This is a genomic window from Streptomyces sp. NPDC001068 (assembly GCF_042897315.1).
Taxonomy (GTDB): domain Bacteria; phylum Actinomycetota; class Actinomycetes; order Streptomycetales; family Streptomycetaceae; genus Streptomyces.
This window is the reverse complement of sequence record NZ_JBIAYD010000022.1, coordinates 1-54,521: the sequence shown is the minus strand read 5'-3', so window position 1 is coordinate 54,521 and position 54,521 is coordinate 1. Positions and strand designations below refer to the sequence as shown.

General features: G+C 69.3%; 55 protein-coding genes and 6 pseudogenes (1 of these 61 running past the window's edge). 20 read left to right on the top strand and 41 right to left on the bottom strand.

What is annotated here, in order from left to right:
- Nucleotides 1-899, bottom strand: the 5' portion of a protein-coding gene (locus tag ACFY3I_RS40650) for a PP2C family protein-serine/threonine phosphatase (RefSeq protein WP_390865980.1). It extends 382 nt beyond the left edge of the window; 899 of the gene's 1,281 nt are visible here — the first part of the coding sequence; the start codon lies at nt 897-899; the stop codon falls past the left edge of the window.
- Complete coding sequence (locus ACFY3I_RS40645) at nt 896-1,705, bottom strand: alpha/beta fold hydrolase (RefSeq protein ID WP_390865979.1); 810 nt, start codon at nt 1,703-1,705, stop codon at nt 896-898. The genes ACFY3I_RS40650 and ACFY3I_RS40645 overlap by 4 nt, the downstream gene beginning before the upstream one ends.
- A 372-nt stretch (nt 1,706-2,077) precedes the next feature.
- On the opposite strand from ACFY3I_RS40645, the gene ACFY3I_RS40640 reads away from it, so the two are divergent.
- Nucleotides 2,078-2,578: a hypothetical protein gene (locus tag ACFY3I_RS40640; RefSeq protein WP_390865978.1), complete on the top strand. Its 501-nt coding sequence runs from the start codon at nt 2,078-2,080 to the stop codon at nt 2,576-2,578.
- 131 nt (nt 2,579-2,709) lie between these two features.
- Nucleotides 2,710-3,102 (top strand): annotated as a pseudogene (locus ACFY3I_RS40635) (transposase); the annotation flags it as partial.
- Nucleotides 3,103-3,104: 2 nt separating this feature from the next.
- On the opposite strand, the gene ACFY3I_RS40630 reads toward ACFY3I_RS40635, so the two are convergent.
- Both ACFY3I_RS40630 and ACFY3I_RS40625 read right to left on the bottom strand, forming a co-directional pair.
- Nucleotides 3,105-3,284, bottom strand: coding sequence for a hypothetical protein (locus ACFY3I_RS40630; RefSeq protein ID WP_390866025.1), 180 nt, complete (start codon nt 3,282-3,284; stop codon nt 3,105-3,107).
- A 715-nt stretch (nt 3,285-3,999) separates the two neighbouring features.
- Nucleotides 4,000-4,674, bottom strand: a pseudogene (locus ACFY3I_RS40625) (TIGR03619 family F420-dependent LLM class oxidoreductase); the annotation flags it as partial.
- 91 nt (nt 4,675-4,765) lie between these two features.
- Between ACFY3I_RS40625 and ACFY3I_RS40620 the strand changes: the two are divergent.
- Nucleotides 4,766-5,203 (top strand): DUF4259 domain-containing protein, encoded by a 438-nt coding sequence (locus tag ACFY3I_RS40620; RefSeq protein WP_390865977.1) that lies wholly within the window; start codon nt 4,766-4,768, stop codon nt 5,201-5,203.
- A 172-nt stretch (nt 5,204-5,375) separates the two neighbouring features.
- A complete protein-coding gene (locus tag ACFY3I_RS40615; RefSeq protein WP_390865976.1) occupies nt 5,376-6,974 on the top strand; it encodes an ISL3 family transposase in 1,599 nt (532 codons plus the stop codon).
- 19 nt (nt 6,975-6,993) lie between these two features.
- Here the strand turns inward: ACFY3I_RS40615 and ACFY3I_RS40610 are convergent, their stop codons facing one another.
- Nucleotides 6,994-7,536 carry a DUF6368 family protein gene (locus ACFY3I_RS40610; protein ID WP_390865975.1) on the bottom strand — a complete coding sequence of 181 codons (543 nt, stop codon included), beginning with the start codon at nt 7,534-7,536 and terminating at the stop codon, nt 6,994-6,996.
- A gap of 357 nt (nt 7,537-7,893) precedes the next feature.
- A pseudogene (locus tag ACFY3I_RS40605) lies at nt 7,894-8,096 on the bottom strand (hypothetical protein).
- 207 nt (nt 8,097-8,303) lie between these two features.
- Here ACFY3I_RS40605 and ACFY3I_RS40600 point away from each other — a divergent pair.
- Both ACFY3I_RS40600 and ACFY3I_RS40595 read left to right on the top strand, forming a co-directional pair.
- Nucleotides 8,304-8,537: a hypothetical protein gene (locus ACFY3I_RS40600; RefSeq protein ID WP_390865974.1), complete on the top strand. Its 234-nt coding sequence runs from the start codon at nt 8,304-8,306 to the stop codon at nt 8,535-8,537.
- Nucleotides 8,538-8,731: 194 nt separating this feature from the next.
- Nucleotides 8,732-9,028, top strand: a complete 297-nt coding sequence (locus tag ACFY3I_RS40595) for a hypothetical protein (protein WP_390865973.1) — start codon at nt 8,732-8,734, stop codon at nt 9,026-9,028.
- Between the two features lie 80 nt (nt 9,029-9,108).
- On the opposite strand, the gene ACFY3I_RS40590 is transcribed toward ACFY3I_RS40595, so the two are convergent.
- Together ACFY3I_RS40590 and ACFY3I_RS40585 are read right to left on the bottom strand one after the other, a co-directional pair.
- Nucleotides 9,109-9,510 carry a hypothetical protein gene (locus ACFY3I_RS40590; RefSeq protein ID WP_390865972.1) on the bottom strand — a complete coding sequence of 134 codons (402 nt, stop codon included), beginning with the start codon at nt 9,508-9,510 and terminating at the stop codon, nt 9,109-9,111.
- A 98-nt stretch (nt 9,511-9,608) separates the two neighbouring features.
- Nucleotides 9,609-10,340, bottom strand: a complete 732-nt coding sequence (locus ACFY3I_RS40585; protein ID WP_390866020.1) for a DUF2690 domain-containing protein — start codon at nt 10,338-10,340, stop codon at nt 9,609-9,611.
- A 617-nt stretch (nt 10,341-10,957) separates the two neighbouring features.
- Here ACFY3I_RS40585 and ACFY3I_RS40580 point away from each other — a divergent pair.
- The 4 genes and pseudogenes from ACFY3I_RS40580 (at nt 10,958) to ACFY3I_RS40565 (ending at nt 15,470) form a co-directional block, all read left to right on the top strand.
- Nucleotides 10,958-11,395, top strand: a complete 438-nt coding sequence (locus ACFY3I_RS40580; RefSeq protein WP_390865971.1) for a hypothetical protein — start codon at nt 10,958-10,960, stop codon at nt 11,393-11,395.
- Nucleotides 11,396-11,736: 341 nt separating this feature from the next.
- Nucleotides 11,737-12,114, top strand: a pseudogene (locus tag ACFY3I_RS40575) (CHAD domain-containing protein); the annotation flags it as partial.
- Nucleotides 12,115-12,126: 12 nt separating this feature from the next.
- On the top strand, nt 12,127-12,924 hold the full coding sequence (locus ACFY3I_RS40570; RefSeq protein WP_390865970.1) for an SDR family oxidoreductase: 798 nt from the start codon (nt 12,127-12,129) through the stop codon (nt 12,922-12,924).
- Between the two features lie 914 nt (nt 12,925-13,838).
- Nucleotides 13,839-15,470, top strand: a complete 1,632-nt coding sequence (locus tag ACFY3I_RS40565; RefSeq protein WP_390865969.1) for a hypothetical protein — start codon at nt 13,839-13,841, stop codon at nt 15,468-15,470.
- Nucleotides 15,471-16,130: 660 nt separating this feature from the next.
- Here ACFY3I_RS40565 and ACFY3I_RS40560 read toward each other — a convergent pair.
- From ACFY3I_RS40560 to ACFY3I_RS40530, 7 genes and pseudogenes are all read right to left on the bottom strand, one after another.
- Nucleotides 16,131-18,296 (bottom strand): prolyl oligopeptidase family serine peptidase, encoded by a 2,166-nt coding sequence (locus ACFY3I_RS40560; protein WP_390865968.1) that lies wholly within the window; start codon nt 18,294-18,296, stop codon nt 16,131-16,133.
- Nucleotides 18,297-18,642: 346 nt separating this feature from the next.
- Entirely contained in the window at nt 18,643-18,765 is a 123-nt protein-coding gene (locus ACFY3I_RS40555; protein WP_390865967.1) for a hypothetical protein, read from the bottom strand.
- 185 nt (nt 18,766-18,950) lie between these two features.
- On the bottom strand, nt 18,951-19,457 hold the full coding sequence (locus ACFY3I_RS40550) for a hypothetical protein (RefSeq protein ID WP_390865966.1): 507 nt from the start codon (nt 19,455-19,457) through the stop codon (nt 18,951-18,953).
- Between the two features lie 136 nt (nt 19,458-19,593).
- Nucleotides 19,594-20,064 (bottom strand): transposase family protein, encoded by a 471-nt coding sequence (locus ACFY3I_RS40545; RefSeq protein ID WP_390865965.1) that lies wholly within the window; start codon nt 20,062-20,064, stop codon nt 19,594-19,596.
- A gap of 130 nt (nt 20,065-20,194) precedes the next feature.
- Nucleotides 20,195-20,245 (bottom strand): annotated as a pseudogene (locus ACFY3I_RS40540) (hypothetical protein); the annotation flags it as partial.
- Between the two features lie 236 nt (nt 20,246-20,481).
- Nucleotides 20,482-20,820, bottom strand: a complete 339-nt coding sequence (locus ACFY3I_RS40535) for a hypothetical protein (RefSeq protein ID WP_390865964.1) — start codon at nt 20,818-20,820, stop codon at nt 20,482-20,484.
- Between the two features lie 373 nt (nt 20,821-21,193).
- Nucleotides 21,194-22,573, bottom strand: a complete 1,380-nt coding sequence (locus tag ACFY3I_RS40530; protein ID WP_390865963.1) for an FG-GAP and VCBS repeat-containing protein — start codon at nt 22,571-22,573, stop codon at nt 21,194-21,196.
- A 166-nt stretch (nt 22,574-22,739) separates the two neighbouring features.
- On the opposite strand from ACFY3I_RS40530, the gene ACFY3I_RS40525 reads away from it, so the two are divergent.
- Nucleotides 22,740-23,447 (top strand): IS5 family transposase, encoded by a 708-nt coding sequence (locus tag ACFY3I_RS40525; protein ID WP_390865962.1) that lies wholly within the window; start codon nt 22,740-22,742, stop codon nt 23,445-23,447.
- Nucleotides 23,448-24,052: 605 nt separating this feature from the next.
- On the opposite strand, the gene ACFY3I_RS40520 is transcribed toward ACFY3I_RS40525, so the two are convergent.
- The 6 genes from ACFY3I_RS40520 to ACFY3I_RS40495 all read right to left on the bottom strand — a co-directional run bounded on the left by ACFY3I_RS40520 (nt 24,053) and on the right by ACFY3I_RS40495 (nt 27,486).
- Entirely contained in the window at nt 24,053-24,541 is a 489-nt protein-coding gene (locus ACFY3I_RS40520) for a hypothetical protein (RefSeq protein ID WP_390865961.1), read from the bottom strand.
- Between the two features lie 125 nt (nt 24,542-24,666).
- On the bottom strand, nt 24,667-24,924 hold the full coding sequence (locus ACFY3I_RS40515; RefSeq protein ID WP_390865960.1) for a hypothetical protein: 258 nt from the start codon (nt 24,922-24,924) through the stop codon (nt 24,667-24,669).
- A gap of 60 nt (nt 24,925-24,984) precedes the next feature.
- The gene (locus tag ACFY3I_RS40510) at nt 24,985-25,278 is read right to left on the bottom strand and encodes a DUF1330 domain-containing protein (RefSeq protein WP_390865959.1); all 294 of its coding nucleotides are present in this window, start codon (nt 25,276-25,278) and stop codon (nt 24,985-24,987) included.
- 33 nt (nt 25,279-25,311) lie between these two features.
- Nucleotides 25,312-26,745 carry an MFS transporter gene (locus tag ACFY3I_RS40505; RefSeq protein ID WP_390865958.1) on the bottom strand — a complete coding sequence of 478 codons (1,434 nt, stop codon included), beginning with the start codon at nt 26,743-26,745 and terminating at the stop codon, nt 25,312-25,314.
- A complete protein-coding gene (locus ACFY3I_RS40500; protein ID WP_390865956.1) occupies nt 26,742-27,104 on the bottom strand; it encodes a MarR family winged helix-turn-helix transcriptional regulator in 363 nt (120 codons plus the stop codon). Before ACFY3I_RS40500 ends, ACFY3I_RS40505 begins: the two co-directional genes overlap by 4 nt.
- 127 nt (nt 27,105-27,231) lie before the next feature.
- Nucleotides 27,232-27,486 (bottom strand): hypothetical protein, encoded by a 255-nt coding sequence (locus ACFY3I_RS40495; protein ID WP_390865955.1) that lies wholly within the window; start codon nt 27,484-27,486, stop codon nt 27,232-27,234.
- 513 nt (nt 27,487-27,999) lie between these two features.
- On the opposite strand from ACFY3I_RS40495, the gene ACFY3I_RS40490 reads away from it, so the two are divergent.
- Complete coding sequence (locus tag ACFY3I_RS40490; RefSeq protein WP_390865954.1) at nt 28,000-28,188, top strand: hypothetical protein; 189 nt, start codon at nt 28,000-28,002, stop codon at nt 28,186-28,188.
- 257 nt (nt 28,189-28,445) lie between these two features.
- Here ACFY3I_RS40490 and ACFY3I_RS40485 read toward each other — a convergent pair whose 3' ends face one another.
- The 6 genes from ACFY3I_RS40485 to ACFY3I_RS40460 form a co-directional block, all read right to left on the bottom strand.
- Nucleotides 28,446-28,709 carry a hypothetical protein gene (locus ACFY3I_RS40485; RefSeq protein WP_390865953.1) on the bottom strand — a complete coding sequence of 88 codons (264 nt, stop codon included), beginning with the start codon at nt 28,707-28,709 and terminating at the stop codon, nt 28,446-28,448.
- Nucleotides 28,710-28,863: 154 nt separating this feature from the next.
- Nucleotides 28,864-29,760, bottom strand: coding sequence for an aminoglycoside phosphotransferase family protein (locus tag ACFY3I_RS40480; protein WP_390865952.1), 897 nt, complete (start codon nt 29,758-29,760; stop codon nt 28,864-28,866).
- A gap of 203 nt (nt 29,761-29,963) precedes the next feature.
- Nucleotides 29,964-30,851, bottom strand: a complete 888-nt coding sequence (locus ACFY3I_RS40475) for an MBL fold metallo-hydrolase (protein WP_390865951.1) — start codon at nt 30,849-30,851, stop codon at nt 29,964-29,966.
- 173 nt (nt 30,852-31,024) lie between these two features.
- On the bottom strand, nt 31,025-31,570 hold the full coding sequence (locus ACFY3I_RS40470) for a carboxymuconolactone decarboxylase family protein (RefSeq protein WP_390865950.1): 546 nt from the start codon (nt 31,568-31,570) through the stop codon (nt 31,025-31,027).
- Nucleotides 31,571-32,061: 491 nt separating this feature from the next.
- On the bottom strand, nt 32,062-32,688 hold the full coding sequence (locus tag ACFY3I_RS40465; RefSeq protein ID WP_390865949.1) for a CGNR zinc finger domain-containing protein: 627 nt from the start codon (nt 32,686-32,688) through the stop codon (nt 32,062-32,064).
- Nucleotides 32,689-33,020: 332 nt separating this feature from the next.
- On the bottom strand, nt 33,021-33,632 hold the full coding sequence (locus ACFY3I_RS40460; RefSeq protein ID WP_390865948.1) for a TetR/AcrR family transcriptional regulator: 612 nt from the start codon (nt 33,630-33,632) through the stop codon (nt 33,021-33,023).
- A gap of 85 nt (nt 33,633-33,717) precedes the next feature.
- Here ACFY3I_RS40460 and ACFY3I_RS40455 point away from each other — a divergent pair, with 85 nt between their 5' ends.
- Both ACFY3I_RS40455 and ACFY3I_RS40450 read left to right on the top strand, forming a co-directional pair.
- Nucleotides 33,718-34,152 carry a nuclear transport factor 2 family protein gene (locus ACFY3I_RS40455; protein WP_390865947.1) on the top strand — a complete coding sequence of 145 codons (435 nt, stop codon included), beginning with the start codon at nt 33,718-33,720 and terminating at the stop codon, nt 34,150-34,152.
- 82 nt (nt 34,153-34,234) lie between these two features.
- Nucleotides 34,235-34,990: an MBL fold metallo-hydrolase gene (locus ACFY3I_RS40450; protein ID WP_390865946.1), complete on the top strand. Its 756-nt coding sequence runs from the start codon at nt 34,235-34,237 to the stop codon at nt 34,988-34,990.
- Between the two features lie 205 nt (nt 34,991-35,195).
- Here the strand turns inward: ACFY3I_RS40450 and ACFY3I_RS40445 are convergent, their stop codons facing one another.
- Nucleotides 35,196-36,026 (bottom strand): pyridoxamine 5'-phosphate oxidase family protein, encoded by an 831-nt coding sequence (locus tag ACFY3I_RS40445; RefSeq protein WP_390865945.1) that lies wholly within the window; start codon nt 36,024-36,026, stop codon nt 35,196-35,198.
- A 267-nt stretch (nt 36,027-36,293) separates the two neighbouring features.
- Here ACFY3I_RS40445 and ACFY3I_RS40440 point away from each other — a divergent pair, with 267 nt between their 5' ends.
- Genes ACFY3I_RS40440 through ACFY3I_RS40430 form a run of 3 tightly spaced genes read left to right on the top strand, consistent with a single transcriptional unit; the run spans nt 36,294 to nt 37,530 of the window.
- Entirely contained in the window at nt 36,294-36,914 is a 621-nt protein-coding gene (locus ACFY3I_RS40440; RefSeq protein WP_390865944.1) for a CGNR zinc finger domain-containing protein, read from the top strand.
- 41 nt (nt 36,915-36,955) lie between these two features.
- Nucleotides 36,956-37,405: a hypothetical protein gene (locus tag ACFY3I_RS40435; RefSeq protein ID WP_390865943.1), complete on the top strand. Its 450-nt coding sequence runs from the start codon at nt 36,956-36,958 to the stop codon at nt 37,403-37,405.
- Complete coding sequence (locus ACFY3I_RS40430) at nt 37,402-37,530, top strand: hypothetical protein (RefSeq protein ID WP_390865942.1); 129 nt, start codon at nt 37,402-37,404, stop codon at nt 37,528-37,530. The genes ACFY3I_RS40435 and ACFY3I_RS40430 overlap by 4 nt, the downstream gene beginning before the upstream one ends.
- 31 nt (nt 37,531-37,561) lie before the next feature.
- On the opposite strand, the gene ACFY3I_RS40425 is transcribed toward ACFY3I_RS40430, so the two are convergent.
- The 6 genes from ACFY3I_RS40425 to ACFY3I_RS40400 form a co-directional block, all read right to left on the bottom strand.
- The gene (locus ACFY3I_RS40425) at nt 37,562-38,482 is read right to left on the bottom strand and encodes an aldo/keto reductase (protein WP_390866019.1); all 921 of its coding nucleotides are present in this window, start codon (nt 38,480-38,482) and stop codon (nt 37,562-37,564) included.
- Nucleotides 38,479-39,300, bottom strand: coding sequence for a ribonuclease activity regulator RraA (locus ACFY3I_RS40420; protein WP_390865941.1), 822 nt, complete (start codon nt 39,298-39,300; stop codon nt 38,479-38,481). The genes ACFY3I_RS40425 and ACFY3I_RS40420 overlap by 4 nt, the downstream gene beginning before the upstream one ends.
- A complete protein-coding gene (locus tag ACFY3I_RS40415; RefSeq protein WP_390865940.1) occupies nt 39,297-41,264 on the bottom strand; it encodes a hypothetical protein in 1,968 nt (655 codons plus the stop codon). The genes ACFY3I_RS40420 and ACFY3I_RS40415 overlap by 4 nt, the downstream gene beginning before the upstream one ends.
- Before the next feature lies 1 nt (nt 41,265).
- On the bottom strand, nt 41,266-42,258 hold the full coding sequence (locus ACFY3I_RS40410; protein WP_390865939.1) for a carbohydrate ABC transporter permease: 993 nt from the start codon (nt 42,256-42,258) through the stop codon (nt 41,266-41,268).
- Nucleotides 42,255-43,097: a carbohydrate ABC transporter permease gene (locus ACFY3I_RS40405; RefSeq protein WP_390866018.1), complete on the bottom strand. Its 843-nt coding sequence runs from the start codon at nt 43,095-43,097 to the stop codon at nt 42,255-42,257. Before ACFY3I_RS40405 ends, ACFY3I_RS40410 begins: the two co-directional genes overlap by 4 nt.
- 86 nt (nt 43,098-43,183) lie before the next feature.
- A complete protein-coding gene (locus tag ACFY3I_RS40400) occupies nt 43,184-44,461 on the bottom strand; it encodes an ABC transporter substrate-binding protein (protein ID WP_390865938.1) in 1,278 nt (425 codons plus the stop codon).
- Between the two features lie 129 nt (nt 44,462-44,590).
- Between ACFY3I_RS40400 and ACFY3I_RS40395 the strand changes: the two genes are divergently transcribed.
- The gene (locus tag ACFY3I_RS40395) at nt 44,591-45,241 is read left to right on the top strand and encodes a GntR family transcriptional regulator (RefSeq protein WP_390865937.1); all 651 of its coding nucleotides are present in this window, start codon (nt 44,591-44,593) and stop codon (nt 45,239-45,241) included.
- A gap of 258 nt (nt 45,242-45,499) precedes the next feature.
- Here ACFY3I_RS40395 and ACFY3I_RS40390 read toward each other — a convergent pair whose 3' ends face one another.
- A complete protein-coding gene (locus tag ACFY3I_RS40390) occupies nt 45,500-47,119 on the bottom strand; it encodes a beta-xylosidase (RefSeq protein WP_390865936.1) in 1,620 nt (539 codons plus the stop codon).
- Nucleotides 47,120-47,538: 419 nt separating this feature from the next.
- Between ACFY3I_RS40390 and ACFY3I_RS40385 the strand changes: the two genes are divergently transcribed.
- On the top strand, nt 47,539-49,890 hold the full coding sequence (locus tag ACFY3I_RS40385; protein ID WP_390865935.1) for a carbohydrate-binding protein: 2,352 nt from the start codon (nt 47,539-47,541) through the stop codon (nt 49,888-49,890).
- Between the two features lie 118 nt (nt 49,891-50,008).
- Here ACFY3I_RS40385 and ACFY3I_RS40380 read toward each other — a convergent pair whose 3' ends face one another.
- The 4 genes and pseudogenes from ACFY3I_RS40380 to ACFY3I_RS40365 form a co-directional block, all read right to left on the bottom strand.
- Entirely contained in the window at nt 50,009-50,629 is a 621-nt protein-coding gene (locus ACFY3I_RS40380; RefSeq protein WP_390865934.1) for a tetratricopeptide repeat protein, read from the bottom strand.
- A gap of 55 nt (nt 50,630-50,684) precedes the next feature.
- The gene (locus ACFY3I_RS40375) at nt 50,685-51,251 is read right to left on the bottom strand and encodes a hypothetical protein (protein WP_390865933.1); all 567 of its coding nucleotides are present in this window, start codon (nt 51,249-51,251) and stop codon (nt 50,685-50,687) included.
- Entirely contained in the window at nt 51,164-52,240 is a 1,077-nt protein-coding gene (locus tag ACFY3I_RS40370; RefSeq protein ID WP_390866017.1) for an NB-ARC domain-containing protein, read from the bottom strand. Before ACFY3I_RS40370 ends, ACFY3I_RS40375 begins: the two co-directional genes overlap by 88 nt.
- Nucleotides 52,235-52,594 (bottom strand): annotated as a pseudogene (locus tag ACFY3I_RS40365) (AfsR/SARP family transcriptional regulator); the annotation flags it as partial. The gene ACFY3I_RS40370 and the pseudogene ACFY3I_RS40365, both read right to left, overlap by 6 nt.
- Nucleotides 52,595-52,765: 171 nt before the next feature.
- Between ACFY3I_RS40365 and ACFY3I_RS40360 the strand changes: the two are divergent.
- Nucleotides 52,766-53,476, top strand: a complete 711-nt coding sequence (locus tag ACFY3I_RS40360; RefSeq protein ID WP_390865932.1) for a hypothetical protein — start codon at nt 52,766-52,768, stop codon at nt 53,474-53,476.
- On the opposite strand, the gene ACFY3I_RS40355 is transcribed toward ACFY3I_RS40360, so the two are convergent.
- The gene (locus tag ACFY3I_RS40355; RefSeq protein ID WP_390865931.1) at nt 53,464-54,144 is read right to left on the bottom strand and encodes a lactate utilization protein C; all 681 of its coding nucleotides are present in this window, start codon (nt 54,142-54,144) and stop codon (nt 53,464-53,466) included. The two genes, ACFY3I_RS40360 and ACFY3I_RS40355, sit on opposite strands and share 13 nt — an antisense overlap.
- Nucleotides 54,141-54,521, bottom strand: a 381-nt coding sequence (locus ACFY3I_RS40350) for a lactate utilisation protein LutB domain-containing protein (RefSeq protein ID WP_390865930.1), incomplete at its 5' end; no start/stop codon positions are given. The genes ACFY3I_RS40350 and ACFY3I_RS40355, both read right to left, overlap by 4 nt.

Genomic DNA, 54,521 nt, shown 5'->3' with positions numbered 1-54,521 from the left:
CGGAACCCGCCCCGGTCGTGGTCCGGGGTGAGCAGGCCGAACAGGACGGTGCAGAACCGGGGGTCGTCGCCGTTGTACTCGTGGTTGAGCACCGTGTTGAGGTTGGCCAGGACGGCGGCCGGGTCGGGGTCGTAGACGGCGGCGGCGCGCAGGGTGTACCGGGTCAGGGAGGTGACGGCCGCGGCGGCCGCGCCCTTGCCGCACACGTCGCCCATGAAAAGCCCCCAGGTTCCGGCGGCCAGGGGGAACAGGTCGTAGAAGTCGCCGCCTACCTCGTCGGCGGAGGCGATGTGGTAGTACGCGGACACGTCGAGGCCGGGCACGTTCGCCAGCGCGGGCGGCAGCAGGGTCTTCTGCAGGGTGGTGTTCAGGAGCTTGAGGCGGTCGCGTTCCCGGTCGGCCTCGTTGCGGGCGCGCAGAAGTTCGCTCTCGTAGGCGCGGCGCTCGCGAGCGTCGAAGAGTGTGGTGCGGATGAGCAGAGGCTGTCCGTCACTGCCTGTCCTCACCGTCGAGGTGATCATGACCGGCAGGCGGGAGCCGTCGGCGGTCTTCAGCTCCAGGGCGATGCCGCTGATCTCGCCATGCATATGGAGCAGTGGGGCGAAGTGGGTCTCGTGGTAGAGGCGGCCGCCGACGGTCAGCAGGTCCGAGAAGTACCTGCGGCCCACCAGGTGGTCGCGGTCGTAGCCGAGCCACCCCAGCAAGGTGGAGTTGACCTTCGCGATCCGTCCGTCCAGCAGGGTGGACAGGTAGCCGCACGGCGCGTGCTCGTAGAGGTCCTCGGTGGTTTCCTCCAGGAGCGAGTCCACCTGTGTCTGCTCGTCCCCGCCCGTATGCTCACCGCCTTGCTCATGGTCCGCTCGTGGGCCTTTCCCCCGGCCGCCGGTCGCACCGCTCATCCGAGGGCTCGCGCGAATGCGGCGATCGTGTCGGCGGTCTCCTCCGGCGCGGCGAGCTGGGGGCAGTGTCCCGTCGCGTTGAGCGTGACCAGTTCGCTGCCCGGTATCCGCGCGTGCACGAACGCGCCCACCTCCGGCGGGGCGATCGCATCGCGGGAACACTGTGCGATCAGTGTGGGCACCCGCACCGCCGCGAGGTCGGCGCGGTTGTCGGAAAGGAACGTCACCCGGGCGAAGGACCGGGCGATGGTGGGGTCGGTACGGCAGAAGCTGTTGGCCAGCTCCTCCCCCAGCTCGGGCCGCTCCGGATTGCCCATGATCACCGGTGCCATCGCGCCCGACCATCCCAGGTAGTTCGCGTCCAGGGACTCCAGCAACTCGTCGATGTCCTCGGCGCTGAATCCTCCCCTGTATCCCGTCTCCGGGTCGTCGATGAAACAGGGCGAGGGGGCGAGCAGGAGCAGCCCGGCGAACGCGTCGGGCTCACGTGCGGCGGCCAGCACACCCATCATCGCGCTCACCGAATGCCCCACGAACGTCACCGGGCCCAATGCCAGCTTGCGGCACAGCTCCAGCACGTCGTCGCTGTACCCGTCCAAAGACGCGTGGCGTTCCGGGCTCCACGCCGACAGCTGGGAATTCCCCGCGCCCACATGATCGAACAGGACCACGGTGAAGTCACGTTCCAGCGCGGGCACCACCCGACGCCACATGTGCTGATCGCACCCGAAGCCGTGCGCCAGCATCACCACCGGCGCACCGGCCCGCCCGGTCACCGTCACGTGGTTCCTGCTGCGCACATCCATGAGGTGCATACTCCCAGACCACGGCTCGGCCCTTCGCACGATCACGTCGGCTGCCTCCGCCCGGCTCGGATCTGCTGGAAGGAAGAACCGTGCCCCTTGGGCATGTTCGCCTCCCCGAAGCGGCCGACATGCGCTGCTGACCACCTGACCAACGTCTGCCCGTCCCCCGCGATGGCACGGTGCAGGTTCCGTGAAGAGCTGGGCATGTGGCCTGTCCGGGGCGGAGCAGGCAACGGAGGGCACGGCGGACCGGAGCCTGTTCTGAGCTTGTTCTCTAACCTCGGTCCGGCCATGGGAGGGTGGCTAGCAGGCCTGAGAGTGAGCGGTCGAATCGGGATGCATCGCTGTGCAAGGCAGTTGCATACTCACCGCATGGCCTTGTTCTCTGGGCGGTTCCGGGATCCGCGCAGCACCGAGTACGACTTCATCAGCTTGATCATTGTGCGGTGTCCTGGTTGCGAGAAGGCCGCTCGTGTCGTTCCAGCGCCCGAAGACTCTGATCCCGGGGGGCGGCTCTTGTTCAGGCCACGACGTCTGGTCTGTCGTGGCTGCGGGCTGTCTCGAGTGTGGAGCGGCCGTCGTGTCGCACTCTCTGCCGGCACAGCTCAACCCGCGACGGATCCGTACTTCGGTATGCCTTTGTGGCTCCAGGTTGAGACCCGGCATGGGTGGTTGTGGGCGTACAACCTCGAACATCTCGACTTGATCCGTTGCTTCGTCCAGGCATGGCTGCGGGAACGAGCGCCCTGGTACGACACCGGGCAGAAGATGACGTTGGTGGCCCGTCTTCCGGCATGGATCAAGCGGGCGAAGAACCGGGATGAGATCCTGCGTGCCGTCAGCCGCATCCAGGCTTCACTGGTTGCCGCCTGACCTGCTCACTGGCGTTCGAACATCACTCGAACTTGATCTCTGGTTGGGTCGTTCAACGGACATGCGGGCGGCCTCCGCACGATCATGTGCCCCGACCAAAGAGGCACTTGACCAGTGCGAAGGGCGTAAGCGTGAGTCTGCTGCCTGATGCTGTTCCGGCGGAGGCGTTCGCGAACTCCTCACGCTTTCGGGACGACTTATTCGACTGTCCGACAGCGCGCGGGGACGAACTGTTCGAGCTCACCGATGCATTGCTGTGCACGGACGGTCCGGTGATCTCGCCGGTGGACCTGACGCTGGTGGCCGAGCATCGGCGCGGGCACGGCGCGATGTACGAGGCGTTGAACCGCGGGAGCGTGGACGTGCCCTGGCTGCGGCAGGTGCTCGCCGGGCTTCCGATGCCGCGGGCCGCCGACGGGCGCTTGGTCCTCGCGGTCGACGTCAGCAACTGGCTCCGCCCGGACGCGCCGACCACCGCTTGGGCGAGGATCATCCCGACGCACTCTCCATCCGGAACAACCTCGCCTCATGGGGGAAAGGCGGGAGCCGCGGCTGACGGCCGCATGCGCAGGGCACGGCCGACCATCTGCGCCATGTCGACCATCGAGCCGCGGGCGTCGGCGAAAAGGGCCGCGTCGCGCTCGGCGGTGCCGACGTGCTCGCCGAGCACCCGGACCGAGGACAGGACCCGCAGTTGGGCGCGCACGTTGCGACCATGCTCGGTCGGGTTGGCGAGGAGGGCGGAGGCGAACCTGGTGGCGGTGGTCGGGCGAGTGCTCGCCGTAGAGCCATGCCGACCAGAACTGGTCGGCCGGCGGGAAGGTGTCCGGGGCGTCCTCGTCGAGGCGGACGGCGGTTGCCGGGACGGCGGCCGCCATGACCTCCGCCTCGCCGACGCGGCGTGGAAGGACAGCCCACGGCGGAAGCGCTCCTCGACCGCCGCGCGCATGAGGCCGGTCTGCACGGCCGCCAGGCGGCACCGCGGGCGGCGTCGGAGCCGGACACCTCGGTGGTGAGCGCGCGGCGTAGAGGTCGGGGTCGCGGATGTCCAGGCACAGCACTTGATACGGCGCCACCAGGCCGAGCCGGATCACTTCCGGGAGCTTCATTTCGTAGGCGACCGGGCCGAAGATCTCGGCATCCTCGTCCAGGACGCCACCAGCCGCGGTCGTTCCCGGCGCCGTCTGCCGCCCACACGCGAGCGGTCGCAGTCATGTACAGGGGACGTGCGGTGGGCACTTGGGCCTGGTTGTGGACGGCGGCCAACGGCTTGAGCCGGTCACCACCGACTCGGTCGGCTTCGTCCATCACCATCAGAATCCACACGGGCAGACCGGCGGCGCTCAGATGACGATGTTCAACTGACACTCCCCCGCAGACCCTCACGGAGCAGGACATCGGAGCGGACGTCGATCGCGTGACTACCTGTAGCCGCCGGCGAGTTCGGCGAACACGTCCAGGATGTGAAGTGTCTCGGCCTCGGGTTGGGTCGGCAGCGAGAGGGTCACGTGGCCGGCCCCCGCCTCGGCGTAGGCGTCGAGGCGTTCGGGCGCGGGCGCCACGGACGAGACGATCACCGGCATGGCTCCGGCGGCTTCGGCCAGCCGGTCCAACTGAGGCCGGACCCGGGCCGGGTCGCCCATCGAGTGCGGCATCCAGCCGTCACCATACGCAGCCGCCCTGGCGAGCGCCGCCCGGCCGTCACCGCCGACGTACACGGGCGGATGGGGGCGTTGCACCGGCTTGGGCCAGCAGAAGATCGGGGCGAAGTCGACGTGGTCGCCATGGAACTCCGCCTGGTCCTTGACCCAGATCTCCTTGACCGCGGCCAGCCGCTCGTTCAGGAGCTTTCCCCGGGTACGCGGATCCGTGCCGTGATTGCGCATCTCCTCATGGCTCCAGCCCGCGCCGACACCGAAGACCACCCGGCCGCCGGACACCAGGTCGAGACTGGCGACCTGCTTGGCGGTGTGGATCACGTCGCGCTGCGCCAGCAACGCCACACCGGTTCCCAGCAGCAGGTTCTCCGTCACCATCGCGGCCGCCGTCAGCGCGACGAACGGGTCGAGCGTGCGGAAGTACACCCGGGGCAGATCTCCGCCGTCGGGGAAGCGAGTACTGCTCGCCTCCTGACCTCACTGTCGGTGGCCAGTGCGACGATCTCCCGACGGCCAAGCAAGGAGAGAAATGGGCACCTGGGACATCGGCCCCTTCGACAACGACACCGCTGCCGACTTCGGAGGTGACCTGGACGAGGCAGCCCTGGAAGAGCGCGAAGCCCTGATCCGTGGCGCGCTCAAACGTGCCGCCTACCCTGCGGACTTTCTGGATGCCTCCGACGGCGAGCGAGCGGTGGCCGCGGCCGCTCTGGTCGTTGCTCAGCATCCCGATGGCGAACGGACGTGTTCGAACTACGGACCGTCAGAGCCACTGCCAGAACCGCCGGCCGAGCTTCGAGCGCTCGCCGTCGACGCTCTGGACCAAGTGGTCTCGGACCGGTCTGAACTCGCCGAACTGTGGGACGACGCTGTGAACGGCCCGAAGTGGCGCCACGACATCACCCGCCTTCGCGACGTCCTTGACCCTCCGGTCCCTCCACAAGAGGAAGCCCTCTTCACCATCTGAGCGATCACCCACAGTGACGGGTCACAGAAATTGGACCAGAGCCCGAGAAGGGGCTCTGGCTCAACTTCTGTGACGCGGCCACTCTGAGTGACAGCCGGACCTCTTCGAGCCGTACGCGAAGGCGCCCGAAAATGGCCCGTCGGCCCGGCGGTTGGGCTGACAGTTCGGGGCTGTGGAAGAGGTCGTGCTCCGGCTCAAGGAGTTGTTGTTCCCGTCGATCGCGGACGTCGCGGTGCTGTCGGTGGACGTGAACATCGAGATGGTGCGCATTGATGCGCAATGCATCGCGAACGGTGCGCTATGCCCGGTCTGCGGAGTCTGGTCGGACCGGGTTCATGGGTCCTACCTGCGGTTTCCCGCTGATGTGCCGAGCGGTGGCCGAAGCGTTGTACTCCAGCTGAGGGTCCGGCGATTCACCTGCGGGAACTCGGGCTGTGCTCGCGGTACCTTCGTTGAGCAGATACCCGGCCTGACACGTCGGCACGGTCAGCGGACCGAGCGGTTGCGTTCCACCCTGGCCGCCGTCGGCCTGGCCCTCGCAGGCCGGGCCGGGGCCCGCCTTGCCCGCGTTCTCGGGGTGTCCGCCAGCCGCAGCACGGTACTCCGGCTGGTGGACGATCTCCCGGAACCCGAGGTCCCCGCGCCCCGGGTGGTCGGCATCGACGAATACGCCACCCGCAAGGGCCGCCACTACGGCACCGTCCTCATCGACATCGAGACCCGGCGCCCCGTCGATCTGCTGCCGGACCGGGAGGCGTCCAGCCTGGCGGCCTGGCTCGCCGAACGGCCGGGCATCGAGGTCGTCTGCCGCGACCGTGCGCCGTTCTTCGCTGAGGGCGCCTCCGCCGGCGCCCCGCAGGCCGTCCAAGTCGCGGACCGGTGGCACCTCTGGCACAACCTGAGTGAGGCCGCCGAACGGGCCGTCGCCCAGCACCGCCGCTGCCTGCGAGCCCTTGTCCCGGCCGCCTCCGAACCCGAGCCTGAGCCCGCCCCGGAGGAAGAACCGTCCGGTTCACCCTGGCCAACCGGGCATCGGTTCGCCGACCGCACCCGGGCCCGGCACGCCGCCGTCCACGCACTCCTGGAGGCAGGACACAGCCTGCGTTCGGTCCAGCGGCAGCTCGGCATGGCCTGGCACACCGTCAAACGGTTCGCCGACGCCGCGAAGCCGGAGGACCTGTTCACCGGCCAGTGGCAGAACCGGACCTCTGTACTCGACGACTACAAGCCCTACCTGGACGACCGCCGGAACGAGGGCTTCACCAACGCGTGGAAACTGTGGGAGGAGATCGTGCCGCTCGGCTACAAAGGTAGCTACCAGCGTGTCCGCGCCTACCTGCACAAGAAGCGCACCTCACCGCGACCGGTGACCGCCCGGCCGCCGTCGCCCCGAACGGTCTCCAGATGGATCCTCAGCCGCCCGGAAACCCTCACCGAGCCCGAACAACTCCAGCTCAAGACCGTCCGCACCCAGTGTCCCGAACTCGACGCCCTCACCCGACACGTCCGGTCCTTCGCGACCATGCTCACTGATCGCCAGGGCGAGCGACTCCCGGCCTGGCTCGACGCCGTCCGACAGGACGACCTGCCCAGCCTCCACACCCTCGCCGCCGGCATCGACCGAGACATCGACGCCGTCATCGCCGGATTGACCCTGCCCTGGAGCTCAGGCGCGGTCGAAGGGCATGTCAACCGGATCAAAATGCTCAAGCGCCAGATGTTCGGCCGAGCCAGCTTCAAGCCGCTACGCAAGCGGGTACTCCTCGCGTGAGCCAGCTGGCGAGTTCCGGCTACTTCAGGAGCCGAAAACCGGGCTGTTGGGCCCACGCTCGGAGGAATTCCGCCGAGCCGTAGGCGGCGGGCCACGGATCGGTCATCGTTGCGATGATGCCGGGAAGGCCGGCCACGACTGAAACCTGATCTTCTCGCAGTTCGGCGTTGGCGACACCACCGATCACATCCATGACGGCGGCGGTCAGCAGAGCCGTGACGAGGTGGTCGACAGGACGGTTGCAGAACGCGATGACGTCGACTGCGTGGGTGAGTGTGAAGCCGATGAGGGGTTTTGGGCCGACTTCGTCGGCGTGCTCGGCCTCGAAGATGGCTTCGTCACCGATCCCAGGCCCCATGAGAGAGACCAGGACCGGCCGACGTCCGTCTGCGTCCCCGGCATCCGCAATCCCGAGGCTCTCCGCGTGAATGTCCAGGTCGTACTCGCCGACCCGCTTCTCCTCAAACCGTGCCGCGGCGCCAAGCAGGAACTCGCGGAGCCGCTGGATCGCCACGCGAGGGACGGCCTCCGCCAACTCGATCACCAACACCGGTCCGCTCATGGCCCGGAGCCTAACCAGCCGGGAATGCCATCCCCAACCGATTACTCAGAGTGGCCGCGTCACAGAAGTTGAGCCAGAGCCCGCTCCCGTGGACAAAGCCAGGCTGTCGGCTCCGCGCGAGCGGAGGTGTCCCGTCCGGGATCAGGGTGAAGGTGGCAGCGACGACCACCGTGCGCAGGGCGGTGATGAAGTACAGGACGCGGACGGCTTCCACATCGTCGGTGTACTGGCGCAGTTGGGGGCTGGTGGTGTCGCCGGGGATCGGTGCGCAGATGTCCCTCGCTGGTGATGTTCTCCACGTTGCTTGGCGACGGCATCGGAGAAAGCGATCCGGGCGGGGCCCGTGCCCCCGAGACATCAGGCGACGGACGGCCGCTGCGCGGTGAGGCGGGCGAGGTGGGATTCGCGCAGTCTTCCCAGGGGGTGCGGTCCTCGGGTGAGGGCAGGCCGTTTTCGGCGATGTCCTCCAGGACGGCAGCAAGCTGGTCGGCCTGCTCGCGGGTCCGCGCCGCGTAAGCGCGGACGGCTTCGGCAGCCGCGGGCTCCGACCGCTGCCGCACGGCTCCGTCGGCAGGGGCCGGCCGTCCACCGGAGCCTCCAAGTGCGCGACGGGGCGTGCGCCGACCCGGTCCCCGGACGGGCGGCCCGCCCGGGGACCGGGTCGGCGAGATTGGCGGCTCTGCGGGGGTGCCCCTACGTGTTTGGTCAAGGTCGGAGACCAGTACGTTCATGGGGTCGAGGGTGGTGGCCGGATCGTAGGGGCGTGCATGGGTGATAGCCAGGTGACGATCAATCTGACGAGTGATGAGGCGCTGGTGCTGTCGCACTGGCTGGAAAAGCTCCAGATGACGGATCTCAGCCGCGTCGTCGACGATCCGGCGGTGTGGGCACCAATCCATCGGATCGCCGGAACGCTGGACAAAGCGCTTCCTGAGCTGTTCGCACCTGACTATGACCAGCGGCTTGAGGCCGCTCGGCAGCGGCTTCGGCCGGAGGACTGATCGAGCGGTCTGAACTCCTCACCTCACCGCGGCGAGTGCTCGGCTCTTCTGTCACCGTTGTGGCCTCCGTGGGTGGTCCGTTCAGGGGACTGCTGACGGACCATGCCCGCTGAGAGCGGTGACGGGCTGGGACGATCCTCCCGCAGGTGATCGTCCACGGAGGCCCGGTGCCGGGTCTACGAAGGGAGTTCCGCATGGCAGACGAGTGGGAGAAGTACCGGCCGTGCACCACCGCCGACAAGAAGGCGTTCCTCGCGGTGCCGGGCATCGTCGACTACGTGACCAGGGGCCTGAAGTTCACCGGCCCCGTCGACATCCTCCCGGAGGCGGTCCGCGCCTCGAAGACCGACCCGGGCAAGCTGCAGTACCTGGTCATGGGCGGACAGCCCAGCATCGACGCGGACGAGGACAACCGTGAGGGCTATGCCTTCATCACCAACGGGGCCCTCGCGGACCCGTTCAAGGCCATCGTCCTGCCGACGCTCACCTGAACCCGGACACCCAAGGCCGTCCGGGTCCGTTCCCGGCCTCTCCGCGACGGACCTGGACAGCGACTTCCTGCGGTAGCCGGTTATGCGGCGAAGCCGAAGTTGGTGACGTACTCGTACTGGCCCCGCCGGGAGCCGAGGTCGACCACCGCGTCGTCCACCCAGGCGGTGTCGAGGGCGTCGTCATCGTCGGCGACCCATGCGGCGACGATCCGGTCCCACCGCCGTACGTTCAGCGTCCGGTACTCCACCACCCGCTGGTGGGGGCGGGTGACCTGGGGCTGGTTGAGGCGGTGGAACTCCACGCGGCTGCCGGCGAGCCAGGCGCGGACCGTGCGGGGCGTGACGGCCAGGCCGGCCTCGCGGGCCGCGGCGCGGGCGCGGCCGGTGCGGGTGAGGTAGTGCAGGCGGGCGAGCAGGCCGCGGCGTGCCCGGCCGCAGGCGGGTATTGCAGGACCCGGGGAGCGCCACACCGTTACGGCCATGCACCCGCGAAGCCTCGCCGAAGACTGCCCTCGTAAACGACCTCGATCCCCCATAACCATGAGGAGCCGTTCGCGGTCGGACGGGAAGTGCTCGCGGTTCAACGGGCCGCGGGACTGCCGGGCCCGGCAGACAGGCCGGCGCGACGGTCGGCCGAGAGGAGGGGCAGGCAGGGGGTCTGCCCTTCGGCATGCATGTTCTCGTTGGACACCTCGAAGCGCGCACCGGCAATGACACAGCCGAGCCCGGTCAGCAGGAGCCCGGAGTACGACTGATCGACGTGGCCCATCTTCCAGGTCTCCTGCGTATCGTCGGCTGGGCGTTGCGCCCACACGGTGGTGGCACCGGCGGTGCTGTCTTTGAGGTCTGTGTCGATCACAGGGTCAGGGTCGAAGCGGGCCCAGGCCCCCGCACACTGCTCTGAATAGCGTAAGGTCACCGTGCCGACCCGAGCCCTGTCAGGGAGTACGTGGCCACGGAGATCGAGACGGCCCTGAAGCCGCACGGGAACAACGGCAAGACTCCTTACGTCCTTCCCGCAGCCTGCCAGCTGCGGATCGGTGCCGTCGGTCGGCGGCAGGACCGCACGCGCAGCCGTATCGCTGTGGTGGAGGAATCCGGGTGTCCGCGAGAGGCCGACGCCGACCAGGACCGCTGCGGTCGCCCATGCGAGCCCGGATCTCCACCTGATCCGTCCCCGCCGCGGACTTTCATTACTGGGCTCAGCGTCCACGCCGCTACGCGCCCAGTCGGAACCGTACAGCCTAGCCGGAAGCCTGCTGCTCAGGACGTCCACCAGCCCGGGACGACGCTCAACCAGCGCCTTGCCCATTACGTGCGCGTCCCGCTCAACCTCCGCCGTCGCCTGCGCCCACCTCTCCCGCCAGTAGTCCCAATCCCCGCCGCATGCCCGCACAAACTCCCTGGTCACCGTTTCCGAAGGTAACTTCCGGCCGGCCGCGGCCGCGGCCAGCGCGCTCTTGGCCACCGAACAACGGCGCGCCATCTTCCAGAAAGGCAGGTCCCCAGCGAGAGCCCGCAAAGCGCGTAACTCACATGCGAAACGCTCTACTGGACCGTTTTCAGGTGATAACGGGCGCATCGTACGACCCATATCCGCCCCTCTCCGCAACAACTTCCTTCGTTTGAGGATTTCTTGCCGTCGCCGCAGCCGGCGAGCAGGAACCCGCGCCTGCGGTGAGCACTAGCCGCCACGCCACAGCGGAGCCCTGGACAACTACCCCTCCTCGATTGTCCATAAGGCTTCTCGCTGGACAATCCCGGCCGTACACCTGGGGACGCGCCGGCAAGAAGGCGAGGGCACAAGCCCTGACCTGTCGCGGCGCGCTCGAAACGCAACTTGAATTCCGCCACGAAGAACCTAGGAGCGAAATGAAACGACTCGTCCCTGGCATCGCGGGGGCATTGGGGGCCCTCTCTATCGCACTGGTGCCGGCCAGCGCTGAGGCCGCACCGTCCCACATCGCGGCGACCACGGCCTCCAGGACAGTGGCCCGTCCTGCCGACACCTCCCAGGGCCAGCGATGCTGGTCGATATCCAACGGCGCCCCGGGAACGGCCGGCAATCACCTGTGCGTCGAGGTGTTCGCCAACTGGCTGGGAGTCTGGACTCAGGTCCGCACCACGTACTACAAGGCCACCAGCGGTCCGGTGACGGTGCAGTTGGGCTGGGGCTACGCGGAGAAGAACGGCAGCGGCGGGAACGCCACGGGCTACTACTCGATCACGGGCCCGACGACCACGTCCTACACCTGGAACCTCTCCTCCCCCTCTGGCTGCATCATCGGCACGATGAACGTCAGCGGCCAGGGCCACTTCGACACCCTCTACGGAAGCCCGGGAGACGGCGAGTTCTGCACCGGCTGATCTGACGCGGCCCGTCGCCGGGTGAGCCTCCACGTCGAGACTCCCGTCTCGCCGCAGGACCAGCCGCCCGACGACGCGGCCGTATCGGCGCCTGTCGGTCCGCAGCGGACACACTCCACTCCCGGTACAGCTCGAACATTCGCGCCAGAGCGGCCGACATTCTGCCGGCCAGAGCGGCCGGAACGAGTCGCCTGGAGCAGGAACACCACCCATGACCACGCCCCCGTCGCCGATCTCGGAACCCGACCCGTCCGCGCTGGTCTGCCCCGGCGACCGGGTCGGCCCGTGCACCGGATGCCAGTGCAAGACAAAACCCGCGCCGGGAACAGAACGCGATTAAAGCCCTCTACGAGGCCCGCAAGGCGGCGAAGTAGACGCGGTAAGCCACGGAACCGGCCCGCGACGCACTCGGTAAACCCGCCAGGCGTCTGGGCAAGCGCGTCAAGGCCGTCCAGAAGGTGCTCAGGGACCACCAGGACAGCGTCGTGGCACGGGATGCCCTGCGCAAGCCGGCCGTGGCGGCACGCGCCGCCGGTGAACCCGGCTTCGTCTGGGGCCTGTTGTACGGCCGGGAACAAGCCGAGGCCGACCGGCACGAACGGGAGCTGTCGGCGGTGTGGGCCGGCGCGTCGAGGTGCGATCCGCGCAAGGCGCTCAGTTGGACGTGCGAACGGTCCGACGGCGGGACCGGGGGAAATCGGATTGCGGTATCCCCGTGACGAGACGAACGATTGCGCCTTGTGACGATCGTTGGAGAGAAGCCGCTGTTCGATACTGCCAGGCCGGTCGCATTGGTGACCGGTGTGGGCCGCTCCGTCGGAATCGGCGCGGGGATCGCCCGCAGACTGGCCGAAGCGGGCTGGAACGTCGCCTTCACGTACTGGACACCGTATGACGCTCGCATGGCCTGGGGTGCTGAGGCCGGTGCCGCGGACTCCATCGCCGGGACCTTGGCGGGACGGGGCGCCGACACCGTGGCGGTGGAAGCCGATCTCGCCGATCCAGGAGCCCCGGAGAGGGTCTTCGACGAAGCCGAGCGCCGCCTCGGCGGGATCACCGCCTTGGTGATGTGCCATTGCGAGTCGGTGGACTCCGGCCTGCTCGACACCACGCTCGAAAGCTTCGACCGCCACTTCGCGGTCAATGCGCGCGCGACCTGGCTGCTGATCCGTGAGTACGGCCGTCGCTTTCGCGGGACTCCGGGAACCGGACGGGTGATCGGCCTCACCAGTGACCACACCGTCGGGAACCTGCCCTACGGGGCCAGCAAGGGCGCACTCGACCGCATCACTCTGGCCGCCGCCCACGAACTCGCCGATCTCGGGATCACCGCCAACGTGATCAACCCGGGGCCGGTGGACACCGGCTGGATGTCGGACGCCATCCGCGACGACGTGCTGCGCAAGACTCCGCTGGGGCGCCTGGGCAGCCCGCAGGACACCGCCCATCTCGTGGAGTTCCTGTGCTCACCGCAGGGCCAGTGGATCAACGGTCAACTGCTGAAGAGCAACGGCGGGTTCGCCGGTTGACCGACCACCGCCGTGACGGTGCCCAGACAGGCGCATCCCGGGTAGCTGGTGTGGCGCCGGCTGTGTCATGAAGCGGATGGGGCGCGCGGCATGGGCGGTTCAGTGGCACGGCGGAGGCCACGGTCTGTAGCAGGTGCAGCGATCACGGTGGGCACGGTGGTGGCGACGCTCGTCACGGAGGAGGGACGTGGCCATCAGCTGCTAACCCATCAGGCCGAGAGGACAGCCAAGTGATCGCCGAACAACCCTGGGTTCACCACCTCCCGCCCGGACATCGACCTGTGCATCGACGTCGTCAGATCGGCCCGGGGAGGCGGCGCTTCACGCTCTGGACACACCAGGCAGCGACTGGCGGATCGCACGACGGGCCGCCGGACGTCGGGCGAGGCGCGGCGCGGTGTAGGTGGCGACGACCAGTACGGCCACCACAGTGAACGCGGCGAGCGCAGGGTGGCGGCCTTGCGCAGGGCGGCGGCGAGGCCCTGATGCCCAGGTGCCGTATCCGGAGATCGGGTGCCGGTAAGAACTGCGTCACCAGCCGCAAACGGCATCGGCGAGCCTGGACTTGCCGATGCCGAGGCGGCCGGTGAACGTCCCCAAGACCGGTGACGGTGGCACCGCAGTGGCGGCAGGTGCCCTCGAAGGCCAGGGCGTGGTCGAGGGTGGGGCGGGGCTCCTGCTTCCAGGTGAGGGTGTGGCCGCGGTCGGCGACCTGGTTTCTCATGTGCTGCTTGATGAGGGTCCCCAGTGTCGCCGTGCCGACGGCCGTCCCGACGACCTGGGCCCCCCGCGAGAGCCTGCGGGGCACGTGCGATGATCGGCCACCTGTTCGTTGGCTTGTTCGTTGGCTTGTTCGTTGCCTTGCCCGTTGACCTGTACGTTTCCGAGTCTCGACGATTCCTCTGGAGCCCCCTGTGCGTCGGCCTCTCATCGCACCGCTCTCGCTCATCGCCGCCCTGGTGAGCATCCCGGCAGTCGGCCCCGCCTTCGCCGACACCGCCGAGACGGTGCTGCCCGTCGTCTCCTCGGTCGGAGGCGACCCTGACGACGCCGGCTACCTGGAGTTCCACGCGACGTCCGACACCGCGATCGACGCCGGCTCCATCACCGCGCAGCTCACCCTGCGCGTCTCGGGCGACCGGCCGGTGACGACCGTCACCGGGTTCACCCTCGTCTCCGGTACGGCGGAGGACGGCACATGGCGCAGCGCCGACCGGATGACCCTGGGCACCCACGGCGTCTACGACACCACCGTCGACCTCGCCGACGCGGACGGTGACCACCCCGACCACCTCGGCCAGGGTGTCGTCGCCTACGACGACCTGCCCGTCTTCACCGATTCCGCCCTGGACCGCACCACGGTGGACTTCGAGCACCAGACGGTGACCGCCACCGGGAAGGTGTCGACGTTCGACCCGGCCACCGGAGCCACCACCCCCGGCTGGACCGGGAGCGAGGTCTACCTCACCGGGACACGGTCGGCGGGATCGAGTCCCTACGAGATCGGGGCCGCCGTCCAGGCCGACGGCAGCTACCAGGTCACCGCCCCCGTGCGTAACTCCGTGTACGTGTACGCGGTGCAGCAGGACGACCAGACGGTCGGCACGGACCCCGTACAGGTGTCCAGGACGACCAGCCCGACCCGGATCGTCTTCGACAAGGCCGCCGGCACCGCCGTGTACGGCGGCTCCTACACGGTCAGCGGCACCGCGCAGTACCTGAGCCCGACGACGAACACCTGGACGCCGCTGACGGCCGCCGACCCGGACACCGAGGTGCTCCTGACCGGTCCGAACGGCATCCACGCCTACGAGCTCGGCGCCGGTGGCCGGTTCAGCCAGACGCTCGCCACGGTGACCGGTGACACCAGCTGGACGGCGGGCGTCGGAGGCTTCGCCTTCCTCCAAGGCGGCAACGCGCAGGCCACCCTGCACGCCCTCTCGCACTCCACCCTTGCCTGGTCCGACCACACCTTCACCGGCGCCGGGGCGGTCCGGGTCAAGGGCCGCCTCAGCGCCTCGGCGGGCCCGCTGCCCACCGGCCGCGCACAGCTCCAGCAGTCGGCGGACGGCCGTACCGGCTGGACGACGGTGGCGACGGTGACCCCCGACGCTACGGGCGCCTTCGACTCCTGGCAGACGCTGCACAAGCCCACCGGCTACCTGCGCCTGTACTACCCCGGCAACGGGGACGCCACCGCCACCACGACCGGCGTCGTGCATCTGACCCGTGCGGTCACCCGCATCACCGGCTTCAACGCCTCGCCGGAGCCGGTGCGCAAGGGCCGGACCCTGACCGTGACGGGGACCCTGCAGCGCCAGAACGGCTCCACGTGGACGGGCGTCTCCGGCCAGCACGTGACCATCCGCTTCCGCGTCGCCGGAGGCAAGACCAGCACCGGCATGGCGACCGTGACCACGGGCAAGGGCGGCAGGTTCACCCTCACCTTCACCGCGAAGCAGGACGGCACCTGGAACGCCGCGTACACGGCGACGAGTGCGTACCTGAACAGCACGTCCGCCGGCGACTACGTCGGCGTACGCTGACCGCTTCTCCCCTCCGGGTGCCATTGCAGGGCGAACCAGAGTTCCATGCGGGGCTGCCCGTGCAGGGTGAGCCGGGTCCGCAGGGTGTCGAGGAGGACCGCGGCACCCTGCGGACCGGCTCGGTCCAGGGGGCGAAGCGGGTGCGGGCGAGTTCGCGGGCGTTGGCCGGAGCGACGAGCGCGTGCAGGGTGAGCGGGTCGCCGTCGCCTCGGATCCCACGGTGCGGCAGGCGCTGGCCGGCCTGGAGCCCACGGCCTGCAGGAGGCGGGTCCATTCGGTGTTCCGCCGGACCAGCCAGGGCGGCAAGGGCAGGTGTGGTGCCTCGGCTCCGGCGTGAAGATCCAACGACTGCTGTACGACCAGTCCCCGAGCACTGTGCCGTCCCCGCTCTCGCGGAGATACGGGAATTCGCCCCCAGAGTCGCCTTCAAGGAACTGCAAACCGCCATCCTGGCGGTGGGCCACACGATCGAACTCGACAAGCACAACACGTCGAGTGTCATGGACTCCTACCGCGTATCCGCGTCCGCCGCCCGCATCCACGTCGTCGCTGACCCTGACCCGTACGGGTCAGGCGACACAGATCCAGACGGACATCAGAGGGGCGACATCTGGTCCGTCGACGTGTGGTGACCAGGTGGCGACCTCCCAGCAGCGCCTTTCAGGGTGCCGACCGCCTTGGTCCCGACTGCACCGTGGCGGGTCGGCCTGCCAGGTGCCGCTGGAGGAATTCCAGTTGGTGCCCCAGTAGCCGGGCGAACGTGTCGTTGGTCGGTGCGGTATGTGTCATTCCGCTCAGCGGTAGCACCTCGTGCGGCTTCCCAGCCGCCAGTAGAGCGCTGGAGAGCTGCAGCGTACTGGCCACGAACACGTTGTCGTCTGCCAGTCCGTGCATCAGCAGCAGCGGACGGCTGAGCCTCGGAGCGTCGGCGAGCAGCGAGGACGTCTCATAGTGCTCCGGGTGTTGGTTGGGCAGGCCGAGGAAGCGCTCTTTCCAGCAGGCGTCGTAGAGCCGCTGGTCGGTGAGCGGGGCGCCGGACACCGCGGCGTGGAAGACGTCGGGCCGGCGCAGCACCGCGGCGGCGGCCAGAATCCCGCCGAACGACCAGCCGCGGATGCCGACCCGGCCGAGGTCCAGCTCCGGGTGGCGCTCGGCCGTCGCGTGCAGCGCAGCGACCTGGTCGCCCAGGGTCGGGCCGATCAGGTCACCGAAGATCTCCTTCTCCCAGCGTGGTCCACGTCCGGGCGTGCCGGCGCCGTCCGTCACCAGCACCGCGAAGCCTTGTTCGGCGAACCACTGGGAGACGAGGGTGTGAGAGCTCTGCTCGGCCAGCACCTTCTGCATCGCGGGGCCGCCGTAGGGGTCGACCAGCACCGGCAGCGGGGCATCGCCGGTCCGGTGCCAGGACGGCAGGAAGAGGTGGGTGCGCAGTTCGCGCGGCCCGACGGCGGCGGACTCAATACGCAGTTGCAGCAGCGGTCGTTGGGCGTGCGACCTGATCTCGACGGGCGCGGGGCCATCCGGCTCCGGTCGGCCGTCCCCGGTCAGGCGGTGCACGGTGGTGTGCGAGCCCGGCAGATCCAGCGTGCGCGTGGTGTGTACAAACGTGCCGCCGCCAAATGCGCCGGAGTGCACGCCCGGCTGCTCGGTCAACCGGCGTATGCCCTGGCCCGGACGGTACCTCCAGACATGGCGTTCGGTGGGTTCTGCGGACGCGGTGAAAAGCACCGTCTCGCCGTCCACCGCGAGCACCTCGTGCAGTTGCAGGCCGTCCGGCGTGACCGGCGTACCGTCGATGCTCAGGTGTCGGGTCTCGTCCCGGTCGAGGTAGTCGACGAGCAGGCCGGTGTCTGTCCGCGCGGGCACTCCGGGCACCAGCAGCTCCACCCAGCACTCATCGCGCCGCTCGGCCAGGAGGCTGGTCGTACCGTCTGCCGGGTCGACGGCCAGTACCTGGAGTGTGCGCTGGTCGCGGCTGAGGACGGCGGCGAATGGACCGTGCTCGTCCCAGCCAGCCGCGGGGAGGTACTCGAAGCCGGCGCGATCCCAGTGGACCTCGGTGCGGTTGCCCGCCAGGTCCGCGATCCAGAGCGTGACGTCGGCGTTGGCGGTACCGACCTGCGGGTAGCGCATCGTGCGCGGCGGCTTGGCGGGATCGGCCGGATCGGTGATGTACCACAGCCCGACCTTCCGGTTGTCCACCCTGCTGGTCAGCAGCCGCTCCCCGTCTGGTGCCCACCAGTACGCCCGGTATCGGCCCATCGACTCGCTCGCCACATGCTCCGGCAGGCCGAAGAAGACGTCCGGACCTTCCTCCGGCTCGGGTGCGGCCACCGCTCGGTCGCCGCTGCCGTCGGCGCCGATCACCCGGAGCGCGCCGCCGGAGACGTAGGCGATGTACCGGCCGTCCGGGGACGGGCGCGGGTCCACCACCGGCTGCCGAGCGTGCAGTTGCCGCACGGCGCCGGAGCCCGTATCCACCACCCACAGCTGCCCAGAGAGGGCGAACGCGGCCACCCGGGCGGCCGTGTCGGTGGCGTAGTCGGTGATCCCGGCGGCTTGCTGCCGGGCGCGCTCGCGCCGGATGCGCTCCTCTTCCGGCACCTCATCGGCCGCGTCGCCGAGCAGCCCGGCAGGGTCAGCCAGCAGGCGCTCCGCGCCGGTTGCCAGGTCGATCCTCCACAGGCACCTGGCCGGATCGTCTCCGGCCCGGCTCCGCAGGAACAGGACACGGGCACCGTCCGGTGCCACGGTGAATCGGGCGGGTGCGCCGAGGGTGAAGCGGCGGGTGCGGGCGAGCTGTTGCAGAAGTGGGGAAGTCATCATGCCCGGCACTGTGTCATTCGTTCGGTACAGCAGCATGGGAATATCGAGATTGTTTGAAATGCTCGGCTTCGTCCGAGAGAGCGATACCAGGAGCCGTGCGTGGGAGCGTGGGAAACAGGCCCGTGCGACAGCGATCTCGTTGCTGACCTCGTCGACCGACTTGAGGGGCTGACGCCTCAGAAGGTCATCTGAGTGCTCGAGCGGGCACTTCAGCGAGTCACGGACTCCGGTGCGCGCGTGGATGTCGGCGACGGCGCCGAAGCAGTAGCCTCCGCGGCTCTCGTTGCCAGCACAATCCCGGATAGTTCGTCCACATTCCCGTCCGCAAGAATTAAAACTGCGGCCGTCACCTTTCTTCTTTAATTTCATGAAGCACGCTGACCTCAGCCTCTTTCATCAGAGAGGAAGCCAAACTCACTTCTGCCCCGTACTGCTCTTCGAGCCCAGCGGCAATGCGGCTTGTGATCACCGCGCATCTTCTCCACAACTCGACGACGAGCCAACTATTTTTCATTCAACGACACTGAGCCTGTTCCAACCTCAAGCCCTGCAAGGTTGAGGCGGTCGGGCTGCGCGGAGCTGGATTTCCGGGCATCGGGTTTGCTGCCGAGTGGGTTCGGGGGCCCACCCGCTGCGTGCGGCCGCACGCGGACGTCAGGCCGGATCGATCTCACGGTGGGGCAGCATCGTCGGGACGTCCGCGTCCAGCGCCTGCTGGAGTACCTGGTGCGCGATGTGGTCGAAGACGCCGGTGCTGAGCGTGCCGGGGTGGAAGCCGACGCGGACGTCGTCGGCGAGGAACTCGCCCATCGACTCGTGCATGAGCATCAGGAAGTGCCGCTTGGGTTGCCAGCGCACTTCCGGGAAACGCACTCGGTTCTGCTGCTCCAGACGTTGCGCCCAGTCCGAGCCGAGTACCTCGTAGACCCCGTAGGCCAGGCCGCGGGCCAGCGGATGGCCCTCCTGAGCCTCGTCGTTCGGGTAGCCGAAGACGCTCTGCGTGCACGCGACGAAGGTGACGTCAAGGACGCCGCTGCCGTCCCGGTCGGGCACAAGTACATGACAGCCGTGTTCATCCATCAGGAGTAGGCCGCCCCCGATGGTCACCATCCCGTGCCCGAGGTCAATCTCGACCGCGCGCGGGCCGTCTTCCTGCAGCATGCACGCCTCCATAGCAATCACAGCTGGCTCAGACGCAAGTATCGACCCGGACGATCACGCTGCGATCACTGAGGCACTTCTTGTCTCGGGCTGCGGTGTTGAGCTGGAGAGAAGGTTCAGTGAGGCGTTGCCGGCCTCAGTTCGATGTTGTGAGGTGGAGGGTCAGAACGGCTTTGACCAGGTCGGTGATGCGGGTGGTGCTGGAGGGGAGTCTGCGTAGGAGCCGCCAGGACTTCAGGGTGGCCATGGCCTGCCCGCCGAGTGCGCGCGGATCTTGGCGTGGGAGACGTTGACGGCGCGCTGGCCTTCGGAGGGCTTCTCCCACCTGCCGCGGCATGGGAACGCGGATCGCGCCGCCGACGCCCTGGTACCCCATGTCGGCCCAGCAGTTGACGTCGGCATCGGTCAGCGTGTCGATGATGTCGTGAGTGCGGGCCGCCCTGATGTCGTGGACGGCGCCGGACAGGGCTGGCGAGGCCCACAGCAGGCGGCCGAACGGGTCGGCGATAACCTGCACGTTCATACCGTGGCGCCGGTGTTTGCCCGAGGAGTGGGGCCGGTCGGCGGCGCTCCGGTCTATCGGCAACAGCGTCCCGACGAAAGTCACGAACGCCTTGCCTACCGCGGTACGGGCGGCCGTCGCAAGGTCTGGGGCAAGGGAGGCCCGGAGGCCCGGAGGCCCGGAGGTCCACGGCCTCGGCGATGGAGCGGTAGGCGGTGGCAAGCCCGATGCCGAAGCCGGCTGCGAGCTGCGCGTAGGTGTGCCCGCAGCGCAGGTGGGCCAGCACCAGGAGCGCCTGCCGGTCAGCCGTGAGGCGACGCCAGCGCGTTCCGCGCTCCCGACGCCGGGCGGACCGGTTGCTGTTGGTCGACAACCCATCTACCGGGAGTTTCACCCCTTCCCAGACGCCACCCCACGCCAACCGGCCAGCCAGCCAAGTAGAAAGAGGCTCAGAGTTCCGGCCTGAGGCGGCCCCGGGGCCCGGTTATGCGTGGCCCCAGTCAACGCTAGGTCGACTGAGTATCAAGAGTCGGCCCTTGAGTCACGCACCCATCCCTCGCGTGGCCGTAGCTTCGCCAGGATCTGCTGGGCTTCGTTGCGGACCCCGGCGTCGGGGTCCGTCGCCAGCTCTCGGTATTGCTTGATCAGCCAGTCCGCGCCTTGGGTCGTCTCCCATTCGGGGTTGCAGTCCAGGGCAGCACCGAGGTGGTCCACGGCGTCATGGGTGCCCGCCTGGCTGTAGGCGAGCAGGACTTGGCGCAGGCCGATGGTGTCCCTGCGCTCCAGCAACGCCTCGGCCGTCTCCTGGATAACCCAGGTGTCCTGGGCGTCCAGGAGAAGACGCTGGAGGACGTCCGCCATTTCCACGATCTTGTCCGAACCCGCGAGCCGCCGCCCAGCCGCTCCGCGAACGGACCAGACCGGCGACACGGCATTCTGGATCACGGTGATCAGTTCTTGATCGTCGAGGGGAGCCATACATCCCAGCCTGCCAGGAACCCCTGCAATCTCCGGATGATTTTCAACGGCCCGCCGCCGGGCCGACTGAGAGCCGCCCCGTTAGTGATCTTGCTCTGCGATGATCTCGGCCATGCCGGGCCTGATCACGGCGTCCGAGCCGTCCTGGACAGCCACGTTCACCGGTTTACCCCCACGCCTTCGCGAAGTTGCCCGGGCCGGGGCCGGCCGTGGAAGCCGCCGTTGGCGGGAAGTGCTGCTTTCCGGTGCGCCAGGGTTACTGAGGGAACCCCGCCGCGACGCTGATCTCCTTGGCGCCGGTCGTCGTGATGCCGGATCTGCTGCCGGGCAGCAGGACGCTCGGGCTGTAGTAGTTGCTCGACACGAGCAGGTCTTGATCGCCGTCACGGTCGATGTCACGCAGGCGGACGAGGGATCCGAAGGTGTCGTACTTGGTCGGACTACCTGGCACCGCGGTCGTCGCGCGGGTGAACCACTGGGAGTTCGTACCGGTCAATCCGGACTTCCCGCCGCGCAGGACATGGACACCGCCTGCGCTCGTCTGCGTGCCGACCTTCTCTCCGGGGACGCCGACCGCCAGGTCCGGGTAGCCGTCGGCATTGGTGTCACCGGCGGCGAGGCTCGAGCCGAAGCAGTCATTGCTCGTGGTACCCGTTGCGACGCCCGGGCTGGACTGCGTCAGGCGGTACGTCGTCGTCGGAGCGGTGCTGCCGCCGCGCCAGACGACGACCGAGCCCGCGTTCTTGCCGTAACGGACGTCGCTGACGGCAAGGTCTCCGTAGCCGTCCTTGTTGAAGTCGGCGACGACGCCGGTCGGGCTGTAGTCGGGCTGCGAGCCGTCGAGGACAGTGACCTTGCCCGGTTTGATCGTGGAGCCGCCTCGCAGGAACCACGCGTCCTGGGTCATCTTGCCCTTGTGGTAGCCCTGACCGAGGAGGAAGAGATCGGTGGCACTGTCCTTGGTGACTTTCCCGGCGACCAGGCCGGCGGGTTCGAGTACATCGGTCACGGAGGGGCTCGGCGTGTGCTTCGTGACCGCGCCCGTGGTACCGGACTTGGTGAAGCCGCCGCGGTAGACATAGACGCTGTCGATGCCATCGGCGACGGCCAGGTCGGCCCTGCCGTCGCCGTTGAAGTCTCCGGTCTCTATCTGTTTGCCGAAGCCCTGACGGGAACGTGCGGTGGCCTTGAGCCGGACGGCGTCGGTACCGGAGAGGCCCGACGCCCTGCCCCACAGGATCGTGACCGCGCCGGCTCCGACCTTGGAGCCGACCTTTTCCGAGTAGTCGGAGACAGCCAGGTCGGCGTATCCGTCGCGGTTGAGGTCGGCGACGGCGAGGTCCTCGCCAAACGCGTCGCCATAGCCGCCCGCGTCACCGGCTGTCCCCGGAATACCCGCGCTGGATTGGGTGAAGGTCTTGGTGGTGCCGAGACCGACGGCGGTCCCGTACGTCACGACGACCCCGCCGTTGAGGTCGCCGACGGCGTAGTCGCGGTACCCGTCACCGTTGAAGTCGTCGGCGTACTTCGCCGGCGTGGTGACCGCGCTCACGGTGCTCACGGACAAGGTGAGCAGTCCGCCGGTGACGGACATGACCACAACCGTGGCGAGCACTTGGCGAAGGTTGCTGCGCATGAACATGCGTCTCCTGGGATACGCGGGTTTCCAGAGGTGACCCGCGATGGTTCTGTGACTATCGGCGGGAAGACTCATGGCGTTCGGTGATGGTTGTACTCGGGTGGACACCCTTCCCGGGCGGGCCGCACGATCGTGACCTGCGGGCCATTGATCGACGAAGGTCATGTCGCGTCGATCGGCATCATCCGTCCAGCACCGACACCGACGAACGGCAACCTCGGGCTGCAACTGGAACCATCTCCCGCCAGGTTCGGGCTGTCAGGGGGACCGCTTTCCGGCGGTTCACCGAATGGGCCGAGACCAGGGTGTGAGCCAGGCTCCACCGCCTGGTCCTGTACGAACCCGGAGCCCGGGGCGAGCTGGACTGGTCGCGGCACGCGTACGACTTCGTCAGTGTCCGCGCCCTCAAAGGAGGCCGCTGACAGGACCGAGTCCGACCGACCACGGCACGAAGGGGTCGAAAATCCACCTCCTCGTGGACCGCCAGGGTCTGCCTCTGTCGGTCGGCATCTCCGCCGCCAACCTCCACGACAGCCAGGCCCTGATCCCGCTGGTCCGCGGCATCGCGCCCATCCGCTCTCGTTGCGGCCCACGACGCCGGCGGCCGGGCAAGCTGCATGGCGACAAGGGCTACGACTACCGCTTCCTGCGGTGTTGGCTCGCTGCCCGCGGCATCCGGCACCGTCTCGCCCGAAAGGGTGTCGACTCATCACGACGCCTGGGCCGGCACCGCTGGGTTGTGGAGCGGACCGTGTCCTGGCTCTCCGGCTGCCGACGCCCACACCGCCGCTACGAACGCAAGCCGGAACACTTCCCCGCCTTCACCGCCGTCGCCGCGACCCTCATATGCCACCCCAGACTCACCCAGTGAAATAGCGTCTGACCAGCGGCCAGTTCCTCGCCCAACTCCGAAGGATCGGGTCTGCCCTCCGGGTCCGGCCGGCGCGCGGCCATCCTCGACATCTGAACCACGATGCCCGCGGGCGTCCTCGAACGGCCCCTCGGCAACAGCCCTGCCGCTGCCGACCGATGGGCATCCCAAGCCGTCAGAAGTGCCTACGCGGCCGATGTCGCCCGCCGATCAGACGGCTCAGACCTACCACGCAGCACCCCGTCTGCCGTGGGCTGCCATCATGCTCGAATGGCCCGGACAGATTGCTCTTCCTCGCCCCTGACGACGAGACGGCCGCCTCGACGCGCCGGCGTGACCCAGCGAGGATTTCAAGTCCTTGACCTGCCACCTTGTCGAGCCGGACAGCGCGGTCGCCGAGTGGGACATGTACTTCGAGGTGCCTTCGGCCGAGGCCCCGCCGTTTGAACAGATCTATACGTGGCGGTCGCGGCCTGAGTGGGTCACCGCCCCGCCCCCGCCCCCCTTGAACGATGGCGTAGAGGTGCTCGCTCTGCCGAAGCGGCTGCCCCGAGCGCTCGGCAAAGCGAGTTCCGCCGAAATTGAAGAGCCCGCAGGCTGCTGAATTACGCGGCTCCGGTCTGAGGACGGCGACGATATGACCGACGATGACCTCCTTGCGGTCCTGCCGGGCGTTGCCCGCCTCGCAGCAACTGCGGCAAATACAGGTGGCGGCCTCTACAGCTGAAGCTTCTGACCGTCCGCCCGCGAGGGCCGCTCGTTCTTGACGCCGCTGCACGCAAGGAGCTCGGTCCCGGTGGCGTCGAAGTACAGGTTGAAGAACCAAGACCGGTACGCAGCAGCTCGTCCGGATGCCGCGCCCGGAGAATCTCGACGGTCTCGTCAAGGCCGACGGTCGTCAGGCCGATCTTCAACGACCACCTCAGCCTTCTCGCGGCGATGCCGAAGACCATCCAGTGCGGGACCTGTCCGTCGTAGAGGATGACCTCGCCACCGGCGGAGATGGCGTCGCGCGCTGCCTCACAGGCACTGGTCTGGCCTTGGAGCATCGTCGTGATGTCCAGCTGACTTGGGTTTTCGTCCTCGGTGGCCATGCGGCGACTGTATGGGGCGAACACGGGCGTTGCTACGGGATTCGGCGTGGCCCGCGCGGCACCGATTGGCCGTGGGGAGCCGTCAAGACCGCGCACCCGGCGGAGGATGTCCGTCGCCGACGCTGCTACTTCGCGCTGATGGCCACGGCCTGTGTGCGGCACCGCTCCAGCCCTGCGGTCACCTCTTCGTGGTCCGGCCGGGCCTGGCCGGCCAGGAGTTCGCCAGCCGCGGTCATGGCTGCCCAGAAGTCGGGGGGTGAGCCGCGCCCGTCCCGGAACCGGGTTCTGGCGAAGTAGAGGAAGATCTTCGTGAGCTCCCCGGTGCGGAACCACGCGAGCGGGCCGCCGGGACAGCCTCCGCGGGCACCGGCAGCGGTTCCCACGGAAGCGGGCCCATACACCCAGAAGCCTGCTGCTTCAGTGAAGTTCCGGCTGGTCCTCGGTCAGTCGATACCTTCGACGATGCGGAAGTCGCGCTCGACGCCGTCGGATAGGGCGTCCAGCGCCTCCTGGTAGGCCGTGCTCTCGTGCGCCGCGACGGCCTGTTCGAAGGTGTCGAACTCGATCAGGACGGTGCGCTCGGCGATTCCGGCGTCGTGCGCCACGACCCGGCCACCACGGACGAGGACCCGGCCGCCCCCGGCCTTGACGGCCGGACCGGCCAGCTCGTTGTAGGCAGCCAGCTTCTCCGGGTCCGAAATGGTGCGGTAGACGCTGACCCAGTAGCCCTTGGGCATGGAACCTCCAGTGTCGGGATGAGTGCGTCTGACTTACGGGGTGGTCTCGGACGAGCGTCGGCGGGCGAGAGCGAGGCTTGTCACTGTCGTGATTGCCATGGCTCCGATGCCGACCAGCGCTGCGGTGGTGTAGGCGCTGTCGTCGGGGAAGAGGTGGCCGGGGTCGGTGCCCGCGGCGAGGATCAGGCCGCCGATGGCGCTGCCCAGGGAGTACCCGACGCTGCGGACGACGTAGTTGAAGCTCATGGCGCCGGACGTCTCGCTCTTGGGGGTGACGGCCAGGATGACGCCGGGCATCGCGGCCGAGAAGCTGCCGACGCCGAAGCCGAGCACGCCCATCGCCGTGAACAGTTCGGCCAGGTTCGAGCGGGCCGCCGCGAACAGGGCGAACCCGCCGCCGACCACGACGGCGCTGCCGGCCAGGAGCAGGGGGTCGGCGATCCGCGTCCGGACCCGCGGCGTGAGCTTGCCGGCGACGAACCCCAGTGCCGAGAACGGGATGAGGACCAGCCCCGCGACGAAGGTGGTCAGCCCGAAACCGTAGCCGGCGCCGTGCGGCGTCTGCGCGTACCGGGTGATGAGCGTGAGCAGGAGGTACATGCCGATCCCGCCGACGAACATGGCGAGGTTCGCCCCGGCGACCGCCGGGTGTCGTACCGCCCGCACATCGATCAGGGGCGTCGTGCTGCGCAGCTCGAGGACGACCCAGACGCAGAGCAGTACCACCGCGACGACGGCGAGACCCACCGCCCCGGCGAGGTGCCGGCTCCACAGGTTTCGTTCGCCGGCGAGGAACAGCACCAGGAGCAGCGCGGCGGCCAGGACGACCGCGCCCGCGACGTCCACGTGGGCAGAGCGGCCTTCGGGGGCTTCGGGTATGGAGCGCCACGCGGTCAGGAGGGCGGCGGCGGTGACGACCAGGCCGAGGCCGTAGGCGGCCTGTACCCCGCCGACCTCGGCGAGCAGTGCGGCCAGCGGGTAGCCGACGCCGGCCCCGATGATCGAGACCACCGAGATCAAGGCGATCACGGCCGCGCTGCGCTCCTCGGGGAGGTGGTCCCTGGCCACGCCCATCATCAGTGCCGTCAGCCCGAGCCCGACGCCCTGGGCCGCCCTGCCGGCCAACAGCCACGCGAACGGCAGCGGCAGCACGGTGAGCGCGCTGCCGGCGACGACGACCGCCAGCGTGGTGAGGATCGTGGCCCGCCGGTGCGGGCCTGCTCCGAGCCGGCCGAGGACCGGTGTCGCGACGGCACCGCTGAGCAGCGCGACGGTCAGCGTCCACTGTGCGCTGCCGAGCGAGACGTGGTACGAGGTCGCCACGCTGGTGATGAGGGGCGTCCCGAGGCTGGCGACCGCCGCCACGACCAGGGCGATGAACATCAGGGCGGGAACCAGCAGCCGCGTCTCGAAAAGCGCCGCCGAAAAGGCCTTCACCTCGGCCCCGTCGACCGGCTGCCCCGTCATTGCTTCGGCCTTTCGCGGTCCTGGCTCTCGAGCTCTGCCAGATGCTTCAGCGCCGGGAGGGCGGCCACCAGTGCCTCGACCTCGCCGTCGGTGAGCTTGTCGATCAACCGCTCGAACGCGTGGACGCCCGCCTGACGCCGGGTCCGGACGTAGGAGGCTCCGGCCTCGGTCAGGCACACCAGCGTGACCCGCTTGTCGCCCGCGTCGCCCCGCCGCTCGACCAGGCCGGACTCCTCCATCACCCGTACCAGGGCGGTCATCGCGGGCTGGGTGACGCCCTCGACCGCGGCCAGATCGGTGATGCGCCGCGGGCCGGTCCGGTCCAGGGTGGCCAGGGTGGCGGCGGACGTCAGGCTCATGTCCCGGGGCAGCCGTCTAGTGGCCCTGGTGGCCAGGCCGTAGAGGGCTGCCCCGATGGCGGCGGACGCGCCAGGAGCGGTGTCTTGACGACTCATGCCCGAAGCATAGCAGTTTTATATTCATAGTTTATGTAAATGCCCGACCGGGGCGGACGGCACGCCTCTTGAGCGGGCCGGCCTGCCGGAACCGGGTCAATGCCAGGCCCGGCAACCGGGCGTCTCGGTCGCCCTCGGGAGGCCGGTCGCTGACGTCGGACAGCACGGCGTGGTGGAAGCCGGGGGTTTCCAACTCCAGGCCGTGGGCGTGCTTGAAGTCGATGCGCCAGCACACCGCCCCGGCGGCCTGGCGGTGCGGCAGGTTCAGCCCGTACGACAGCCGCATACGGCAGCCAGCTGCGCGGGCGTGAGTCTGGGGCGGTCGTCGCACGGATTCCAGACGGTGAGGTCCTCGTCGCTGAGCAGGCCGTCGAGCGGGGCGCGGATCCACATCGCAGTGGTGCCGTGGGAGTTGCCGAGCCGGATGCCCCTCCGCCACACCTGACCACGGCATAAGGCCGGAATCCGGCCCATGAAACTCGTGACGCTCACCGCCACCGAGCCGGCCACCGCGCTAGGCCCCATCGACGGCATGGTCGGTGATGCCAGCGGCCTGACTGACGCCGACTGCCACGAACACGGTCGGATTCCGGCGCGATCCAGCGGTCGGCGTCGAGCTACTTCCCCGGCGGAGTCCAGGGTCCGTAAGCACTGTGATCGATCCGGTGACACCGCCGGAGCGTCGTCCTCACTCCCCCGACCGGTCGTGATCCCTCGCACCGAAGAAGTTCACGGACAAAGCCGTTCCATCGATCTCCAGTGTTGCGTTACTGTGCGCCGACACGAGGGGGAGGCCACGATGGGGGACTACACCGTACACGCCCACAGGGCCCAGGAGTTGATCGCTGGGCTGAAGGTGGATGAGCAACTGAATCGTCGCGTCCGCGGCCTGCTCAACGAGCACATAATCGCAATAGCGCAGGTCGAAGCGATACTGGCGCTCGCTGCCGCAATGAACGCTGGAAACGAGGCCGCCGACAAGACGTGACCCGAGGCGCGCGAGACGCGCAGCGCCGAATGCGCCGGGCGGGCCCGTGCTGACGCCGGTGTCGTGCATCTCCTGACAGCCCACGCCGACACGGCCTGACCCGCACGTCCTCTGAAGAGGCGGGCATCAACTCTGACCTGCCCCGCTGGCAACCTGTCAGCCCCGGGCCGCGGGCATCCCGTGGACCTCTGCGTCGGTACCGGTGTTCTCGCCGCGCGAGGCCTTCGGCCTGTCCACGGACTCCTGCAGGGCCGCCATCAAGTCGAACACCTGCCCGCCGGTTTCTTCGGCTCCGGCGCCTCGGGCAGAGCGTGGTCCTCGCGCTTCGCCTCGATGACCCTCTCCAGAGGCTCCGTGTACTGGTCCACGAAGTCGGGGCCCTCCAGCCGGTCGGTGGTCATCCGCTCGATCAGCTCCACGGCCTCGTCGATCCCCGCGTCCGACACGTGCGCCGCCAGCGGGTTCACCCCGGCCGAGTCACGGACCCCACCGGGCCGGCGCATCGCGTACAAAAAAATCACGTACTCCCCGCACGCACAGCAGCCCCAGCCGCTCGCGGCCGCTCCCCGCACACTTCGTCACCGCGACCATCGCCGACCGCACCAGTGCATGGCGCAGCAGTTCGTACCGCATGGCCCTCAACCAGGATCGAGAACAGGTTCGAAGAAGCCTGTGTCAGACGCCCTTCAGGACACGATCGAGTGCCGCCCTGCCTACGGGCCCCCAATGAGGCTTGCCGCCGGGAAGGCCCCGGTCTCCGTTCTGCCCCATGGCCATCAGGAACAGGCTCTTCATGGCGGCCAGCCCGCGGGCGCGCCGAATCGCCGCCTCGTCTGCACGCGCGTACGTGTCGAAGAAACGTGAGGCCATGCCCGCGGGCAGCAGGACCCAGGCGGCGGCGAGGTCCCACGCCGGATCGCCTGCGACCAGGGCACCGAAGTCGACGACGCCCGAGAGCGTCCCGTCCGAGACGACGACGTTCGCGGGGTGGAGGTCGCCGTGCACCCACACCGGCTGACCCTCCCACGTGGGGGCCGCTACAGCCTCGTGCCAGACGGCCCGGATGTCGTCGGCAATACCGTGGAGGGCGACGGCTTGGAAGAAGTTCTCGAAGCCGTCCGTGCAGTCCCTGGGATGCGCACCGAAATCCGTAGCGATCGGCGCCCCGACGGGCGCCTCCACATGCAGCGCCCGGAGGAAGCCCGCCAGCGTGTCGGCCGCGTGGAAGCCGCGGCTGATCGAGCAGTGGTCCAGCGGCTCGCCGGGAACCCACGTCATCACGGTCCAGTGCTTGGGGAAGCGCTCGGACGGTTCACCGAACCGCAGCGGCGTCGGCACCGGGAGCGGCAGGCGCGGGGCCAGCACGGGTAGCCACCGCCGCTCCTTGAGCTGGAGTTCAGGGGTGGGGTCCATGCGCTGCATGCGCACGGCCAACTCGTCCCCGAGGCGCCACATTTGATTGCCCCAGCCGCCCGCCACCTCACGGATGGCCAGCCCTGCAAGGTCCGGATGTTGCTCCTGCAGCAGGTCACGCACCAGGTCTGCGGTGATCTCGATCTCGGAGTCGGTCATGCGAAGTCACAGTACCGAGGCGGCAGACCGAGAAGTCACAGTACCGAGGCGGCAGACCGAACGGCTCTCGCTCTGTGGAGTCCATCCCTGCCGATCCCGAGTACTTTCGGCTGGTACTCCAGCGCTCCGGCCTGAAATGACGCTACCGACCCGATCGGACGTGAACGGTCAGCTCCTCGGCTGCTCCTCCGTCCGCCATGCGGTCATTCCAGGCCCAGCACGGCGGGGATATTGACCTGCTGGTGGATGAACTCGTACATGCTGTAACCGCCGTACTCCTTCATCGCAAGCACCTCCCGAGCCTGGTCGGCCGGCAATCCCTTCGTCTTCGCTTCGCTCGCCAGGCTGTTCAGTTTTTCGATGTAGGCAACCGAGTGCAGAATGTCGGCGCGGCGCATGGTTCGTCCGTGCCCCGGAACGATCACACTCCTGTCGTCGAGGATTTCGTGGAGGCGCCTGTACGTCGCGAGCGCTTCCTCGGCTCGTCCCTCGATGAGCCATGGGAATGCCGGCGGCGGCGCTTGCAGCATGTTCCCGACGAAGACGACGTTTTCCTCGCGTACCCGAATGATCAGGTCGCCGTCGGTCTGGGCGAAGCCGATGTGATCGACGTCCACGTGCTTTCCCCCCAGATCGAGTGAGGTCGCTCCGGAGACGGTGATGTCCGCCGAACGGGGCACCACTTCTTCGATTCCTGCGTTCGCGCCAAGTAGCTCGATCATGAACGAGCGGTCCTGCTCGAAGCGGGTGTCCATCTCCCGCTTGGTCGCCGCGTGCTGGATCACAACCGTCTGGGCGGGGAAGGCGAAGTTCCCGAAGCAGTGATCTCCGTGGAAACTCGTGTTCACCAGGAATCGGATAGGCAGTGGAGTGACTTTCCGGACCTCACCGATGACCTGGGACGCCAGCCGTCCATTACTCAGCGACTCGACCACGAGGACACCGGAATCACCGACGACGAACCCCGCGTTGGTCGCGGTGTGGTCGGTCTCGTCGACATCACTCGACATCACCGCGTACACGCCGTCGGCGAGCCTGCGCGTGTGCATCTGGACCTGGGTGAGCTCGAAAGGCCTGTTTTTCTGCTGCATCTCTCGTTCCTTCTCTGCTGTCCGGCAGCGCTCCCGGCGGCCGATGGCCAGGAGCAGTCGGGCCTCGGCATCGGCCGGGCCGGCGGTGTCCGGTCAGCCTTTTGGTACTTGTGGGGGGGGCGGGCGGGTCTGCGCCCCGGCCGGCGGCAGCAGACCCAGCCGGATCCGCGGGATCAGTGCGCGTGGGGTGTGACCAGCGGCCATTCGTTGTCGGTGTCGGCGACGTTGTTGAGGAAGTTCGTCAGGACATTGAGAGCGAGGTTACCCACCACCTCGACGATTTCACCGTCAGTGACACCTGCGGCACGGGCGTCCGCCAGAACCGTGCCGTCGACCTTCCCCCGCCCGCGGATGATCGCGTCTGACAGTGCCAGCAGGGCCGCCGCGCGGGGATCGGCGGACTTGGCGTCACGCGCCGCCTCGAGTTCACTGGCCTCGATCCTGGCGACCTTGCCGGCCACGTAGGTGTGGGCGGAAAGGCAGTACTCGCACCCGTTGAACTCCGCCGCTGCGATAGCGAGGCGCTCACGGACCCCCCGCGGAAGGTCTCCGCCGGACAGAGCCCCCGACAGCGCCAGCCAGCCCTTCAGGACGGCAGGGCTGTTCGTCATGACCTTGACCAGGTTCGGCACTGCTCCCATGTTCTTCTTCACCTCTGCGAGCAGACTCGCCGTCTCGCCCGTGACCTCGGTGGGCTCGACCTGCGGAAGCGTAGGCATATGGGTTCTCCTTCGAAGCGAATGGCTAATGCTTGTGGCGTCTTCCAGACATTAGCGATGGTGCCATGATCATCCTTGCCGGTCAAATGGCAGGGCAAAGGATTTACCATTAGATGTGGTTGGAGGTCAGGCACACCGACGCGACAGCAGGCGGGCGCGTGACGACCACCGCCCGCACGAAGCGCTCACGGCAAGGAAGGGGCACGGGATCGAGGAGGGGCAGGGGTGTGCGTCTCGGCGTCCGGTCGACATGCCCCGGCCGGGATCGCCGGTGACATGCCGGATGGGGGGGCGCGCCCCGCCTCAGGCCGACACCCAGACGGTCCCGGCCGTGATCACCAGCTCGCCGACAGATCCCGCACCGGACGGCCGGTCAGCGCCTTCCGCCGGCGCGCACAGTCGGCCCCGGTCCCGGTCAGCGGCATCACGCTCCAGAGCCTCCACTCCGGTACCCGGGCAAGCGGGCATGCCCGCGAAGGGCGACCGCGACCTCAGTCCTGCCGGGCCGCCTGGTGGCGCCGGTAGTGGCGAGCGACGCGCACTCGGTTACCGCACGCCGCGGAGCACCACTCCCGGCGTGCGTGGTTCTTGACGAAGAAGAGCGGGCAGTTCGGAGCCAGACAAGGCCGCAGCCGGGCGCGATCAGGGCCCGCGAAGAGTTCGACGGCCTGGTGCGCGATGAGCTGCACGGCGAACTCCGCGGCGGTCCCGGAACCTCGGTACAGGCGTGAGGGCTCGCCGGCGGCGGGCCACGCCAATTCCGGCCAGGCTCGTGCCGACGCATTGAGGGCGGCGAGCGCCTCCGGCCGTGTCAGTTCGGGTCCGGTGACCGGCGGGCGCGGGTCGTCGGTCATCTCCGACGCCAGCCGACGCAGAGCGTCACGCAGAGTACGCAACGCCCCGGCGGCCGTACCCACCTCGTTCTCCGCCAGGTGTTCGATCTCCAGGCCGGCTTCCGCCGCCAGGCGGTCGGCAACCGCGCGCAGCCAAGCTGCGACGGCGGCGTCGTCGTCCAGTGCCTCCTGCGCAGAGCCGCGGTCGAGGTAGAAGGTGTTCATCAGCTCGACCGCCAGCGGCTCGCCAAGCAGCGGAGCCTTCGTGACCATGGTCTCGGCCATGCCGGTTCCACCTTCTTCGAGCTAATGGAAAAATCTCTGATTATCCATTTCCTGTGGGCAGTGTACGACACGGCTCGGCATCTCGGCGATTCTGAGCATGCGCGCGCATGAGAGCGGCGATGCCGGTGCCCTCCGCAGTTGGCGCAAGCGCGAGTTCAGGGAGGAGAGTTCGGCAGTCGAGGTCCTGTGCGGCAGGGGCAGTGGAGCGGAGGGTGGATACCGTCACCGCCCCCAGAGGACGACACGTTGGCCGGCAAGGCCTATTTGAAGTCGGTCCGGCAGCGAACTTCCAAGGTTTCCGCATACGTCGCCCGCTACGGCTCCAGCCGGTTTTACGGGGCTGCCGTGTCGGTGGTTCCGCTCCCGAGGGTCAGTGCTCGGGTGAGTGCGGCGCGGGTGTCCTCCGCCAGGGTGTGCGCGTTGTTGCCGAGGCGTTTGGCGGTCTGGAAGCAGGCCAGTGCGATCTGGCCGGCAAGGACGGCGGTCGCCTCATCGGATCCGCGTCGGATGAGCAGTTCGCTGAGCTTGTCCCCGAACTGCTGCATCTTCACGGCGTCGCGGTCGCGCAGTTCCGGGTGCTGTTCGATCAACGCGAAGTGGCGCGCGTAACCCGCGGCGTCGGCGGTCGCCTGGGTACACAGGGCGACCACGACGGGGCCCAGTTGCTCGACGCCCTCGGTGACGCTGCGCGGAGGCGGGGCGTCGTCCGTCTCGCCGGCCGCGGCGACCAGGTCGAGCAACTCCTGCTCCCTGGCGAACACGACCTCTTGCTTGTCGCGGAAGTGGCGAAAGAACGTGGTGCGGCCGACTTCGGCGCGTTCGGCGATGTCGCCGACCGAGACGCCGTCGAAGCCGTGTTCCTGGAACAGCTCTTGAGCGGCCTCGATGATGCGCTGCCGCGCCTGGCGCTGCTTGCGTTCGACAAGGGGCCGTGACGAGGTCATGCACGCAGCTTACCTCGGACGGTTGCCGTCCCGAATGGAACTCGATACGTTTTGGTACGCGATACCAAGACGAACGGAGACCCCGATGACGTACGAACTGACCCCGGAAGACCACCGAGCCATCGACCGGACCCTGAGCCTGGCAGGACACATCGTCGACCGAGGCGAACTCGACCGGCTCGGCGAGACCTTCACCCCCGACGCCGTCTACGACCTCAGCGACGTCGGAGCCGGCACCTTCGAGGGCATCGAGGCGATCAGGAACGGCGCACTTTCACTCGGCGCCGGCAACCCCGTCGCGCACCACATCACGAACATCGTGATCAGCAGTCAGGTGGACGACGACGTCACCGCGCAGTCCAAGGGGCTCATCCTCATGGCCAACGGATCCGTCGCCAGCGTCACCCACCTCGACACCCTGCGGCGCGGGGAGGGCGGCTGGCGGATCAGCCGGCGCGTCGTCCTGGCGCAGCGCACACCGCTCGGCGGCCTGCACGTGACGCACCCCGGCGCGCGCTGAGCGTGGGACGCGCATCGGCGCACCGCGCCGGGATCGACCTGCCCTGCTCGATATCCACCGCCCGCCAGATGAGGCAAAGGCAATGACCGAACCGCTTGTCATCACCCGGATCACCCACAGCTGCCACCTGATCCAGATCGGCGGCCTGACCGTGCTGACCGACCCCTGGTTCTCCCAACGCGCCTTCTACCACCCGGGCGAACCGATCGCCCTGCAGCCCGAGGCACTGCCGCACCTCGACGCGGTCGTGATCAGCCACGAGCACTACGACCACTGCGACCTCGACGCCCTGAGCCGCTACCCCCGCAAGGACGTGCCGCTGCTGGTCGCCGGACCGGTCCTCGAGAAGGCCCGCAAGGCGGGATTCAGCAACGTCCGCGCGCTCGAGCCGTGGCAGTCCGCGCGGGTCGGCGACCTGACCATCTCCGCGGCGCCCGGCCAGCACGGCGTCCACGAGGTCACCTACGTGGTGAGCGGCGGCGGGCGCAGCGTCTACTTCGCCGGCGACACCCTGCTCATCCCAGAGCTGCACACCCTCACCGACCGCTACGGCCCACTCGACGTCGCACTGCTTCCCGTCAACGGCCTGCACACCCGGATACCACGCAGCAGACAAGTCGTCATGAACGCCGAAGAGGCCGCCGAACTCACCGCCTCCCTCCGCCCCAAACTCGCCATCCCCCAGCACTACGCCTTCACCGGCGGCACGATAGGCGACACGCTCTTCCTCAAGAGCGACAAAGACCCCACCCTCTTCGTCGACGCCGTCCACCGCCTCGTACCGGACGTCCCGGTCAAGGTCATCAACCCCGGCGAACCACTGACCGTCACCCCGTAACCCAACCCGGCGGCCGAGCCGGCACGACCGGGCAGGCATTCCCTGATACGGCACCAGCCAGACCGCCCGCCCGCGCAAGGGTTCATTCGGCGGGCGGTCGCCCGGTTTCGGCGAAGAGCGGTACCCGAAGCGCGGCTACGTCCACCTGGGCACCGCCATCGCGGCCTTCACCATCTGGCTCCGCGCATGACCGGCCGGACAAGTCCTAGTCGGTCAGCGGAGGGTTGCCGGGAGTCGCGGCGACGGAGTCCGCTCTCAGGGGCAGTTCGAGGTCGGCCACCAGATGCTCGGGATAGAAGTGCACCCGTCGGCCGGTGCCGTCGTCGTCGCCGGTGACGCCCGGGCGTGTCCACTCCAGCTCGGCGTGTCCGGACAGGTGGAGGCTGCGTCCGGTGGTGAAGTCCAAGAAGAGGAGCGACGCGGTGGGGTCCGTCCTGAGGTTGCCGAGGGTGTTGAACATGTTGTTGCCCGAGTAGTCGGGCCACCACAGCCGCCCGTTCTCAGCCCGGACGAATCCCGGCGACCCGCCGCGGTGCGAGGCGTCGTTGCCCCGGGTGGGATGGGTGGTGCCGACCAGGAAGGTGTCGGACCGTCGGACCAAGGCGATGTCGTCGTGCGTCAAAGCGCTTCCTCGCCGTGCCGGCCCCGCGCTGACGGCCGGATCGGGCGCGCTGTGAAGGTGCCGGCTCTGGATGTACTGGGGGCAGTTGCCGTACACCTGCTCCACATCGATGTACAGCCCGCTCTCGTCGGTGTGGGTGAGGGTGCCGTTGATGCGCAGTCGCCGACGCGTGGCGAACTCGATGACGATCATGCCGACCGGCTGATGCTCGGGAAGACGCCGCAGCGGCGTGCCCTCCGTGGGCAGTGCCTGCACATGCAGGACGTCCGGTGAGACGGCGCGCAGGAATCCGGGGGGACCGACGAGCGGGGTGATCCACAGTCGGCCGTCGACGTCACGGCCGGTGATCGCCGCGAAGGTGCGCTCCGCCAGGAACTGCACGACCCCGCTGCGCAGCCGTGCGGGAGCCAGCATGCCCCTGAGCCGGGCAGCCTCTCCGGCTACTCCCGCACGGCGTTGAACGGACAGCTCGCCTTCGTGAAAACCCTCATGCACGTGGCGCATCGAGTCGATCATCAGTCTTCCTTCCCCGTGCGCCGGAGCGGCGGCCGCCCCTCTCCCGTCGCACGATCTAACGCTTGTGAGGCATGTAAAGCGTCAGATACATCTTGACGCGATCCGGCGCCCGCGTCAAACGGTTGAAGCCAAATCTAACCGTTAGAAGTGCTGTAGCCTGGGCAGATGGACACCAGGGCGCCCCTCATGGGCGAGCCGCTCCCCGTGGAGCTGATGAACACCATCTGGGCGGATCGCCACGGTCGGTACGACGCGCTGCGCGACCCGGGAGGCGTCGAAGCATGGCTGTCCTCCGTCTGCCCGCGAACAGACCTGATGACGGCGGACGACCTCGACGGCCTCGCCGCAGCGGACCTCGACCGGCTGGGCGACCGGTTGATCAGCCTGCGTGACGCCCTCCGCGGACTGGCCGCGGAGGTCACCCAGGAGCCACGGCCGGAAGCCGCGTCCGAGATCCCTGACCTGTCCACGGCGGTTCACGTGCTGAACGAGGCCGCCGGCCGGACACCTCACTGGCCGGTGCTGTGCTGGTCCCCGGGTGCCGAGCCCTCACGCCGCAGGTACACCAGCGGAGAGGCGGCATCGGCAGTCCTGTCCGCCATCGCCGAAGAGGCGGTCATTTTCTTCAGCCAGGACTCCCGTCACCAGCTCCGCGCCTGCCTGGCACCGAGCTGCGTCCTGTACTTCCTGAAGAACCACCCCCGCCGGGAATGGTGCTCCACGAGTTGCGGCAACCGAGCCCGCTCCGCACGGCACTACCAACGACACCATCGGAGCACGGCCTGACCGTCGTGGCGGTGTCAGTCCAACCGTGCACAATCCCGTCCATGAGTGAGCGCTACGAGGTCGTCTTCTCCTGCTACTTGCGCGACGACACCCCCGAACGGGTCATGGGCGCCCTGCGGTGGCACCTGGGCATGGACGCCGAGTTCCCCGAGGGTCTCGACGTCCAGGACGAGTTCCTGTACCCACTGCTCATCCCCGACAACTACGCCAACCGTCGGGTGCCCGGTGGAGACGTCGTTTCCCTGCGTCGCGAGGTGCGAGATGTCACGAGTTCCGGGGAGAGTTACGAGTGGGAACTTTTCGCACGCAACCACTGGGTCGACGACTCCATGCTTTACCTCCGGAGCCTGCTGGATCTGCTCGCCCCGCACATCGCGCAGCCCGGGTACGGGGGCCACTTCCGTCAGATATACGACACCGAGGTGACTGTCTTCGACTTCCGCGACGGGGCGTACGAGCCCATCAAGATATGGGGTGTCGACCCGCGGTGACAGGTGGCACTGAGCTCGCGCCCCGCGCGCCCCAGCTGATGCGGACCCGCAACCGGCGCGGATTCCGCATTCTCCAGGTCAAGGTCGAGCCGCTGCCCGGGGCTCGGAACGTCCACCAGGCGTGACCCCGGCCCGTTGCGCTCCGGCGGCCGCTCGTCATCGAAGCGGTACCGCCGGGTCGATGAGGCCCGCGTCGCGCAGGTCCGGCCAGAGAGCGGGTGGCAGGGGGGTGTGGGCCAGGGTGATGTTGTCCGTGATCTCGGTGGGGGTTGCCGCTCCGACCAGGATGGTGGTCACGGCGGGGTGGGTGAGGGGGAAGTGGAGTGCCGCGGCCCGTAGCGGCACCTGGTGGCGGTCGCAGATCTCCTTGAGTCGCACGGCCCGTTGGAGCACGTCCTCGGGAACGGGGCGGTAGTTGTAGGGGGCGCCGGGGCGCGGGTCGGCGAGCAGGCCCGAGTTGAAGACGCCGGCCGCGATCACTCCGATGCCGCGTTCGGCGCACAGGGGCAGGAGCGTGTGGTGCGCGCCCTGTTCCAGGAGGGTGTAGCGGCCGGCGATCAGAACCCGGTCCAGGTCGGTGCGTCGTACGAGTTCGGCCAGGGCACGGTCGCTGTTCATGCCGGCCCCGACGGCTCCGACGACTCCTTCGTCGCGCAGCCGTACCAGGGCGGGCACTGTCTCGGCGACGGCCTGGTCGAGGTGGTCGTCGGGATCGTGGACGTGGACGATGTCGAACCGGTCCACGCCGAGGCGGCGCATGCTGTCCTCCAGGCTGCGCAGCACCCCGTCCGCGCTGAAGGCGGGCTCCGGATCGCGGCCCTCCGCGACGCTCCAGCCCACCTTGGTCGCGAGTTGGTGGGTGGTCGGGCCCGCGGTGGCGAGGGCCTGCCCGACGCGCCGCTCGGACAGGCCGTTGCCGTACTTGGGTGCGGTGTCCAGGAGGTGGCAGCCCTGGGCGAGGGCGGCGTGCACGGTGGCGACCGCGACGCCCGGATCGACTGCGCCGTACAGGTCGCCGATGGGGGCGCAGCCCAGCCCGAGGGGGAACGGGTCGGTGCCGGTCGTGGCGGTGGTCATCGGGGCCGGGCGGCGCGCCACTGCTCGTACTCCTCGCGGCTGTCGGGGGTGAGGGGATAGTAGTCGGACAGGCGGGCGCCGTCGTCGATGCGCTGCCGGCTGAACTCCTCCCACTGCTCGTGGTCCTGGGCACTGTCGACGATGAGCGGCGACTTGGCGCGGGGGACGACCACGGCCCCGTCGTCGTCGGCGACCACCAGGTCGCCGGGCAGGCACAGGACACCGCCGGCGGCGATGGGCACGTCGTAGGCCCAGGGGAAGAGTTCGGACTGGGAGGCGTAGTGGGGGGTGGTCCCGGTGCACCAGATGGGCACGCCCAGGCGGCGGACGCGGGGGGCGTCGCGGATGTGTCCGTCGACGACGATGCCGGCGCCGCCCCTGCGCTTGAAGTAACGCACGAGCATGTCGCCGAAGCAGCCGGTGAACGGGCTGCCGTAGGCCTGCACGACGAGGACGTCGCCCGGTTCGATCGCTTCGAGCACGGCCCACAGCGCGGTGCTGCGCTCCACGTACTCCTGGCCCAGCCCGCTGGCCACGTCCTCGCGCTGGGGCATGAACTGCAGCGTGCGTACCCGGCCGGTCACCTTCTGGCCGGGCTCGAGGGCGGTGGGTCCCTGCAGGTAGGTGCGCCTGATGCCCAGTTCGTGGAGTTTGGCGCAGGCCGTCGCCGCGCTGACCTGGTCGAGCGCGGCGACCGCGGCGCCGTCGGCCCGTGGCGGGGTCTCGCCACGCACCGGCAGCGGCCACACGGGCGGTGCCTCCTGCGGGCCGGGGCTGTCCGGGTGCTGCGGGACGGCGAGGGCGTGCGTGTCGGTCAACGGGTGCTCCTGGAGTGGGTGGGGATGCTCTGGTGGCCGGGGCGCGAGGCGTTCAGGCGCATGTCCAGCCGCAGGCGGATCTCGTGGCCGGGCGGCAGGGTGACGTGCAGGGCGTTGCCGTCCACCGCGGCCGACAGCGGGGTCGGGTCGGGGGCGGGCAGGCCGTAGGCGTGCGCGTCGGGTGCCGTGTCCGTGGGTGTGACCTGCCAGTGCGCGGTGGTGACGAGGTGCTCTCCGAACGCTCCGCCGCGCACGCGGAGGGTGTGGGTGTCGGTGAGGCTGAGGTTGACGAGGTGGACGGTGGTCGTGGCGGTGTCCAGGCCCTCGACGAGGGCGGCCACGTCGTCCGGCAGGCCGGGGCGTCCGCGGTCGAGGTCGTCGTAGCGGACGCGGGCCAGTTGCAGGCCCCCGTTGTAGAGGGTCTGCGGCGCTCCCGTGGTGAGCTGGGTGAGCACCTCGGTGACCACCGGGTTCAGCCGCTGCCACCAGTGCAGGTCGATCTCGTCGGGTCCGGCGTGGTCGGCGGCGATCAGGGCCATGCGGTGCCTGACCTGGGCGAGGGCCATCCGCAGGGCCTGCTCGGGGTAGTCGGGGTTGGTACCGGCGAGGTAGGAGAGCCAGGGCGGTTCGTGCCCGGCCTCCTCCTTGTTGCGGAAGGGGTGTACGGCCGACCAGTCGTACCCGGCCTCCCGGGCCAGGGCGTCGAGGCGCTCGCGGTCCTGGTCCTGCCGGCCGTACCACCACAGCCAGGTCCAGTACGCGGTCTGGGGCGGCTGCGGGTCGAACCAGCCGTGCACGCCGACGCGGGTGGGCACCAGGGTGACCGGGCGGGCGGCGTCGTCGCCCAGCAGGGGTGACCAGGCTCGGCGCTGGGCGGCCGGCAGGTCGGCGAGGAAGCCGGTACGGCGCTGCTCCCACACCTGGTCGAGCGGGCGGCGGGCCAGGTCGAGTCGGTCGAGGTCACCGCCGACCAGGCATGCGCTGACGGCCGCGACCAGGGTCGCCGCACCGAGGGTGTGGACGCCGTGCGGCCAGGTCCAGCCGTAGTGGCCGCCGAACCAGCGGCCGTCGTGGTACTCCCCCACCTCGCCGGACAGGCCGACGTTGTCCGGCAGGACGCCGAGGCGGTCGGCGCGTTCCCGCCAGGCGTCGACGTAGGCCAGCACCCATGCGGACAGGCGAGGATCGTGGTCGTAGAGCCAGGCGTTGGCGACCAGTGCGGTGGCGGCGAGGTTGACCGCGGTGTCGCCGCGGCCCAGGCGGTCGCGCATGTGGTGGCCCATGCGGACGGCGAGGTCCGGGTCGGCGAGGTCGTCCCAGCGGGAGATGCCGGGGACGTCCTCCAGGGGCAGGCCGTAGGGGCGCATGCCGGGCTGGTCCTCGGCGAAACCGTCGTCCCATTGGGGGCCGAGACCGGGGCGGGGGCCGTCGGAACCGTTGTGCGGGGAGCGGATGATCCGGGCCTCCGGATCGTAGAGGCCGCTCGGGCTGTCCGGCAGGTACTGCTCGGCGAAGCGCAGGGCGCGTTCCCTGAAGAGCGGGTCCTCGGGGTCCGCGGCGCAGATGCCGTAGAACATCAGCAGCGCCTCGCCCTGGTGGAACCAGTCGTAGCCGCGCTCGAACTCGTCCTTGTGGAGGCCGAGTTCGGTGAGCTGTGCGGTGACGCCCTCCCAGTGGCGTTTGGCGGCCGGCAGGAGGTCGTCGGCGCCGCCGAGCAGGTAGAGGGCGGGCCAGTTGAAGAACGCCTCGTAGAAGTCGTCGGCGCCGTCGCGGTCCTCGATACGGCCCGCGTAGCGCAGCCGGCCGTCGGCGGGGTCGGTGTAGCGGTCGCGGAAGGTCCGCCAGGCGGTGTCCAGGTCGTCGAACAGGCGGCGTTGCAGGACCGCCCACACGGGAGGAGCCGCGCCGCGGACGGTGGCGGTGATCTCCGGGGGCGCGGGATCGTCGCGGTGGATGGGGGTCATGTCAGCCCTTCGTGGCGCCGGTGGTCAGGCCGCTGATGATGTGCCGCTGCATGATCACGAAGAAGGCCAGTGCCGGGAGCACGGCGAGCAGCAGGTTGGGGAAGACCACCGCGTAGTGCGTGGAGTACTTGCCGACGGCGGCGTAGACGCCGGTGGTGACCGTGTAGAGGCCGCTTCCGGGACCGAGGATGATCTGCGGGGTGGCGAAGTCGTTCCACACGCTCAGGCCGTGCAGGATCACCGCGGTGGCCACGACGGGCCGCATGAGCGGGAAGATCACGAGCCAGAAGGTGCGCAGCCGTCCCGCGCCGTCCACGGCCGCGGCCTGGTCGAGCTCGGGTGGCACGGTGCGGATGTACGCGCTGTAGAGGAAGACGGAGACGGGCAGGGTCAGGGTGGTCTCGAACAGCACGAAGCCGGGGATCGTGCCCATCAGGCCCACGTATTTCAGCACGTAGACGACGGGGATGAGGATCACCTGGCTGGGCACGAAGGTGCCGGCCACGAAGAGCAGCAGCAGCGCGGTGTGCCCGCGGCTGCGGCCCCGGGCGATGACGTACGACACCGGTGCCGCGATCACCAGGGAGAGGACGTTGACGAGGACGACGAACAGGGCCGTGATGCCGTACGCCCGTACGACGTCGAAGTCCGGGTCGGACAGGGCGTCGCGCAGGTACGACAGGCTCAGCCGGGCGACCGGCAGTCCGAACGGCGAGGTCCTGATGTCCTGCTCGGACTTGAAGGCGTTGACGGCCAGTAGCCACATCGGGACGAGCATCAGCAGGGCACCGACGGCGAGCGTGGCCGACCGCGCGGCCGTCCACGCGCGTGCCGAGGGACGCGGGCGCGGGTGCGGGTGCGAGTGCGGGTGCGGCGGCTTCGCGGGGTGGGCGGGGCCCGCCGTGGCCGGTCGCGGACCGGCCGCGTCGGGGGCGGAGCCGGTGCGGGGCGGCGAGGCGAGGGGGGCGGGCTGGTGGCTCGCGGGGTGGTTCATGCGGCTGCTCCCGCGTCCGTACGACGTCGTAGGAGGGTGACGGCCAGGGCCGCGACGCCGGTGATGACCGTGAGGACCACCGACTGGGCGGATCCGTAGCCCAGGACGTTGTTCTGGAAGGACTCGCCCAGGATCAGGTAGGCCCCGGTCTGGGTGCTTCCGGCCGGGCCGCCCGCGGTCAGCGACAGCACCAGGTCGTAGGTGCGCAGCAGTGAGACGAGGGTGAGCACGATGTTGACGGTGACGATCGGCGAGATCATCGGCAGCGTCACGTGGCGCAGCGTCTGCCATCGGCCCGCCCCGTCCAGTCGGGCGGCTTCGATCAGCGACGCCGGGACCGTCTGCAGGCCGGCGATGTACAGCACGAGGGCGAACCCGAACCCGGACCACACGATGACGAGGATCAGGCTGGCCAGCGCCCATCCGGGCTGGGACAGGAACGGCAGGCCCGCCTGGCCGAGCGCGTCCAGCAGCGTGTTGATCGCGCCGTTGGTGGACAGCAGCGCGGACCACAGGAACCCGATGATCAGGGCGCTGATGACGTACGGGTAGAAGAAGACGGTCCGCAGGAAGGTGTTGAGCCTGCCGGGGGCGGCGATGGCCAGCGCGACGGCGAGCCCGACGATGTTGATCAGAGCGGTGCCCACGACCGCGATCACGCCCGTGACCCAGGCAGCGTGGCGCACCTCGGGGTCGTGCAGCAGTTGGCGGTAGTTGTGCAGGCCGACCAGCGCGGGGTGGGCGGTGTAGCCGTCCCAGTCGGTCAGGCTGAGGTAGGCCGACAGTCCGAGCGGCACCACCATCATGAGCGTGAAGAGCAGCACGGCCGGTGTGGTCATCACGGCTCCGGCCAGCCGGTCGCGGGTCCGCGCGGAGAGAATGCGGACCGCCGGAGGACCGGCCGGGCGGGGCGAGGTGTGCACGCTCACTTGGTCTGCGCCTTCAGCCAGGTGTCGACGCTCTTCATCGCGGTGGCGGGGGCGCCGCCGGTGTAGAGGCTCTGGATCTGCTTGCCGGCCTGGTCCTCGAACCCGGCGGGCATCTGGTACTCGCCGCCGCCCATGATCGCCTGATGGCCGTTCGCGGTGTCGTCGAGCAGCTTCTGCACCTCGTCGGAGAGGGGGGAGAGTGCGTAGGGGTAACCGGTGCGGTAGGAGGTGTCCTGCTTGAGCTGGCTCTCGACCGCAGCCTTGTCCGTCGTCAGGAACTTGACGAGTTTGGCGTCGGCGGCCTGGTGGCTGCTGTTCTTGAAGATGCGGTAGTTGGCGCCGGGGGTGACCGACAGCCGTGCGGTCGCCGGGTCGTTCGTCTGCGGTACGGCGAACACCCCCACCTCGAAGTCCTTCTTGGCGGCGTGTTCGGCGGCCACGAACCAGCAGCCCATCGGGTACAGGGCGGACTTGCCCGACAGGAACGCGGTCTCGCCGTCCGCGTACTTCGTGCCGAGGGCGTTCTTGTCTATGTAGCCCTTGTCGATCCACGACTTGTACAGCGCCGCGCCCGGGCCGAGGTCCTTCGCCAGGGAGCGCCCGCCGGTGGCCGCCTGGAGGTACCAGTCCTTGTCGGGCGTGGTGAGCGTGGGGCCGAACAGCTGCATGAACTGCGCCTCGGTCACCCACTCGCCGGCGGTCTGCATCGGCAGGTAGCCCGCGCCCTTGAGCTCGGCCATGTCGGCGGTGAGCTCGTTGAGGGTGCGCGGTTCCGCGGTGATGCCCGCCTTCTTGAAGGCGGTCTTGTTGTAGAAGATCAGCGACTGGGCCTGCTGGCCGATCGACACGTCGTAAAGGTGGCCGTCGAGCCGTTGCGCGTCGGCCATGGGCGCGGTGGTGGCCCACTGCTGGTCGGAGAGGTCCCGGAGGTAGGGGACGACCTTGTTGCTGTGCGAGCCCTCGACCACGTCGGGCGGGCTGCCCGCGGCGAGCTGCTGCGGAAGGGTGGTGTCGACCGAGCCGTCGGACGACGTGGGGGCCTCTATCTGCACCTTGATGCCCGGGTTGGCCTTCTCGAAGGGGGCCACCAGGTTCCGCCAGTAGTCCTTCGTCAGGTTCGGTGTGATGTTGACCAGCATCCGGACCGTGCCGCTCGCTCCCGCACCGGTGTCGCCGCCCTTCGTGGACTGGAATCCTCCGCCGCCGCAGGCCGTGGCCAGCAGGCCGAGCGAGAGGAGGGTGCCGGCCGCCCCGGCGGCTCTTGTGTGTCTCATGACGTGCTCCCTCGATACGCTTCTATCGATAGGCGATATGAACGCCTGTGAGACCTCACTGTCAAGGGCCGGTAACAAAATTGAGGCGATCATCGATAAGATGCGAAGTGGTCTACACGAGGAGGCTTCATGGCGAGCGCCATCGGGCAGCCGCTGACGCGGGTACTGCTGTCCGACCAGGTGTACACACGAGTTCGCGGCCTGATCATCGAAGGCACGCTCAAGCCGGGCGACCGCCTGGTGGAGTCCGAGATCGCACGCCAGCTCGCCGTCAGCCAGGCTCCCGTCCGCGAAGCGGTCAAGCGCCTGGTCCATGAGGGCCTGGCCCAGCACATCCCGCGGCGGGGCAGCTTCGTCGCCTCCGTGGCGCAGGACGACGCGGACGCGGCCCGCGCGGTGCGCGTGACCATCGAGGAACTGGCGGCGCGGACCCTTGCCGAGCACCCGTCCGCCACGGCGACGGCCCAGCTCCAGGCCCAGGTGGAGCTGATGCGGGAGGCAGCGCGGGAGGGTGACGTCGGCCGGTTCAGGGACGCCGACATCGTCTTCCACCGCATCGTGTGCGAGGCCGGCGGCAACCCCTTCCTGCCCAAGGTCTGGGCCGTGATGGAACCGAGCCTGCGCGCCCTGCGCGTCGTCTCCGACCCGCTGTTCACGGGTGACTGGCAGGAGATGGCCGAGCAGCACGCCGGCCTGCTGGAAGTCCTCGGGGCCAACGACCCGCAGCTGGCGGCGCGGAAGTTCGCGGCCCACGCGCGGGGCGAGATCCCCACGGCCTGATCGGTCCATCCCGGCCTGCGCATGCCCCACGCGACGTTCTGTCGCGGGGGCACGCGCAGGCCGGCGTGGCCCTTGGCGGGGTTCGCTCCCGAATCTCGGCGCATTCCAGTATCTCAACTCTATCGATAGGCGATGGAGAAGGGATACGTGCCGTTCGGCGCGATGCGGTCGGCCAGGTCGGCCCGGTCGCGCCGGATGGCCCGCCGTAGCGGGCTCGTCGTCGGCCCCCTGCGGCTCACCTCCGTGACTTCGCCGCGATCACCCTCCGTCCGCGCGGGCTCCGCCCGGGCCGGAGGTCCGTTCCTCGCGGACGAGGACGACGCTCCACGGTGCGATCACCTGGTCGATGCGGAGTTCCCCATCGGCCGAGGCGTGGACCGTGTGCCGCTTCAGCGTCTGGCTGTCGCTCCTCAGGCGTCTGGCCTGTTCCCGGCCGAGCGGATCAGGTGAGCCCATCGCCCGCCACAGCGCCAGGGCGTTGCCGCTCTCGTGGTCCAGCACCTCGACGGTGAACGCGGTGCGGGCGGGCAGTCCCGTCAAGGTGATGTCGAGCCGTCCCGGGGACCCCGCCGCCAGTGTCCGTTCCGCGACCGCCCGGTCGCCGAACGAGGCGGGCGGAGCCGTCGTCACCTCGGAGGGGTAGTGGTACGCGAGGACGGCGAGGGCACCGCTGTCGCCCTCCCGCGTGACGACGGCACCCGGGACCCGGGCGAGCAACTGGTCACCGAGGCTGCCGAGGAACCGGTAGGCGTGGAAGGCCGGCTTGGGCACCCCTTGGAAGTTGATCATCCCGAAGCCGCCGTGAAAGACGGTGTCGCCCGCACCGGCCTCCTCGAAGACGTCCGTGAACGCCCAGTACGACAGCGAGTCCACCAGACCGGCGGACTCCAGGTTCGCCTTCACCACGTAGGTCGCCGCCTGGAGGTGGTCGTGCGTGTGATCGCGGGGCGACGGACTGGAGCTCCACTCGGTCAGGTGGATCTCGGCGGCGGCGAACGGGCTCGCGTCGACCGTCCGTCGCAGCAGTTCGATGTCTCGCCGGGTCGCGTCGGCGTGCCGGGTGAGCTTGACGGACCGGCCCAGGCCGTCCAGCGCCCAGTCCGTGGGATAGGGGTGCACGGACACGAAGTCGACCGGAGCGCCGGTCCGTCGGCAGTGGTCCAGGAATTCGGTCAGCCAGACCGGCGCCCAGTCCAGCGCGTCCAGATCGGGCGCGGCAATGGTTTGCGCATGCCGGGTGAGGTCCTCGACCTCACCGGCGAAACGGCCGTCCGGGACGAAGTTGCTGGTCGCCGGACCACCCACCCGCAGGGCCGGGTCGACGCGCTTCACCGCGGCCGCCGTGGCCGTGTAGAGCGCGAAGTACTGGCTACGGGTGCCGTGGAAGAACGGCCGCAGGTTGGGTTCGTTCCACACCTCGAAGTACCAGTGCCGGACCTCGTCCGTGCCGTATCGGTCCGCCCAGTGCCGGACGAGCGCCTCGACGAGGTCGCTCCATTTACCCAGGTCCGCGGGCGGTGATCCGTTCGCCCGCCACCAGAAGACCGTGTCCCGCTCGGTGGCGAGGTCACCGGGGCTGAAGCCGAGTTCGACGAACGGCCGGATGCCGAGGTCTAGAAGGCGGTCGAAGAGTTCGTCGACGTACTGGAAGTTGTGGACGGGGCGTCCGTCCTCCTCCCGGTAGACGAACATGTCGTCGTGGAGCAGGCCGTGGAAGCGGATGTACCTGAATCCGCACGACCGCACGGCCATGTCCAGCTGTTCCAGCCACCCCGCTCGAAGGCCCTCGTTGGCGCGGCCGGCGCCGACGCAGAGGTTCCAGAAATGGGCCAGTGGTGTTCCGGGGGACTCGGCGTCCACCCGCGCGATGATGTTCACTTCGCTTCTCCGTACGCGTTCGTCCGGGCATCCGCGCGTCCGTGGGTCCGTGGGTCCGTGGGTCCGTGGGTCCGTGGGTCCGTGGGTCCGTGGGTCCGTGGGTCCGTGGGTCCGGTCAAGGGTCGGGTGCGACGGTGCCGGTTTTCCATACAATCGATAGACGATCAAAGTTCTTGAACGACTAGCCGTCAAGGACCGGCGAAACACGCAGGGCGACCGACGGGATCAGAACGCCAGGTCAGGGGCGATGAACTCGGCGGAACGCAACCAGAGTCACCTCGAAGCCCTCCCCCGACGCCCCCTCCGGACAGGCACGGTACGCCGGATGAACACTCCTATCGATAGCATTCCAAGTCGTTGACACCTCCAAATGGGCCCGGCTAGCGTGCAGCGACTATCGATAGGCGATTGGATCGAAGATGAGACGGTCGACTTCCAGACTGGCGGTGCTCCTGGCCGCCGCGCTGCTGCTCAGCGGCGGCGAACTGAGTGCCAGCGCCCAGGCCCCGCACCCCACCACGTACCACGTCAGCCCGACCGGTTCGGACCGTGCGCCGGGCACCGCGACGGCACCCTTCGAGCACATCCAGAAATGCGCGACCGTGATGGTCGCCGGAGACACCTGCGTCATCTCGTCGGGCACCTACCGGGAGCGCGTCACTCCCGCCCACGACGGAACCGCCCAGGCCCGCATCACCTACACGGCCGCGGCCGGCGCGGACGTCGTCATCGACGGCACCGACGAGGTCTCCGGCTGGCGGCGGGTCACCGGTGACGACCTCTCCGACCTCAAGTCCCACGACGCCACGCTGGACGGCTCCCCCTTCGCCTCGGCCGTGGGTGACGGGCACGTCTACCAGGCACGGATCACCCTGGATCCCGCACTCCCCGGCAACCAGGTCTTCTTCGACGGAGTGCCGGGGGTCGAGGCGCAGTGGCCCTACCCCGGCGACAACCCCCTGGCCCCGAACCTGGCCTCCGCCCAGTCGGGAACCACGACGAGCCTGTCCGACAGTGCGCTGACGCAGCCCGACGGCTACTGGAAGGGCGCACGGCTCACCGCGCACAACTGGTTCGTGAGCGAGACCGGCACCGTCACCAGCTCCTCCGTCGGCAGCGTCACCGCCGCCTCCCTGCCCGACTGCGTCGGTCTGAGCCCGAACCAGCGAACGGCCTACTCACTGAGTGGGAAACTGGCACTGCTCGGGCACTCCGGGGAGTGGTTCTACGCGCCGGACACCCACACGCTGTACGGGTGGATGAAGGACGGTGACGACCCGTCCGGGCACACGGTCGAGGCCAAGCAGCGCAACGTCGGCTTCGACCTGGCCGGCCGCTCCTACACCTCAGTGACCGGTCTCGACGTACGCGCCACCACGGTGCGCGCCTCGGCGTCCTCGTCCCACGACGTCATCGACCGGCTGACCGCCCGTTACGTCTCGGCCTACTCCGATCTCGCCCCCGACCCGGCCATGGTGACGAAGCCCGACGGCTGCGCCGTGCTGACGGCGGGCGAGTCCACGTCCGGGATCATCCTGGACGGACACCACAACACCCTCAGCAACAGCACCGTCGACTGGAGCGCGGGCAACGGCGTCGTGGCCCTGGGCTCCCACAACACCGTCACGAACAACACCATCACCAACACCGACTACCTGGGGAGCTACGCGGCCGGCATCAACGTCATCGGCTCCGACCTCACCATCACCCACAACACCGTCGCCCACACGGGACGCAGCGATCTCAACATCGACGACAAGATGACCGGGGCGAAGGTCGCCGGCAACGAGATCGCCTACAACGACTTCTCGGGATACAACGTCCTGGTCAACGACGGCGGTGCCATCTACGTCTGCTGCAAGATCGACCTGACCGGCACCGGGATGCACCACAACCTGCTGCACGACGCGGCCCCCGGTGCCGCGGCCGCACCCGCCCCGGGCATCTACTTCGACAACGGCGCCTACAACGCCACGGCGTACAACAACGTCGCCTGGAACGGAACGAGTTACGGTGTGGTCCTCTTCAACGGCGACACCACCTCCGGCGACCGGGCGTACAACAACACCTCAGGGACCGACAGCAGAGCCGTCAGTTTCAACGGCGCCGCCTACACGAACGTGGACGTGGCCAACAACATCGGTGACACCGACGGGCCCGACGGCGTCACCGAGTCGCACAACCTCCCCTACTCCACCGACCCCCTGTTCGTCTCCCCCGACACACACGACTACTCGCTCCAGGCGCAGTCGCCCGCACGGGCGTCGGGAGTGGTCAAGCCGCCCGCGACCGACGGCTACAAGGGCCGCCGGCCCGATGTCGGCGCCTACCCGTACGGAGTGCCCAAGTGGACCGGCGGATCGTCGCTGCACGCCACGACCGTCCAGGCCGAACGCTACGCCGACAGCAGCGGTGTCTCCCGGCACGCGGCCGGCAGCGGCTCCGTGCTCGGCAGCTTCGACGGCGGCGACTGGGTCAAGTACACCGGCGTCGACTTCGGGTCGGGCCGCACCCTGTTCACGGGCAGCATCGGTGACGATCCCGCCTACAGCGGACGGCAGTTCGCGATCCACACCGACAGCCGCACGGGGCCGGTGATCGGCACCGTCACCGTTCTCAACACCGGCGGCTTCGACACCTACACCGACCAGTCCACCCCCATCACCCGCACCCGGGGCGTCCACGACCTCTACCTCGTCGCCCTGGGCTCCTCCCCCGGCATCGCCAACATCGACCACTTCGCCTTTACCGAACCCGCGACGAGCGGCTGACCCTCCCCCGGGGTGTGCGCGGGCCGGCGCACACCCCGGTTCGCCGGAGGGTCTGCTCGTGAGCGGTACACGATGCCGCCCTCCGGCGTGCTCTACGCCGACGCGGTTCACGGCGGCGTCACGGCGACGACGGTCTTGCGGGAGCGTCCATCCGGTTCATCTCGCCGATGGCCTGCCACAGCACCTTTGCCCGGCCGCGGTGCCGGCGCGCCGGATCGTGGAGGCCTGCGGCGGCCTCCAGGTCGCCGATCAGCTGCCAGCAGGTGGCTTCGTCCTGGCGGTCGCCGTGCCGGTGGAACAGGGCCGCGGCACGCTCCAGCGCCGGGCACGCCAGGTCCCGGTCGTCCTGACCGGCGTGCACGCGGCCGATCTCCAGCAAGGTGTACGCGGCGCACCGCTCGTCGGCCAGGTTCTCGAAGGTGGTCAGCGCCTGCCCCAGGCAGCGCAGCGCCTCGTGCTGATGGCCGCGCCGGTCGTGCAACCGGCTGAACCGCCGCAGCACGACGGCCACGCGATGCCCGTCATCGAGCTCGCCGGCCAGGCGCAGGGCTCCGGTGAACCAGGACTCCGCCGCTTCCAGTCGCCCCTGCATGAGGCGCATCACGCCCATGGAGCAGGACAGTTGGGCCTCGATGTGCCGGTCGCCCTCGCCGACCGCGATGGCCAGCGCATGCTCGACCCGTTCAAGTGCCTCGTCGTCACGCCCCTGCACCCGGCTGGCCGTGCTGAGGGTCGCCATCGACAGCGCCTCGCCGAGCTTGTCCGCGCCGTCCCGGCAGAGCTCGATGGAGGACTCAAGGGCACGGGTCGCCCGGTCGAACTCGTCCTGATAGATGTGCAGTTGGCCAAGGCCCGCGGAGCAGCACCGATGCCCCGCGCGCGTTGCCGGCGGCCTCGGCCGCGTCCAGGGCGAGCCGGTGCCCGTGCTGCCGGTCCTGGTACAGGCACCGGTGGTCGTAGTACGTCGCCGTACCCGCGGCCAGCTCCCAGGCCGCCTCGTCCAGGCCCCAGTCCACGGCCAGTTGCACGGCCCCGAGCAGGTTGTCGCGTTCCGTGTCGAACCAGCCGGACGGATCGGCCATGAGCCGGTCGACGACCCCGTCCGGGAGCGACCGGCGTGGTGCCGAACCTGGCGCGGCGGCCAGCAGCCCGCCCGGCAGCCGGCCGGTGCCACGCCCGACCAGGTCGAGCCAGACGGAGAGCACCCGAACGATCGCGTCCCGCTTGTCCGCCGTCGGCAGCTGTGCGGCGATCTCCACGGCGCAGGTCCTGATCAGGTCGTGCAGACGGTAGCGCGGCTCGCCGAGGGCGTCGGTGGCGGTGAGCCGCACCAGGCCGGCGTCGACGAGGGTGTCCAGCACCTCCTCGGCGTCCGAGCGGTCCAGCAGCGGTCGACCACCCAGCCGGGCAGGGTGGAGGCACCGAGCAGACCCAGCAGACTCAGCGCCCGCACCGCGTCGGCCGGCAGCAGCCGCAGGCTCAGGTCGACGCTGGCCCGCACGCTCAGGTCGCCGATCCGCAGCTCGGCGAGGCGTCGGGACTCGTCCTCGATCCGTTCCCGCAGCACCCGCAGCGACCAGGCCGGGCGGCCGGTGAGTCTGGCGCTGGCGATCCGGATCGCCAGCGGCAGGTTGCCGCAGCAGTCGAGGATCGCGTCGGCCTCCGCCGGCTCCCACGCGATCCGCTCCCGTCCGACGATGCCCGTGAACAGCTCCCGCGCCTCCGCCGGGCTCAGCACGTCCAGGTCGCGGTGGCGGGCGCCGGGAAGGTGCGTGAGCAGAGTGCGGCTGGTGATCAGCACGGCGCAGCCGTCGGCCGCGGGCAGCAGCGGCAGTACCTGGTCGGCGTGACCGGCGTCGTCCAGCACCACCAGCATGCGGCGGTCCGCCAGCAACGACCGGTAGAGCGCGGCCCGTTCGGACAGGCCGTTCGGGATCGCGCTGCCGGCGATGGACAGGGCGCGCAGTGCCTCGGCCAGCATCAGCGCCGGGTCCCGTGGCTCGTCCGAGGTTGCCGCCAGGTCGAGGCAGAGCTGCCCGTCGGGGAAGAACCGGCTCGCCAGCCGTGCGGCGTGCGTCACCAGACAGGACTTGCCGACACCTGGACCGCCCACGACGACGGCCACCGGCGCCCGGTTCGGCCCCGACCCGTCGAGTAATCGGGAGATCGCGGCCAGCGCGTCGGCCCGGCCCACAAAATCGGGTACGTCGAGCGGAAGTTGCCGTACCGGCATCGCCATCGCGAGCCCGGAGACCGCAGGGGCGGGGTTCTCCGGTGGCGGGCCCGACGGGCTCGGCGCGGGTGGTGCGGCCGCAAGTTCGGGATCCGCGGTGAGGATGCGCTGGTGCAGCGCCCGCAGTGGCGGGGAGGGATCGACGCCGAGTTCGTCGGCCAGTGTCCTGCGCAGCCCCTCGTACACTCGTAACGCCTCGCCCTGTCTGCGACAGCGGTAGAGCGCGACCATCAGGTGTTCGGCCACCTGCTCGTCGTAGGGATGCTCGCGGCGCAGGGCGGTCAGTTCGTCGACGACCTCCCGATGGCGGCCCAGATCCAGTTCGACGGCCAGGCACCGTTTGCGGGTGGCCGCGCGTAACTCGTTCAGCCGTGCCGCATCGATCTCCAGGACCTGGCTGCGCATGTCGAGCAGGGCGTGGCCGCGCCAGCAGGCGAGTGCGTGCCGCAGCGCGGCCGCTGGTTCGGCCGGGCTCGTGGACTGCTCGGCGACGTGTCGCCGGTGGGCCGGCCGCGGCCATCGCGGCCATCGCGGCGACCGCCACGGTCAGTACGACCGTGCGGGTCCTGTGTCTGCCACTTCGCGTTCTACCCGTCCCACGGCGCCCCGAAGGCCCGGGCGACGGCCGACACCCGCCGCTTCGTGCTGATCCTGGCAGGTGCCTCCGGCCAGTCGGAGTCCGGGAGGTTCGACCTTGAGGTTGCCGCTCGCACGGAGTCCCTGACATCCGCGTGCATGAAGTCGCACGGCTTCCGTTACCTGCCCAGAAACCCGCACAGCGTGGTGGACGTAGAGGACGCCTCGAACTTCTCGAGCCTCGGCTACGCACGAAAGCACGGGTTCGGAATATCGGTGTTCCCGCACTTCGCGCCCGAGACCCCGGCGGCCAGGAGCTACCTGAAGACCCTCTCGGCTGCTTCCCTCAAGGCTTACGACGCCGCACTTCCCGGCTGCGTGGACAGCGCACAGCGCACGACCGAGAAGGAGTACGGAATCCCGGAGGCGAACTCCGAGTGGGCTCGGGTGGACGACAAGGTGCAACACGACAGACGGTACCGATCGGCACTCGAGGCGTGGCGCTCCTGCGCGACGGCGGCCGGTCATCCGGCGCGGTCCCGCCTCGCACTCGTCACGGACCTGCGCAAGCGGTACACGTCCGTCATGGCCGGCATCCAGGGCGGGAACCACGTGTTGCCCCAGGACAAAGTGGCGGCGCTGGCGGCCCGGAGACCTGCGTGGCGCAGGTTCCACCGATCGGAACTCGATGCCGCCGTGGCGACGTTTCCCTGCTCGCGGACCACCGATCGGGCCTACGTGTCCGTATTCCTCCGGTACTTGGATCAGGAGAGGTGAAGACCCGGCGCCGGAGGAGACCGCTTCCAGGCGGCCACGGCGCGTACCAGGACCACGTCCAGGGTGCGTGGACCGTGCACCCCCTCCACCCGGTCCAGTTCGATGTCGCTGGTGGCGGAGGGTCCGGAGATCCAGGTCAACGGGCGTGTGGGGTCGAGTCGTTCGAGTGCCTGCGGGACGGAGGAGACGACCTGGTCGGGAACCCGGACGACGCAGATGTGGTGGTCGGGGACGAGGGTGATGCGGCGGCGGCCCTGGTCGGGGCCGCCGTCCAGGACGATCGTGCCGGTCTCGGCGATCGCCACCGCGCATCCGGTGACCACGCTGTCCACCGCGTCCAGCTCGCGCGCCGTGCTCGCGGCCCGGTCGTCGACCCGTTCGGGACCGGCGGTCGTCATCCAGGCCGCCGGCAGCCCGGCGGGCACCAGCACCCGCCGTGACCCGCGTTCGGCGAGCAACCGCGCGATGACGGCGGGGAGTTCGTCCTCGGTGGCACGATGCACGAGGGCCCGGTAGTCGGCCAGGTTCTCCGCCAGCAGGTCGACGGTCTGTGCGGTGGTGCGGTGTCCGTGCTCGCGGAGATACGCCCGCTCGACCGGGGCCTCCGCGCCGCCCGTGTCGGCCAGTGCGCGGCGTACCCTGCCCAGGATCCGCTCCCTGCTGCTCACTTGTCTCCGTCCGTCGTGCCGCCTGTGCGTTGCCACCAGTCGCGGAACGGCTCGGCAGGGAGGGCCGGCAGGTCCCGCGTGGCGGTCCAGGCCCGGCCGGGGCCGGGGAGGGTTCGGGGGTGCAGGCGGCGGGTGCGGGAGGCGAGGCGCTGGCCGGTGCGCAGGGCGGCCGGGTGGGACAGCGCCCAGCGGGCCGCCCGCATCGCCGCGCGCTCGGCCGCGTGTCCCCTGGCCGGTCTCAGGACCACCTTGTTGCCACCGTGGACCGTCTCGCCGCCTTCGACGATGCGTTCGCGTAGGTGGACGAGGACTTCGGGGATGTCGATGGCGACCGGGCACACCTCGTAGCAGGCGCCGCACAGTGACGACGCGTAGGG

Bases quoted from the DNA above. Each gene is read 5' to 3' on its own strand.
- ACFY3I_RS40645 (WP_390865979.1), bottom strand. From the start codon at position 1,705: ATGGATGTGCGCAGCAGGAACCACGTGACGGTGACCGGGCGGGCCGGT.
- ACFY3I_RS40640 (WP_390865978.1), top strand. From the start codon at position 2,078: ATGGCCTTGTTCTCTGGGCGGTTCCGGGATCCGCGCAGCACCGAGTAC.
- ACFY3I_RS40620 (WP_390865977.1), top strand. From the start codon at position 4,766: ATGGGCACCTGGGACATCGGCCCCTTCGACAACGACACCGCTGCCGAC.
- ACFY3I_RS40610 (WP_390865975.1), bottom strand. From the start codon at position 7,536: ATGAGCGGACCGGTGTTGGTGATCGAGTTGGCGGAGGCCGTCCCTCGC.
- ACFY3I_RS40600 (WP_390865974.1), top strand. From the start codon at position 8,304: ATGGGTGATAGCCAGGTGACGATCAATCTGACGAGTGATGAGGCGCTG.
- ACFY3I_RS40595 (WP_390865973.1), top strand. From the start codon at position 8,732: ATGGCAGACGAGTGGGAGAAGTACCGGCCGTGCACCACCGCCGACAAG.
- ACFY3I_RS40590 (WP_390865972.1), bottom strand. From the start codon at position 9,510: ATGGCCGTAACGGTGTGGCGCTCCCCGGGTCCTGCAATACCCGCCTGC.
- ACFY3I_RS40585 (WP_390866020.1), bottom strand. From the start codon at position 10,340: ATGGGCAAGGCGCTGGTTGAGCGTCGTCCCGGGCTGGTGGACGTCCTG.
- ACFY3I_RS40560 (WP_390865968.1), bottom strand. From the start codon at position 18,296: ATGATGACTTCCCCACTTCTGCAACAGCTCGCCCGCACCCGCCGCTTC.
- ACFY3I_RS40550 (WP_390865966.1), bottom strand. From the start codon at position 19,457: ATGCTGCAGGAAGACGGCCCGCGCGCGGTCGAGATTGACCTCGGGCAC.
- ACFY3I_RS40535 (WP_390865964.1), bottom strand. From the start codon at position 20,820: ATGGCGGACGTCCTCCAGCGTCTTCTCCTGGACGCCCAGGACACCTGG.
- ACFY3I_RS40530 (WP_390865963.1), bottom strand. From the start codon at position 22,573: ATGCGCAGCAACCTTCGCCAAGTGCTCGCCACGGTTGTGGTCATGTCC.
- ACFY3I_RS40525 (WP_390865962.1), top strand. From the start codon at position 22,740: ATGTCGCGTCGATCGGCATCATCCGTCCAGCACCGACACCGACGAACG.
- ACFY3I_RS40520 (WP_390865961.1), bottom strand. From the start codon at position 24,541: ATGGCCACCGAGGACGAAAACCCAAGTCAGCTGGACATCACGACGATG.
- ACFY3I_RS40510 (WP_390865959.1), bottom strand. From the start codon at position 25,278: ATGCCCAAGGGCTACTGGGTCAGCGTCTACCGCACCATTTCGGACCCG.
- ACFY3I_RS40505 (WP_390865958.1), bottom strand. From the start codon at position 26,745: ATGACGGGGCAGCCGGTCGACGGGGCCGAGGTGAAGGCCTTTTCGGCG.
- ACFY3I_RS40500 (WP_390865956.1), bottom strand. From the start codon at position 27,104: ATGAGCCTGACGTCCGCCGCCACCCTGGCCACCCTGGACCGGACCGGC.
- ACFY3I_RS40495 (WP_390865955.1), bottom strand. From the start codon at position 27,486: ATGCGGCTGTCGTACGGGCTGAACCTGCCGCACCGCCAGGCCGCCGGG.
- ACFY3I_RS40490 (WP_390865954.1), top strand. From the start codon at position 28,000: ATGGGGGACTACACCGTACACGCCCACAGGGCCCAGGAGTTGATCGCT.
- ACFY3I_RS40480 (WP_390865952.1), bottom strand. From the start codon at position 29,760: ATGACCGACTCCGAGATCGAGATCACCGCAGACCTGGTGCGTGACCTG.
- ACFY3I_RS40475 (WP_390865951.1), bottom strand. From the start codon at position 30,851: ATGCAGCAGAAAAACAGGCCTTTCGAGCTCACCCAGGTCCAGATGCAC.
- ACFY3I_RS40470 (WP_390865950.1), bottom strand. From the start codon at position 31,570: ATGCCTACGCTTCCGCAGGTCGAGCCCACCGAGGTCACGGGCGAGACG.
- ACFY3I_RS40465 (WP_390865949.1), bottom strand. From the start codon at position 32,688: ATGGCCGAGACCATGGTCACGAAGGCTCCGCTGCTTGGCGAGCCGCTG.
- ACFY3I_RS40460 (WP_390865948.1), bottom strand. From the start codon at position 33,632: ATGACCTCGTCACGGCCCCTTGTCGAACGCAAGCAGCGCCAGGCGCGG.
- ACFY3I_RS40455 (WP_390865947.1), top strand. From the start codon at position 33,718: ATGACGTACGAACTGACCCCGGAAGACCACCGAGCCATCGACCGGACC.
- ACFY3I_RS40450 (WP_390865946.1), top strand. From the start codon at position 34,235: ATGACCGAACCGCTTGTCATCACCCGGATCACCCACAGCTGCCACCTG.
- ACFY3I_RS40445 (WP_390865945.1), bottom strand. From the start codon at position 36,026: ATGCTGGCTCCCGCACGGCTGCGCAGCGGGGTCGTGCAGTTCCTGGCG.
- ACFY3I_RS40440 (WP_390865944.1), top strand. From the start codon at position 36,294: ATGGACACCAGGGCGCCCCTCATGGGCGAGCCGCTCCCCGTGGAGCTG.
- ACFY3I_RS40435 (WP_390865943.1), top strand. From the start codon at position 36,956: ATGAGTGAGCGCTACGAGGTCGTCTTCTCCTGCTACTTGCGCGACGAC.
- ACFY3I_RS40425 (WP_390866019.1), bottom strand. From the start codon at position 38,482: ATGACCACCGCCACGACCGGCACCGACCCGTTCCCCCTCGGGCTGGGC.
- ACFY3I_RS40415 (WP_390865940.1), bottom strand. From the start codon at position 41,264: ATGACCCCCATCCACCGCGACGATCCCGCGCCCCCGGAGATCACCGCC.
- ACFY3I_RS40410 (WP_390865939.1), bottom strand. From the start codon at position 42,258: ATGAACCACCCCGCGAGCCACCAGCCCGCCCCCCTCGCCTCGCCGCCC.
- ACFY3I_RS40405 (WP_390866018.1), bottom strand. From the start codon at position 43,097: ATGACCACACCGGCCGTGCTGCTCTTCACGCTCATGATGGTGGTGCCG.
- ACFY3I_RS40400 (WP_390865938.1), bottom strand. From the start codon at position 44,461: ATGAGACACACAAGAGCCGCCGGGGCGGCCGGCACCCTCCTCTCGCTC.
- ACFY3I_RS40395 (WP_390865937.1), top strand. From the start codon at position 44,591: ATGGCGAGCGCCATCGGGCAGCCGCTGACGCGGGTACTGCTGTCCGAC.
- ACFY3I_RS40385 (WP_390865935.1), top strand. From the start codon at position 47,539: ATGAGACGGTCGACTTCCAGACTGGCGGTGCTCCTGGCCGCCGCGCTG.
- ACFY3I_RS40380 (WP_390865934.1), bottom strand. From the start codon at position 50,629: ATGGCGACCCTCAGCACGGCCAGCCGGGTGCAGGGGCGTGACGACGAG.